Raw genomic sequence first — 57,671 nt, 5'->3', positions numbered from 1 at the left:
TTAAAAGAAGCGGTATTGACCTTATAATTGCTGTTGATTGTTCTTCCAGTATGGATGCTGCGGACATTCAACCGAGCAGAATGATAAAAGCAAAGGATAGTTTATCTTCAATAATAAACAAAATGCAGGGGGATCGTGTCGGTATTGTAGCTTTTGCCGGGGTTGCTTTTGTCCAGTGCCCGCTTACTTTGGACTATAGCGCGGCAAAAATGCTCCTGGATCTTCTTGACACCAGATTGATTTCAAAACCGGGAACGGCTATCGGAGAGGCAATAAAAGTAGGAATAAAGAGTTTTCCTGAGAAGGAAAGAAAGCATAAGGCGATGATTCTTCTGACTGACGGTGAAGATCATAACAGTGACCCTCTGGAAGCTGCAAAGGAAGCCAGAAAAGAAGGAGTAAGGATATATACCGTGGGAATAGGAAAGCCCGAAGGAGACCCTATACCGCTTCTGGATGCGAACGGGAAATTAAGCGGCTATAGAAAAGATAAAAGCGGGCAGACGGTAATGTCAAAACTTGACGAAATGCTTCTTCAAAAAATTGCGCTTGAAACTGACGGAAAATATTTCAGAGCGACGGGTTCGGATATTGAACTGGACCGTATATATAATGACATTTCCGGCATGGAGAAGAAAGAGCTCAAAAGTACTACCTATGTAAAATATGAGAACAGATATCAGTATTTTGCTTTTTTTGCATTTTTACTTTTAATAGCTGAAATACTAATCTCTGAGAGGAAAAAGGTATGGGTGCCGTGGAAAAAATAATTACAATATTTTTAATTGCTTCTATTGTCTTTTCTTTTTCAACCGTAAATGCTGCCGGTATTAAAGGCAGGGTGGATAGCGGCAATAGTATGTATAAGAAAGATAATTTTGAAGGAGCGCTTTCAAAATACCAGGATGCTCAGACAGATGAGCCTGAAAATCCGATCCTTCATTTTAACACCGGAGATGCTTTGTATAAAATGGAGAAATATGAAGAGGCCATTAAGGAGTATGAGAAAACCAGTTACTCGAAGGATATTGAATTGCAGGCCAAAAGCTATTATAATATCGGAAATAGTCTTTACAAGTCAGGGAAAATGCCGGATGCAATACAATATTACCAGAAATGCCTTGGATTAAATCCAAAGGATCAGGATGCAAAGTATAACATAGAATTTGTCAGGAAAAAGATAAAAGAGCAGATCGATAAAAACAGTAAGGATAGTAAAGACGGCAAAGACAGTAAGGAAGGTAAGGAAAGCAAAGAAGGGAAGGACAAAAAAGACAAAGATAAGAAAGAGCAGGAAAAACAGGCGAAAGAAGGGAAAGAGAATAAGGACAAGAAAGAAGAAAAGGATAAAAACGGGAAAGAAGAGAAGAAGGAGAAAATGTCCAAGGAAGATGCTGAGCGGCTTTTAAAAGCCATTAATGAAGATGAAAAAAAAGCTCTGGATAAGAAGAAAGAACAGCAGATGAGAAATTATGAGTGGGGAAATGTACAGGAAGACTGGTAAAAAATGAAGAAAATAATTATAGGTGTTTTGTTAGTAACAGGGCTTTTTGCAGCCGAAGATATTACTATTACGGCCGGAGTTGATAGAAATGTTGTAGAAACTAATGACCAGGTAACCCTGGAAGTCAGGGTTTCCGGTTCGGGTACTCCGCCTCTTCGGATTCCTCAGATAAATGATTTTGATGTGGCAAACGGGGGACAGAGTAAACAGTCCAGTTTCAATATTGTCAACGGACAAATGTCCTCTTCCACAACAGTCCTTTATAACTTTATTCTCACTCCAAAAGGCGCCGGTAGATTTACCATACCCTCGTTTACTGCCGAATATAAGGGAAAGATCTACAAATCAGAACCTGTGCAGATAGAGGTTGTCAAAGGAAATGCTCCGGTTAGAAATTCCGGCGGCGGGAATGTTACGGCGGCGACCGGGAATGGTAATATTTTTGTGCAGGTGAGTGTTAATAAAAATAAAGTTTATGTAAATGAACCGATAGTAATGACCTTTGGTTTCTATAGAAAAATCAATCTAATGGGTCAGCCTCAATACACTCCGCCGGATTCCACCGGTTTTTGGAAGGAAGACCTTCCGCCGCAGGTAAATTACAATAGTAATGGTTATGCTGTAACCGAGCTTAAAACTGCTCTTTTTCCGGCTTCTCCGGGGGAATATACCATAGGTAAAGCTGCGCTTATTTGTGCCGTGCCGGTGCGGGGGCAAAATGACGATTTCTTTGGAAATATGTTTGGCGGGGGAAGGAACGAAAAGTATGAAAGTAAACCGGTTGGTATTACTGTTATGCCTCTTCCCTCAGAGGGAAAACCGGAGGATTTTTCGGGAACTGTGGGCAGATTTAATCTCTCTGTAAATGCGGATAAGCGTGAGGTAAAAACTAATGAAGCGGTGACTTTGACTGTAACCCTTTCCGGAACGGGAAATATCAAAACAATAACAGAGCCGAAACTTTTTCTGTCGGATGAATTTAAAAAATATGATTCCGTTTCGGATATGAATATAAGCAAAGAAAATTATGAAGTGAGAGGAGCTAAAATATTTAAAACTGTAGTGGTTCCGAGAAAAGCGGGAAAGCTTACTATTCCTGCCGTAAGATATTCGTATTTTGATTATGTTGATAAAAAGTATAGGACCTTGATCTCGAATCCCGTAACACTTTCGGTTTCCCAGGGGGCAAAGGAAGATGCCGTCTATGCGAATATGCCTTCTCTGCCGTCTGCGGAAGGCGTGAAGGTGTTCGGAACAGATATAAGGCATATAAAAGAGACAAATAAAATTTCCGGTGCAAAAAGAGTATTTTACAGATCGCCATTATTTGTTGTTTTAAATCTACTTCCGGTATTAGCCTGGCTGTTTATTGTTGTTTATCAGCGATTTCAGTATTCAAGAGAGCAAAATGTGGCTTTCTTTAAAGCCTCAAGGGCGTATGGAAGGGCACTTAAATGTCTAAAGGCAGTAAATAAGGATATCAAACAGGGAAAAAAGGAATGTTTGGGACAGATTGAGATTATCTTTGCCGAATATATAGGAAGTAAGATTAATCGCCAGGGGGCGGGTCTTTCTGTTTCTGATATAAAATTTATTCTTTCTGAAAAAGTGAAAGAGCAGGAACTTGTTGATACAGCCGCAAAGCTCTTTGAAGAACTTCATTTCCTTAGATTTGCCCCGTCGGGAAAAAAAGCAGCTGATCTTGTAAAACTTACAGAGGCAATAAGAGAAATGATTATCAAACTTGAAAAGGCGGGTTTATGAGGATATTTTTATTAATATTTTCACTTATGGCTTCAGGCGTGTTTGCCGATGCGGATTTTAATGCCGCAAATAAGCTTTATGAGTCCGGTAAGTATACTGAATCTGCAGCCGCTTATAATACAATAATTGGTGACGGAAATCAGAGTGCGGAAGTATATTATAATCTTGGAAACTCATATTTCAAGGAAAAGAAACTGGGTTTGGCGATATTAAGTTATGAGAAAGCTTTGAAAATATCCCCCCGGGATGCCGATATAAAGTACAATCTTGATTTTGCCAGAAGTTTTATTAAAGAAACGGCTGTGGCGGACGCAGCCTCGAAGATTATTAATTCCATATATTATTATCTTACGATAAACGAACTTAGTGTACTTCTTTCTCTGGTGTTTATTATGCTTATGGGACTGATTATTTACAGGATTTTCAGAAAGAACGAACTCTCCTACTGGCTTACCTTCAGTTTTTCAATACTTTTTGGTATACTGTTTGTCTTTAGTTCCCTCCGGATACTGGAAAATGAAAATACCAAGACGGCTATTGTAATCTCTGCTTCAGTTGAAGCTAAAGCCGCTCCCATAGAAACAAACCCCGCCTCTTTTACCATTCCTGAAGGAAAAAAACTCTACATTATTAACACCCGTCAGGACTGGGTCGAAGTACTTCTAAAAGCAGAGAATATTAAAGGTTGGATAAAAAAGGATACGATTTCGGAGATTTAGAGTTCTTTCTAGCTGCATAAGAAAGTATAGAAATAAAAAATGGAGAGATTCTTGGATTATAGTTTATTGGAATCATATCTTGTGTCAGTGTCCACCTACAGTGAGATCTCGTCCGATACAATGCTGTGTGAGACCTCGCCAATAGGCGGGCCAAGGGCGGAGAATCCCGTAGCTTTGTAATCTAATCAAAAGATTCGCCAATTATGTTAGGCGGATCATCGAGAGATTCGCCCTATATTACTGGTGGAAGTGGAATCGTTTTTTACGTATTTTACTATGGATTCAGGGTAATAAAAGAACCTCTTTTTTATTTGCAGCTTTAGTGCTATAATAAAAATAGTTAATAAGGTTGAAAACTGGAAATGCGGAGGGTGTATGAAAAAGTTTCTTATTTCTGCTGTCCTATTGTCTTTTGCTTCTTTTGTTTATGCGCAGGAAAAGCCTGAGGAATACTTTAAAAAGGGCCTTCAATTTGCCAATGAAAGCAAATATGATGAAGCTATAACAAACCTTAAAAAGGCTGTTGAGCTGAAACCAAAATATGCCGAATCTCACCTACACCTTGGCGTGGTACTGGCAAATAAAAAACAGTATGATGAAGCTATCAAGGAGATTGAAGCTGCTGTTTCTCAAAAACCGGAAAGTATTACGGCTCACTGGCTTCTGGCAATGTTGTACGAAAAAAAGTTTCTAAAAGATAAAGCTATTTTAGAGTGGCAGAAAGTGCTGGACCTTCATCCAAAAGAAGAAATGAAAGCTTTGGCCGAAAAACATCTGAACAGACTAAAAGGAAAATGATATGAAAATAAATATAATGGCGGTAATAGCCGTTGCGATTTTACTTAATGCCTGTTCTTTTCAGCGTGTTGCGGTCAAAAAAGGTTATGATTTTTCCGGTATAAAACGGATAGCTGTTTTGGGTTTTACGAATAATCTGGAGTTTAAGAATTCCGGTGACGTTGTAGCGGATGAGTTTGTAATGCAACTCCTGAATAAAAGTTACAGTGTTATAGAAAGAGGCAGGATCAATGCCATATTAAATGAACAGGAACTTGGAGCTATGAATAAGCTGGATCCTTCAACTATAAAAAAAGTAGGAAAGATACTGGGTGTCGACGCCATCCTTACCGGTTCTGTTGTAAAATACCTTGAAGACAGCAATAGGATAATATATTTTAATGATAAGGACGGTAATCCGATTTCGCAATCCAGGCTTCAGCAGGCAGAAGTCAGCATCACCGCCAGGTTGTTTGATGTGGAAACGGGAGAAGTGGTGTGGTCAGGAAGCAATCATGATTCCGGTTTTGAAATCTCGGATGCTGTCTATTCTGTTGTAAGCGGTCTGGTTTATTCAATAAAGTAATAATCCGGTATAGCAAATATCCCATTGTGTTGATCTCGTGAAAATGTTAATTTTATTGCGAAGATTATTCCGGCAAGTTTCTGCCATGTCCGTCTTTTGTTGATAAATAATTGTTCGTATAGGTATTGTGATTATTTTTATATCTAATCTGCATTGTTTCTCCTGAATTGTACTTCATTCCAATAAAACTATTGATATATTGGATATAACTCCAAAAACGTCCGCCAATTCCATTGAAAAACCTCTTTATAACTGATATTATACTATAATGCAGACAGCGAAGATTTATTCGGTTAGTGAGATTACCAGGCAGGTAAAGAGCCTTATCCAGCAGTTTGAAAGTATTTGGATTGAAGGGGAAATCTCGAATTTTGTGCCTCATTCTTCGGGGCATATGTATTTTTCGTTAAAAGATGAGAAAAGCGTTATCAGGGGGGCTTTTTTTAAGAATGCCAATCAGCATCTTAAGTTTAAACCGGCTGACGGGATGATGGTAATTGTACATGGTAACCTTGATCTGTATGAAAAGAGCGGGCAGTATCAGATTATTGTTGATAAAATGGAGCCCAAGGGAGTCGGGGCTTTACAGCTCCGGTTTGAACAGCTTAAGGTACAATTAAGTAAAGAAGGGCTTTTTGAAACAGGTCGAAAAAGGAAATTACCGCTGCTGCCGCGTAAAATAGGAATAGTTACTTCTCCTACCGGTGCAGCTATCAGGGATATGATAAATGTCTTAACAAGAAGGTTTCCGAATATTCATATAGTATTAAACCCTGTCCGAGTGCAAGGTGATGGGGCGGCAGAAGAGATTGCTGCGGCTATAAAGGAAATGAACGAGGACGGAAGTTATGACGTACTTATTATAGGAAGAGGCGGTGGTTCTCTCGAAGACCTCTGGGCTTTTAACGAAGAAGTTGTTGCCAGGGCTATTTTTGTTTCAAAGATCCCTGTGGTTTCCGCAGTCGGGCATGAAATTGATTTTACGATATCGGATTTTGTAGCGGATCTGCGCGCTCCGACACCTTCAGCGGCGGCGGAGTTGGTTGTTGCCAACAAAACAGATCTTGTACAAAAACTTGGCGCTTACGAGATGCGGCTTACACAGGATCTTAAGAAAAAATATCTGGCTTTCAAAGAAAAACTGGACTGGATAAGAAAATCAGGTCTGGCAATGGGCTTAAAAAGGACTCTGGATATCTTTAAAGAAAGAGTGGGAAACGCGGCAAAGAGCCCTGCTTTTACAAGACCGAAAGAGAGAGTAACCCAGCTTAAGCAGGAAGTGGATGAGTACGAAGCCAAACTGGCAAAATCAATAAAGCACTTTCTTGAGAACAGAAGGAATGAAATTAAAATAATAAGCGGGAAGATAGAGAGTTTGAACCCTCTGAATATTCTAGAACGTGGTTATAGTGTTACTACGAAAAATGGAAAAATTATTAAAGACTCTGCCGAACTTGATATCGGTGACGAGATCGGTGTAAGGCTGCATAAGGGAAGTATCAAGGGAAAGGTGCTGGGTTCTGGGGACTAGGGACTGGGAGAACAAGTACAAATGACAAAGTATGAAGTATAATATTAGGAGAGATATATAACACCTTATATTGTAATTTGTCATTCGTAATTTGTAATTAGCTTGAACGGAGGTCTTATGGCAGATAAAGAAGTGAAGTTTGAGTCGGCTTTAGAGAAGCTCGAAGAGATTGTTGATAAATTAGAGAGCGGTGATATAGGGTTGGATGAATCTATTAAGCAGTATGAAGAAGGGATGAAACTCCTGAAATTTTGCACGGCAAAACTTGATGAAGTGGAGAAAAAGATAGAAGTGCTTGTGAAGGATAAAGGCGGGAAAGTTACTGGATCGAAGCCTTTTAAGAATGAAGAAGCACAGGATAAGCTTTTGTAGATTGCAACTGTTAAGTTTCGTTGTTTCGAGAGCTGTAGTTGCCTGATTTATCATGCCTGAGGCAGATCCGCCTCAGGCGGAAATCGAGCAACTACAATATAAGGAAGGATATGGATTTTAAAAAATACTTAAATAAAAAATGTGTTTTGGTCGATAAAGCGCTGGATAAGCTTATGCCCGTTAAAGAGGAGTATCCTTCAATAATTAATCAGGCGATGAGGTATTCTGTGTTTGCGGGCGGCAAAAGGGTGAGGCCGGTACTGGTTATAATGGCGGCGGAAGCTCTGGGATTTAAAGCGGAAAGGGTAATGCCTACTGCTTGCGCAATGGAGCTAATTCATACATATTCGTTGATACATGATGACCTGCCTTGCATGGATGATGATGATTACCGGAGGGGAAAGCTCACAAATCATAAAGTTTTTGGCGAGAATATGGCGGTGCTTGGCGGGGACGGGCTTTTGACCTTTGCTTTTGAACTTATTGCGAAAAATATGGAGATAAAAGGCGTAAATCCTTCGACTGTTGTTAAAGCCTTGAAAATAATCGCAGATGGTGCGGGAACTCATGGTATGGTCGGAGGGCAGGTTGTTGATATAATATCCGAAAATAAAAAATTAAGCGAGCCGGTGTTACAATACATCCATACACACAAGACCGGAGCCTTGATCAGAGCTTCAATACTTTCCGGAGCTGTGCTTTGTAATGCTGATGATAAGAAATATAAAGCTCTTAGAATATACGGAGAGCACATCGGTCTGATATTTCAGATAGTTGACGATATACTGAATGTAACCGGGGATGCGAAAAAGCTCGGGAAAGCAGTAGGTTCGGATGCGAAAAGAAAGAAGATGACGTATCCTTCTTTGTTCGGGCTAAAACAGTCGAGGGAAGAGGTGGAACTTTTAAGCGAGAAGGCGAAAGCGGCGGTAAAGCCGTTTGGAAAAAAAGCAGAAACAATGCTGGCGTTGGTGGATTTTTTGAAGAATAGAGAGAGATAGATGCTTGGAGGCGCGGTAGGAACAGAGGACGGAGGGCAAGAACGTTCTCCGGAGGACGCCAATGCTTTGTGGCGGAAAGTACGATATACAAAGTACAAAGTTTATTAGGAGTTTTTAAATATAATAATACAATAGTGTAAGACGTTATGGACTTTTACAGACCTTTATAGACTTTTATGGACGTTATTAAAACTTGTATCAGTAGAATAGATTCACTAAAGGAGAAATATTCATAAATGAATATTCTTGACCGGGTTAATTACCCTAAAGATATTAAAAATATGACAAAAGCAGAGCTGCAAATGCTTTCAAATGAGCTCCGGGATTTTGTCGTTAATGTAGTTTCGAAAACCGGTGGACACCTGGCTTCGAATCTTGGAGTGGCTGAATTAACGGTGGCTTTGCATTATGTCTTTGACGCGCCAAAAGACAAGATAATCTGGGATGTCGGACACCAGTCGTACATTCATAAAATACTTACGGGACGGAAGAAGAAATTCCATACGCTTCGCCAGTTTGGAGGTATCTCCGGGTTCCCTAAACTCACTGAGAGCGTTTATGATGCGTTTGAAACCGGACATTCTGGAACTTCTATTTCAGCGGCTCTGGGTATGGCGGCGGCAAGGGATATCAAAGGGGAAAGTAATAAAGTTATTGCGGTTACGGGGGATGCAAGCCTGTCAAACGGTATATCCCTGGAAGCTATTAATAATGCCGGGCATTTAAAAAAAGATCTCATAGTGATTCTGAATGATAATGAAATGTCCATTGCTCCGAATGTGGGTGCTATTTCAGCTCACCTTAACAGGATTATTACAGGTGAGTTCTATAATAATGCAAAAGAGAAGGCAAAAAACTTTATTTCAAAAAAAGAGATTTTCGGGCTTCCGGTTATGAGGATTGCAAAAGTTATCGAAGAGGGATTGAAAGGTATTATCTCCCACGGAATAATGTTTGAAGAACTTGGGTTCCGGTATATTGGACCTGTTGACGGTCATGACATAACTCAATTGATCGCAACTTTTGAAAGTATTAAGAGATTTAAAGAGCCGGTGATGATTCATGTCGTGACAAAAAAAGGAAAGGGATATGAGCATGCTGAAAATGATCCGACTTCTTTTCACGGAACTCCTGCATTCGAAATAGAAAGCGGGGAAGTTAGTTCTAAAAAGGGAAAGTCCTTTACTAAAACCTTTTCGGAAAATTTGATAAAGCTTGCGGCTAAAAATAAAAAAATAGTCGCTATTACGGCTGCCATGCCTTCCGGAACGGGGCTTGATAAATTTCAGGAAAAATATCCTGACAGGTTCTTTGATGTGGGTATTGCTGAAGAGCACGCGGTAACTTTCGCGGCAGGGCTCGCGGTCTCGGGGCTAAGACCCGTTGTAGCTATTTATTCCACCTTTATGCAGCGCTCTTATGACTGCATTGTCCATGATGTGGCGATGCCGAATCTTCCCGTTGTGCTTGCACTGGACCGCTCGGGGATAGTAGGTGATGACGGAGAAACACATCAAGGTGTATTTGATATCTCATTTTTGAGCCATATCCCGAATCTTTCAATAATGTCGCCTGCCGATGAAAAGGAATTTGGAGAGATGCTTGCGATTGCTTTTAAGCTTAGGGGGCCTTCAGCTATAAGGTATCCGAGAGGGGAAGTAACCCCGGGAAGCCTGAGCGGTAAGAAAACTGTATATGGCAGATCAGCGGAGGTGAGAGCGGGTAAAGGTATTTGTATTATTGCCGTAGGCACCATGCTGAGCGAAGTTTTAAAAGCAGCAGATGAACTTAAAAAAGAAAAGATATTTCCTGCGGTAATCGACGCAAGGTTTATCAAACCTATAGATACTAAAATGCTTGATCTGGTGCAGAAGAATTATAAAAAAATAGTAATCGTAGAAGAAAATGTTCTTTCCGGCGGATATGGAAGCCTGGTGCTGGAATACTATAATAAAAAAGGCAAGACAGCCCGTGTTGTGAGGCTGGGGCTGCCTGATAAATTTATTGAGCATGGAAGCAGAAAACTTTTAATAGAAAAGTACGGTATCTCCAAAGAGCATATAAAAAAAGCAATAATGTCAAACAAGATATAAATAAAAAAGAAAATGGGAAAAAAGGTATTATCAGTGGAATCCATAAGTTTTGTAATCAGCGGAATCTTTTTCGTAAGGGGATAGTATATGCAGACAGTGTTTTTAAAGATCAACGCAGGCAGACCGGGGATTAAAAAAGTGACTTTGGCATTAGTAAGGTGGCTGGAGAGCAAGGGATTGAAAGTGGTTCTCGACAGCTCTGCCGCGAAAATTATAGGAAGAAAAACAATTAATATCGACCTTTCCTTGATTGACCTGTTTATTGCTTTGGGCGGAGACGGTACTCTGTTAGCATTAGTCAGGGAAGCCCGTCCTACTAATGCGCCTTTTATCGGTATTAACGCAGGCATGCTCGGGTTTTTAACGGAGATAAAGCTTAAAGATATGAAGCCGGCGCTTAACAAAGTACTGAAGGGGGATTACGAAATAGATGAAAGGATTTCCCTGGAAACGGAAGTAGAAGGCTTAAACGGAAAGATAAAATCTATGTATTCTCTAAATGATACCGTTATTTCTGCTTTAAAGGGCCGTCTTATTACTATGGATGTCCATGTGAATGAAGAGTATCTTAATTCTTACCGCGCTGACGGGATAATTATTTCCACTCCTACAGGTTCTACAGCCTATTCTTTATCGGCAGGCGGGCCTATTGTCAGTCCAAAATTGAACGGTATTATTATTACGCCTATCTGTCCTCACATGCTCAGTAACAGACCGATAATTGTACCGGATGACAGTGTCCTTAAAATATTTGTAAAAGCAAAAGGCGGCAATGCGGTAAAAGTTACGGCCGACGGACAGATGGAATGTTTAATTGCAGAAGAGACTCCCATTATTATACGAAAAACAGGGGTTCCTGTAAAACTTGTAGTGCCTTCGAAAAACAGTTTTTATGAGATACTTCGGCAAAAATTAAATTGGAGATAGAAAGTGGCTTTAAAAGAATTAAGGATTAAAAACTTTGCCATAATTGAAACAGCTTCCGTGGAGTTTGACTCCGGTTTTAATGTTATAACCGGAGAGACCGGCGCAGGGAAGTCTATTATTATTGACTCTCTAAACGCCGCGCTTGGGGAAAGAGCTTCGCTGGAACTTATAAAGAGCGGAAAAGATACAGCTGAAGTACAAGCCTTGTTCCAGGAGATTAATAAAGAGGTAAAGCAAAAACTTGTTGAAGCCGGTCTTGATCATGATGAGGAACTCTTAATAAAAAGAGAGCTAAGCAGGACAGGAAAAGGACGCTGTTATATTAATGACAACCTTGTAACGGTTAATACCCTAAAACAGATAGCGGAATACCTTGCCGATATTCACGGGCAGCATGAGCATCAGGCGCTTTTAAACCCTAAAAATCAACTTGAGCTGGTGGATTCTTTCGGCAAACTCGAAACTGAGAGGTCTAAATATGCGGAAAATTACACCTGTCTTGAAGAACTCTTGAAAAAAAGAGCTTCTCTTGTTATGAATGAGCAGGAAAAACAAAGAAGAATAGATATGTTGCAGTATGCGATAAAAGAGATAGATGAGGCGAAACTCAAAGAAGGGGAAGATGCGGATATTGAGAAACTCCGTAATATCCTTGTTAACTCGGAAAAGATTTCCGCGAGTGTTGCCGAAGTTAACACGCTTCTAAACGGGGATGAAAATACAAATTCTTCGCTTGCCGGGATAGAAAAAGCAGAGGTAAAATTAGAAGCACTTGCAAATATTGACCCATCATTAAAGACTGCGGCGGAAGCTCTTAAAAATACCGTGATAGAACTTAAAGAAGCTGCTGAAACTGTATCCTCATATAAAGAGAAGATGGATTTTGATCCGGACAGGCTGGAAAAGATCGATGATCGGAGAGATCTGATACTGAAACTGAAGAAAAAATACGGAAGCAGTGTATCTGAAATAATAGAGTATTGTGAAAAACAAAAAGCAGAGTTAAATGCTATTACAAAGAGTGAAGAAGAGCTGGGGAAAATTGATGCTGAAATAGCAAGATTGAGAATTGAAGCGGGAAAAAATGCAGTAATTCTCTCCGAGAAAAGGAAAAAAACAGCGCTTGATCTGGAAAAACGGGTAGTTTCTGAGCTGGCCGATCTTGGAATGGCTAAAACAAAATTTAAAGTGGAATTTTCAAAAGAGGAAGATGCTTTTGGAGTTCTTGAGCTTAACGGAAAAATATATTCGGCAAATAAAACGGGGTTTGATAAGACACAATTCCTTATATCTTCCAATATAGGAGAAGAACCGAAACCTTTTAATAAGATCGCTTCCGGCGGGGAAATGTCCCGTGTTATGCTCTCTTTAAAAGTAATTACCGGAAGTTCCGACAAAGTGGGGACTCTGGTTTTTGACGAAATAGATACAGGAATAGGCGGGAATATGGGCCTGACTGCCGGAAAAAAAATGAAAGAAGCCGCAAAGTCCAGGCAGGTTATCTGTATTACGCATCTGCCTCAGATCGCTTCCCTGGCAAAAGAACATATTTATATAGAAAAAGGCGTTAAGAACAATAAGACAGTTATAAGCATTGAGAAATTAAATAAAGAAGGTCGTATAAAAGAAGTAGCCAGAATGCTGGGCGGCTCGGACAACAAAGCAGCTCTAACGCACGCGAAAGAACTTCTTAAGTAAAATTGACGATTTACGATTGACAATTTAATGTATGCGGGGAAATGCTCCCGCAATATTTGCGAATAGAATAAATGAACAGTTATTTTTGTTTTGATAAATCATACTACAATCGATTGTCAATCGTAAATAGATGGTAGTTACGGATTGTATTAACGAAATTTATGTGAAAATAGGAGAAACATGAAACGTATATATCTTGACTACGCAGCCACGACCCCTGTCCATCCGGACGTTCTTTCTGCTATGACGCCTTACTTTATGGAGTTATTCGGTAACGCATCTACTATTTATCATTACGGGAGAGAATCAAAAAAGGCGATAGAAGAGGCGCGGGAGTCATTTGCAAAAATCATAGGTGCTGATCAGTCGGAAGTAATATTTACAAGCGGGGGGACTGAATCTGATAATCATGCTATCAAGGGGGCTGCTTATGCCAATAGAACAAAGGGTAATCATATAATTACGTGCAAAATCGAACATCATGCAGTATTGGAGACATGTCATTATCTTGAGAAAGAAGGCTTTAAAGTGACTTATTTACCGGTTGATACTGACGGGCTTGTTAACCTTGAGGAGTTGAAAAAGGCGATTACGGATAAAACAATACTTATTTCCATCATGGCTGCGAATAACGAGATAGGTGTACTTCAACCGATAGCGGAGATCGGAAAAATTGCAAGGGAGAAAAAGATAGTATTTCATACGGATGCCGTGCAGATGGCAGGTTCTCTCCCTATTGATGTGGAAAAGATGAACATTGACCTCCTTTCAGTTTCTGCGCATAAATTATACGGACCAAAAGGGATCGGCGGTTTATACATCAGAAAAGGTGTTAAAATATCTCCTTTTATTCACGGTGGAGAACAGGAAAAAAGAAGAAGAGCCGGCACTGAGAATGTTCCGGGAATAGTCGGATTTGGCAAGGCATGTGAAATTGCCATGCAAAATATGGAGAAAGAAGCAAAGAGAATATCAGGACTTAGAGATAAATTTATAGAAGGTCTGATGAAAATAATTCCCGAGGTTAAATTAAACGGTCACGCAATAAAGCGGCTCCCAAATAATGTAAATGTATCTGTAAAATATATTGAAGGTGAGTCCATGATACTTAATCTGGACATGGAAGGGATTTGCGCTTCTTCAGGTTCCGCCTGTACTTCCGGTTCACTGGAACCTTCTCATGTTTTAATGTCATTAGGATTATCCCATGAACTTTCACACGGCTCCGTAAGATTTACTCTCGGAAAGAATACGACAGAAGATGAGCTTTCAATTGTGCTGGAAAAATTTTCAGAAACAGTAGATAGGCTAAGGAAATTGTCACCGCTGTATAAACCAACAAAAAAGTAATTTACGATTTACAAATGACGATTGACAATTTAATGTGCGCGGGAAAGAGACCCGCAATATTTAATTGATACCACATTAATTTAGAACGTGAGTAACTTGAGCAACGTGTAACGTGCAACGGTTTACTGGAGTTAACTATTATGAAAATAAGCGACCAAACAGTTGATAAACGTAACAAACTCGTAGACGAATCAGAAATATCTTTAGTTCTTGATACCTATGATGATATATTTTCCGACTTTGACCCGCGGCCTTATGATCATAGAGTGCTCTCTTTTGACTTTTTGATTGAAGCCAAGAGGGCTGCAAGGGAAAAGGTATCGGGGTTGGAATTAAAGTTCATGCTTCCGGAAAATCTTTGTGATAAAGAAAAAGAGCTTTTAATAAGAAAGCGCTTGCATGATCATTTTCATAAGCATATGCAGATCCTGAAAAAAGAAAGAAGCACAAAGGTTGGTAACGGAATACTTTTTGCATTACTTGGATTCTTTCTTACCGCTTGCGCTGCTGTAATGAGTTATTACAATCAAAATTCCTTAAATGCGGCTGTTATGCTCGTATTATTGGAACCTGCCGGTTGGTTCTCCATCTGGAACGGCCTGGATATGGTTTTTCAGGGCAGTAAAGCAACCAACGAAGATTATGCTTTTTATCGAAAGATGGCTACGGCGGAAATAACGTTTAATTATTATAAGTGAAAATAGACAAGGTGTCAGGTTTTGGGTGCTAGGGACTGGGTTTGTAACGTTTTAACGTTATAAACAGTCTTTATTTTCGTTTATTCCGGGAATAAATAAGCAGGAATAAATAAGCATTTGACAAGCCGGCATTTTTTATGCTAAAATCTTACTCATTAAAGTCATTTTTCTCTGAAATAGTCAATTCTTACAGCAAAAACCTGTTATTTTAGGGTTAATTTTCAAGGGAGGCAGTAAAGATGGAAAAGAAAGGGAAAGTTAAGTGGTTTAATGAAGCAAAAGGTTATGGATTCATAGAGCAGGAAGGCGGCGGGGATGTGTTTGCTCATTATTCCGCTATTCAAGGGGAAGGTTTCAAGACCCTGGCTGCAGGGCAGGAAGTAAAATTTGAAGTTACTGATGGTGCAAAAGGTCCGCAAGCCATAAATATTACAAAAATCTAGTAATACAGGTTAAAACATATCAGTTAAATCTCTGCCGCCCCGAATTTAGATTGCCGGGGTGGTTTTTTCTGAAAAGCATCTTAATTCTATTTCCTTAAGGAGGAAAAATGGAAGTAATAGTAAAAAATACAGTTGAAGAAATGTCAGTTTGCGGCGCGGAAGTTGTAGCAGAAGTATTGAAATCAAAAAAGAATCCGATACTCGGTCTTGCTACAGGTTCTACTCCTGTTAAGATGTACGGGGAACTAATAAAGATGAACAAAGCGGGAAAACTTGACTTTGCGAGTGTAAGAACTTTTAATCTTGACGAATATGTCGGCCTTGCGGAAACCCACGATCAAAGCTACAGATATTTTATGAATACGAACCTTTTTGATCAAGTAAACATTGATAAGAAAAATACCAACGTACCGAACGGCCTGGCAAAGGATATTGCCGCCGGTTGCGCGGAATATGAGAAAAAAATAGTGGCCTGGGGCGGTATTGATATCCAGGTGCTTGGAATAGGTTCAAATGGTCACATTGCATTTAACGAACCTCTTTCCGGGATGAACACCAGAACAAGAAAAGTTTCTTTAACCGAAGGGACAATACAGGACAATGCGAGATTTTTCGCGAAAAAATCTGACGTACCTACCTTTGCTGTTTCCATGGGCAACGGAACCATACTTGAAGCGAGAAAAATAGTGCTTCTTGCGAACGGCAAGAACAAAGCTGCGGTGGTCGCTCACATGATAGAAGGAGCGATATCACATATGGTGCCGGCTTCCTTCCTTCAGACGCATGCTGATGTCGTAGTTGTTCTGGACAAAGACGCAGCTTCAATGCTTAAAGGAAAGTATCCGAGTTCGTTGGCAAAATAATAAGAAAACAAAAAAGCCGCCGGATAAAACCGGCGGCTTGCTTTACTCTAATCCCATAATCATTCCTCAAGGAGAAGATCCATGGATCTTATAGAGAAATTTAAAGAGCAGGCAAAAAAAGAACTAAAAAAAATTGTCCTTCCTGAAGGCGAAGACGACAGAATACTCTCTTCCGCCGCTGAAATAGCAAAAGAAAAAATCGCAATTCCCGCGGTTATAGGCGAGCCAAACAGCATTAAAGAAAGGGCTGCAAAACTTTCTCTTAATCTAAGCGGTGTAACCATAATTGATCCGGTAAGCTCTCCAAAACTTGACTCATATGCGAAAGCGTATATGTCAAAAAGACCGGATGTCTCTGAAGGGATGGCTAAAAGACTGGTAAAGAAGAATCTATTTTTTGGAGCTATGATGGTTTCAACCGGGGATGCGGACGGAATGGTTGCCGGAGCTGCTAATGCTACCGCGACTATCATCCAGGTTTCGGTGCTTGCTATCGGTTTCCAAAAAGGTATTTCTACCCCGTCTAGTTTCTTCATTATGGTTGTGCCGGAAGCTCTCGGAGAAAAGGATAAAACCCTGCTATATTCCGATTGTGCGGTTAACATAGATCCAAACGCAGAAGCGCTTGCCGATATTGCGATGGCTTCCGCTATGAGCACGAAAGAAGTCCTTGGTATGGAACCCAGAGTGGCGATGCTTTCTTTCTCTACCAAAGGTTCTGCGTCACATCCGAATGTAGATAAGGTACTTGCGGCGCTTAAAATAGTAAAAGAAAAAATGCCTAACTTGATGGTTGACGGTGAGTTTCAGGCTGATACCGCTCTTGTAGCTGCTGTGGCTGCAAAAAAAGTAAAAGAAAAAAGCGACGTGGCAGGAAAAGCAAATACTCTGATATTCCCTGATTTGCAGTCCGGAAATATTTCTTACAAATTAACTCAATATCTTGCAAATGCCAAAGCTTATGGCCCGATATTGCAGGGATTTTCCAAGCCGGTGAGCGACCTTTCCAGAGGAGCTTCAGTTAAAGATATTGTCGGCGTAGCAGCTATCATGGCTGTGAAAGCCCAGAAGAAAGGATAACCCGATGAAAATACTGGTGCTTAACTCAGGAAGTTCTTCCGTAAAATATAAACTGTTTGAAATGCCTGCCGGAGATTTACTTGCTTCAGGCATGATTGATAAAATCGGAGCGAAAGACAGTAAAATAATTCATGAATTGAAAGGCAAACCAAAACATGAAGTTATGACTCCTATTCCCAGTCACGAAGCGGGTTTAAAGCTGGTAATTGCACTCCTGGCGGATAAAGAACAGGGGGTAGTAAAGGATACTAAAGAAATCACGGCCGTAGGTCATCGCGTAGTGCATGGTGGAGAGGCTTTTACAGGTTCTGTGCTTATTAATGATGAGGTTATTAAAACCATTGAAGAGTATTATGACCTGGCTCCGCTTCATAACCCGCCTAACATGGCAGGGATTAAAGCTGCAAAAGACCTTATGCCTCACGCAAAACAGCTGGCAGCTTTTGATACGGCTTTTCATACTACCATACCAAAACATGCATTTCTTTACGCTTTACCTTACGAGGTTTACGATAAATATAAAGTAAGGAAATACGGGTTTCATGGTACTTCCCATAGGTATGTGGCGCGCAGGGCCGCAGAGCTTCTAAAGAAGGACAAATATGCGGTAAGTGTGATAACCTGTCATCTCGGTAACGGTTCTTCCATTACTGCGGTAAAAAACGGCAAGTCAGTAGATACAAGCATGGGTCTTACTCCGCTGGAAGGTGTAGCGATGGGAACAAGAAGCGGTGATATTGATCCTGCTATTATTTTCTATCTTGCAGGTAAGGAAGGCATGGATCTGGATAAGATAAACACCATGATGAATAAGAAATCAGGTGTGCTCGGGATTTCAGGAATATCCAATGATATGCGAAATATTCATGAAGCAATCGCCAAGGGAAATGAAAGGGCGAAACTTGCTTTTGAGATATTCAGTTATAAAATAAAAAAGTACATCGGTTCGTACATGGCTGTTCTTAACGGGACTGATGCGATTGTCTTTACCGGCGGAATCGGAGAAAAAGATGAATTTGTCAGGGAGTATATTTGTTCAAACATGGAAACTCTCGGGATAAAATTTGACGCAAAAAGAAATCTCGATAAGGCAAAAAAAGAAAGGGAAATATCCGCGGCCGATTCAAAAGTCAAAGTGTTTATTATTCCTACTGATGAAGAAGTCAGGATTGCGGCAGATACATATGAGAATGTAAAATAGAATCAAATTCGAAGCACTAAATTCGACAACTCGAAAAAGGATATAAAAATAACGCGAAACTAAGGGGGATAAAGATATGCAGGTAGTTGTATTTGAAGATGCGAAGTTTGATAATCTGTACCCGTTGACTTACATGAGGCCTACTTTCATGTTAAAGTGCGGGCATACGATGCTGTATGAGAAAATTGTCAGGAAATTTAAGGGAACAAAAGTATCCTATATAGTCAGGGATATGATAGCGGCTTTCATGAAAGAGAAGATGGGCGCTGATGTGATAAATAATGCTAACCAGATAAAAAGCGAAGATACACTTTTTATTAACGGAGCCGTGCTTTTGACTGCAGGGACAAAAATTGAATTAAACGGCGGCGAAGAAATAGCAACTGCGGCAAACGGCGATGTTATTTATGCGAGGGCTTTAAAAGGGACTCTTGCAAAAGCTTATGATGCTGATATTACGAAGATGATGAGTAATTTGAAAGCTGCTCTCAAAAAAGTTCCCTCAGAGGCGTATATCGTAGAATGGCCGTGGAACCTGGTACAGAAGAACCCGTCAGCGATAGAAGACGATTTTAAAATAATAGGAAAGGGCGGAGTAATTGAAGGAAAATTACATCCTATGGCTGCTATTCTTGGCGATAAAAAGAATGTATATATTGCCAAGGGCGCTGATATTCACCCGTTTGTCTGTCTTGATGTTACGGCCGGTCCCATAATTATTGACGAAGATGTTACCGTATTTCCGTTTACAAGAATAGAGGGTCCGAATGCAGTAGGTAAAAAGACCCAGCTCTTTGGTACCAATTTAAGGACCGGATCGGCAATAGGCCCTGTCTGCAGAGTCGGCGGTGAAGTGGAAGACGCGATCATACACGGTCATTCCAATAAATATCATGACGGTTTCCTGGGTCACGCATATCTTTGTGAATGGGTTAACCTTGGTGCTATGACCACCAACTCCGATCTTAAAAATGACTATGGCCCTGTTTCGCTTTATGTAAAGGGCGAGTTAATGGATACCGGCGACGGCAAAGTGGGTTCCTTTATCGGAGATCACACCAAGACTTCCATCGGAACTTTACTTAACACCGGTACAATGGTCGGAATGATGAGCAATGTGGTCGGAAACGGCGGTGTAGCTCCGAAGTATATTCCTTCCTTCAGCTGGATGATGAACGATAAGTTCTTTAAAGCTCAGAAAAGCATGGAAACGGCGAAATATGCCATGGGAAGAAGGAAATGCACAATGGGAGCGGAAGAAGAGAAATATATTCTTGCGCTTAAAGATATGATGAAAGAGGATGTGAAATACTGGGTCAGAAAGACGACCGTTATTTAGTAAAATATTATAGAAACGGAGGAGATTAAAATGGATATAACGGCAGTAGAGGCAAAAGTAAAAGAAGTAGTGGTAAAACAGCTTAAGGTGAGCGCGGATAAAGTAGTCCCTACAGCTGAATTTGTAAAAGATCTGGGCGCTGATTCTTTTGCCAGTATCGAATTGGTAGCTGCTTTTGAAGTTGCCTTTGACATTGAGATGGAAGAAGATTCTGCTCTTTCGGTGAAAACCGTAGGCGATGCTACAAAGTTCATAAAACAAGCCTGCGACAAGCAGGGTAAATAGGAATTAAAAGGGGCCGGAGTTTCTTCGGTCCCTTTTTCTTTTTGAATGCATAAGAAAGTATAGAAATAAAAAATGGAGAGATTCTCAGATTGTATTTTATTGGGGCGGCATTTAGTATCAGTAGTGTCCACCTTTGGTGAGATCTCGCCAAGGGCGGAGAATCCAGTAGCATTGTAATCTCCTCAAAAGATCCGCCAATGGATATAGGGCGGATCGTTGAGAGATCCGCCTAATATAACTGGCGGAAGGGGAATCGTTTTTCAAAGATGAAACTAAAAGGTCTGGGAATTGACATATTTGAGAAAAAAAGGATGAAGGCGGCGTTATCTAAACCTTCAGCCGGAGTTTTCTTGAAAAAAGTGTTCAGTACTGCGGAGATCAAAGAATATTTCGGAGTAAACGGCAATTATGTGAAGTATTCCGTCATTTTTGCTTTAAAGGAAGCAGTTCTTAAGGCTCTGGGTATGGGTTGGAATGCCTATACCAATTTCTGCGATATAAAAGTGAAGTTTAAAGGAAATATCGTGAAAATACGTTTGTCTGGAAAGACCGCAAAACTCGCAAAGAAAAAGGGAGTCGGAAAGATTGTATCCGATTATACTATCTCGTCTAAACATGTTGTAGCGGTGGTTGCATTGCTTGCATAGAAGCTACATCAATCACTAAGAACTAAATTCTAAACAAAATCATTGAATATATATTAACCAGTGCTTTGTTTATTGATTAATGCTTAAACATTTTCTCTTTGTTTAGAATTTAGTGCTTTGATCTTAGTGATTGGAATTACTTTGTTTATCCTATCTTCTTCAGTATCCCCGCGATAATCTTCTTGATATCCAATGCGATCCTTAATGATTTGCTGTGAGAATTTGATTCTACAAAGATCCTGAAAATCGGTTCTGTGTTGGATGGCCTTATGCTGATCCTTGTACCATTTTTAGTGATTGTTACTCCGTCAATAGTTTCAACTTTGTCTTTTTGATATAGTATTTTTACTTGTTCCATAACTTTATGGGCATCTTTTGGGGCGCATGTGATTTTTTCTTTTACTATGTAATATTTGGGGAGTTCATCCGCCAGTTGTCGTATAGTTTTTCCGCTTTCAGCCATATTCTGAAGGGCCAGGGCAATACCTACGAGTGAATCCCTGACAGGATGAATTTTAGGCCACATTACCCCGCCGTTACCTTCTCCGCCTATTACTGCTTTCTCTGCCATCATCCGTTCTGCCACGTGTACTTCCCCAACTTTAGTCCGGATCAGGGTTGCATTGTATTTTTTTGCTATATCGTCCATCATCTTTGATGTGGACATGTTGACGACTACCGTGCTGCCTCGGTTTTTCTTTAAAAGATAAGAAGAGGCCAGGGCGACGGAATATTCTTCTCCGAGATAATGCCCGTTTCCGTCGACTATGGCAACTCTGTCTGCGTCTGCATCCTGTGCAAAACCTATATCTGATTTGGTGGTCTTTACTTTTTTGCAAAGATCCTGCAGATTGATGAAAATGGGTTCCGGATTGTGAGGAAAGAGCCCGTTTGGCTCGCAATGAATAGGTACGACCTCACAGCCCAGCTCTTTAAGGAAAAGCGGGGTAATTATTGCTCCTGCGCCGTTACAGCTGTCCAGGGCTACTTTATACTTCTTTTTACGGATCTGCTTTACATTTACGTTCGCAAGTATTTTCTTAATATGTTTTTCGGCTGCAGTATTATCTTCCGTTACACGGTGCAGGCCGTCCCAGCGCACTTTTTTGAAAGCGCCTTGATAATAAATATTAAGCAGCTGCTTGCCTTCCTCATCGTTTAAAAATACACCGTTGCCTTTTAAAAATTTTAAAGCGTTCCACTCTATAGGATTATGGGAACCCGTGATAATTATTGCGCCGTCGGCTTTTAATTCTTTTACCATAAGTGAGCAGGAAGGGGTGGTGACTATTCCCAGATCGATGACTTCACAACCGGTTGATATAAGGCCGGCAAGGATTGAGTGTTTTATCATAACACCGGAAACTCTGGTATCTCTTCCCACTACGACGCGTCCGGAGTTCATATAAGTTCCAAAAGCAACTCCAAGACGTGTGATCAGCTCCGGAGTAAGAGTTTCTCCGACTATTCCCCGTACACCTGAAACTCCGATCATTAATGTTACTTTCTCAGTACTCATAATTCTCCTTGTTAAATAGATTTCCCGCCCTGAGGGCGAGGTCTCGCCAAAGTCGAACTTTGGCGGACACTTCCGCCAATTATATTAGGCGGATCTTTTGATGAGATTGCAGAACTATTGGATTCCACTGATACAAACAAATATTGTTTTTATTTTCCTTCTTTTTTAATTATTAGTTTGCGCCAACTATAAAGTAAGGCGCAGTATTATCTTTGCCAGCTTTTCCGGATCGTGTCTGACCAGACCGTCTGCTATCTGAACCAGGTCATCACTGATAATTTTTACGGAATAGGTCTTCATATTATTGCTGTCTATTTCAACAGGATAAGAATTCTTTTTAGCGTATTTCACCAAGACTTTTTCAGGAATATTGTAGTGATTGTTTACTATGACATAGTTAATAAGGTCCCTGTAACCAACGTGGTTATTTATTGCATTTACATGGTCGCTCAAGCGGTAGCCTTTAGTCTCTCCCGGCTGGGTCATTATATTGCAAATATAGACTACTTTAGCTTTGGAATGATATATTGCATCACTGACTTCTTTAATTAAGAGGTTAGGAATAATACTGGTATAGAGAGACCCGGGTCCAAGAATAATTAATTTTGCTTTTTTTATATCACTTAGAGCCGTGTTGGAAGGCAGCGGGTCTGAAGGAACCAAAAACACTTTATCAATAGCATATGCACAATGAGATATGTTTGATTGACCCTTTATTATTTTTTTGTTTTTTAATTTGGCTTCCAGTACTACCTTCTCCAGTGTTACCGGAAGAACTTTTCCGCGAATAGCCAGAATTTTACTGGCTTCCTGGACACCTTTCTCAAAGCTTCCGCTGATATTTGTAAGGGCGGCTATGAACAGATTGCCAAAACTATGCCCGTCAAGGTTTTTATTATTTGAATTAAATCTGTATTGAAAGACTTTCCCGAGGAGACCTGAGGAGTCAGCTAGCGCGACCATACAGCTTCTGATATCTCCGGGAGGAAGCATCTTTAGTTGTTTTCTGAGTTTACCCGAAGAGCCGCCGTCATCTGCAACGGTTACGACTGCCGTCAAATTACTTGAATAAACCTTAAGACCTTTAAGAAGCGTTGATAGTCCGGTTCCGCCGCCTACCGTTACTATTCTGGGCCCTTTTAAAAGCTGCAACTCGTCATAAGAAGCCTTTACAACATCTATCTTCGAAGGATAGAGGGCGCTTATTGCTTTAAAGAAAAACCGTATTCCTAAAATAAAAACAATGCCCCCGAGCAAGATAGCTATAATATCGATTGTTACAAGTTTTGTTGAGTTAGTTATCATATCTCTTATCGGGTTAATGTATTTTTCAACATTTATAAGGTTAATTCTGATTCCTTTGAAAGCCTTACCCATTACCCCTGATAAACCCGATAAAAAAACGAGGGAAGAGAGGATAAATAGAAAAATCCACCTTTTCAATCTGATTCCGGGATATAGAAACTTAACCAAGTGTTTCATATGACTAAATTGTAGCATTTAAACGACTGCGAATTCAAGCAGAATGCCGTCGCGTGTCAATGCGAAAAAGTTCATAAGGTTTGTAAAGTTTGTAAGGTTAAAAATCTTGATAATCATATATTTAAAATATTGTTTGTATGCTTGGAAAATTTAATATATTAATAACTCGTAAAAATAACCTTACAAACCTTACGAACTTTAAAAACTTTACAAACTACAATATATCTAGTATTATATTGTATGCTTTTACTTCTTATATCCACTGTGTTGTTTTTATCTCCGCTTTTATATTTGCGCTATTGTAAGGAGGCTTTTTCGGCTCCCAAAAATATAGTTGTGTTTAGCTTGTTGAGCATTGTATTTCTGATCATGGCCTTTAAATATTTATCTCAAAAAATACAAATAAATGCCAAAGTTTCTGCGATGCTTTTGATATTTGCTCTTTATGCTTTTGGTTCGGCCTTCTACTCTGTTAATCCTGTGATCTCCTTCAGATGGGCTCTTGAATTTACTTTTTATGCCGGGTTGTTTGCCGCGGTGGTACATATTTCCAACGGAAATAAAAATGTATATTTTGGACTTTTGAATATTGCGTTACTCTCAGGGCTTTTCGTTTCTGTAATAGGAATATTTCAGTATTTTCATCTGGACTTTGTTTTCAGGGTCTCAAATTTTACCGGACGAATATCTTCTACTCTGGGAAATGCAAATTTCCTGGGCGGTTATCTTATCCTTTTAATTCCTGTATCAATGGCGTTGTTTTTTGTTGTTGAGAACCTGATATATAAGATTATTTATGCTATAAATACTATTCTCCTTGTAGTCGCTCTCTTCTTTTCTCAGACTTTGAATGCCTGGATAGGCCTGGCTTTAGGAGCTCTGGTATTTGGTATCCTTTTTGTTATCTACATACCAAAGTATAGAAAACTGATTATAATTTCGGCAATAGTTCTGATATCAATAGCTTCAGCTCTTGTTTTTTCCTTTAAACCGGATGAAGCTATCGGGAAGCTGGCAAAACTCGGGCAGTTTGAAACATTTTCCGAGCGCGGCCGCTGGATTATGTGGAAAAGCGCTGTTTCTATGATTAAAGATAGACCGGTCAATGGTTTTGGAGCCGGTACTTATAGAGTTCGCTTTACGGAGTATGAAGCAAAACTTTTGAAGACAAAAGAATTTACAGGATATCCGCATATTATTACAAAGGATGCCCATAATGATTACTTGCAGATAGGTTCGGAGCTGGGAGTTTTGGGTCTCTTGCTGCTTTTACTTTTTATAGGAAGTGTTATTTTTGGGGCAATCAGGAATCTCTCAAAAGAGGAGAATGATAAAAAAGTCATATATATAGGGTTGCTTTGCTCTCTTATTGCGTTCTTAGTTCATATGTTCTTTAATTTTCCGTTAAAGATAGCGCCGTCTGCTGTATTATTTTTTACTTTTTTGGGTCTTCTTGCTTCAGGTTATGGAGTATCTGAAACAGGTTTCGGTACTAACAAAATAAGGGCTGTAATCTTTTCCCTCTGTTTGACCCTTTTTCTTGTTTCGGCACCCTTACAAATGTTCCTTTTTATATCCAATTTAAAACTTGGAATGGCTATTGATTCTGCGGGAAAGAAAAGAGTCAATTATGCTTTACAATTGGCCAGATCTTCGGTTGTTTACAGTGATCTTGCCGGAAATACCATTGATCTCCGGTCGCATTTTTATCTGGGAGAGTTAAATTACAGATTGTTACAGTATAAAGAAGCGGAAGAAGAGTTTAAAAAAGAAGTTGCTTTAAATCCTTATTATCCCGATGCCAGATATAATCTTGGTTTGATCCAGGAGATTAATGAGAACTACGAAGAAGCCTATAAAAACTTCTCCCTGACTTTGGATATTGACCCTAGTTTTGAAGGAGTCAGTGAAAAAATAGAAAGAGTAGGAAAGAAAATAATAAAGCACTGACATTACATCCCATAGGACAGCCCTGTTGTCCTTCCTGATAGGAAGTAAATATTTCTTGTTTTTAGTATTTATAAATCCTATAATCATTATGGTGTTATGAAAAAAGGAAGGCCGGATATATGTTCATAATCGAACCTCATATACATATGTATTCAAGGACAACGGATGATTACCAGGCAATGTACAAAGCGGGGATCCGGGTTGTTGTTGAGCCTTCTTTTTGGCTTGGAAGCGACCGCAGGTATGCCGGTACATTCTTTGATTACTTTCGTTTAATATTGGAATTTGAAACAATAAGAGCTGCCCGCTTCGGCATAGATCACTACGCCTGCATTGCCTACAATCCGAAAGAAGCGGAAAATAAAAAACTTGTAGATGAAGTGCTTCTTGGTATTGAGGAGTACCTTGACCATCCGAGGTGTATCGCGGTCGGAGAGATAGGACTGAATAATATAACCGAGAATGAGATTTATGCGTTTAAAAAGCAGCTTCTTCTTGCGGAAAAAAAGAAAATGCAGGTAATAGTTCATTTGCCGCATATGAATAAAGCAAAAGGCGCAAAGGTTATTGTTGATATAATTAAAGCGGAAGGTGTAACACAAAAACATATAGAAATAGATCATAACACGGAAGAAACGATGCCGATTACGCAGATGACAGATTGTTTTCTGGGACTTACAGTCTATCCGTATTCCAAGCTTAATCCTGAACGGGTTTCGGAAATAGTTAAAACTTATGGAGCGAAGAGGCTTGTAGTAAACGGAAGCGCAGACTGGGGTGTTTCTGATCCCTTAGCCCTTGCAAAAACAACTGAGTACCTGAAAGAACACGGTCACGATGAAAAAGTAATAAAAATGCTTCTTCATGATAATGCTGATGAATTTTACGATCAATCCTCGAAGTGGAAACCTGACTATAATATTAAGCCTGTTCCTGTTTCCGAATATCAAAGGCAGCCGTAAATGAAATTTAAAATAAATCCTGCTTTTCGTGCATGGATGGAAATTGTCAGACCTCCAAACTTGTTTACTGTTCCCGGGGATGTTATAGCGGGAGCTTTGCTTGCCGGGATGAGTAATGCGAAAATACTGTATTTAATCCCCGCAGCTGTTTGTTCGGTAATTTTCTATGTGTCCGGCCTTATTTTAAATGATTATTTTGACAGAGAAAAAGATAAAAAAGAGCGCCCTTTTCGCCCGATTCCTTCAGGGAGAATAAACCCGGTCACTGCGTTATTAGCGGCAATATGTTTGATAGTTATTGCTCTTATTATAAGCATCCTGATTGGTCCCGATTTCTTTATGGCCGCAATCATACTTGTGCTTCTTATTGTTGTTTATAATACCTTTGCAAGAAAAATTCCGGTTGCCGGTTTTGCAGTTATGGGACTTTGCCGCGGCGCTAATATAATTCTCGGAGCCAGTCTGGTGTCTCTTTCGATTAATACTAATGTTTCTATTGCGGCATTGATTGAAACTATTTATGTTGCCGGGCTGACAGCATTTGCTTTCAATGAAGTTAAAGGAAATCGCGCTTCACTGATTGGTAACCTTGTGAGGGGTCTTATAATCTTACAGCTGGCATTTATCATTTTTTCAGGCTTTGAAAATCCCGCAGTTATTATTGTTTTTATGTGCTTGTTCCTATATCTTTCAGGAAGAGCGGCAAAAGTATTCTATGGAAGTTAGAGAAAAAATGAATGAAAAAATAATATTAATACAAATAGCGGCGCTGGGCTATAATTTTCTTGTGAAGAATCTAAAACAGGAAAAATTGGGTTTAATGGAGATAAAACCTTTAAAGGGACTTTTCCCTGCGTTAACCTGTACGGTTCAGGCAACTTTACGGACAGCGGTTCTTCCCTCTGTGCACGGAATAGTGGGAAACGGATATTTTGAAAACAAATTATTGAAGCCGATGTTTTGGGAACAAAGCAGCAGGCTTATTGATGGCAGCAGAATATGGGACAATTTCCGTTCGCGCGGCGGTAAAGTCGCTCAAATGTTTATTCAGCAATCACTCGGTATGGACAGTGATATCTTCTTCTCTCCTGCGCCGGTGCATAAGCATCATGGCGGAATGATACTTGATTGTATGTCAAATCCGGTGTCTCTTAATGAGCGGTTAAAAAAAGAGATTGGATCTGATTTCCCGCTTCACAGCTACTGGGGCCCTTTTGCTTCAAGAAAATCCGGTGACTGGATCATAAAAGCCGTAAAAAATGTAATGTTAAATGAAAAGCCGGGGTTTTTATTTACATATATTCCCCATCTTGATTATGATTTGCAGAGATTTGGTCCTGATTCAAAAGAAGCATTGGTCGCACTTAACATAGTTATGGAATACCTTGAAGTTTTATTTACTGTTGCGAAAGAGCAGGGTTATAAGGTATTAGTATTTGGTGATTATTCAATTACTCCTGCTTCACATGTTATATTTCCCAATAAGCTATTAAGAGCAGAGGGGCTTTTGAAAACGAGAAATGTCAGGGGAATGATGTATCCAAATTATTATATAAGCCCGGCTTTTGCCGCTGCGGATCATCAGATTGCTCATGTTTACGTTTTTGATCCTGACAAGTTGAGTCAAGTCAGAGCTTTATTTGAAAAGATGGAAGGTGTTGATCAGGTAATTGACGGTAAGTCCGGAAATAGCGGCATAGAGAATAAACGGAGCGGGGAGATTGTTCTAATAGCTAAAAGGGGCTGCTGGTTTGACTATCGCTGGTGGGATGACAAAAAAGAGGCGCCAGAGTATGCATCACATGTAGATATCCATAATAAACCCGGATATGATCCGTGTGAACTGCTTAAGGGCCGGAACCCGTTTAAAATCAGGCAGGACCCCGGTCTTATTAAGGGGACACATGGCCGGGTGGATGAAGATGAACCGGTGTTTTATGCGTCAGATATTTATTTGGGTAATCCGGAGAGCATTTTAGAGCTCTCTAGGAGTATAAAAAATATTCTTGAAAGTCGGGGCGGAAATTGAAGATAAGACAGAAAATAAAAGTGGAATTTGATTACAATATATATTTTACCGGTGATATGTTTTCTTCCGGAGGCAGGATATTAAAAGAAATATTTAAAGATAAAAATTCCAGGATTATGGTATTTATAGATTCGGCTGTTTCCTTGGAATATCCTGAAGTTGAGAAAAAATTAAGGCTGTGGTTTAAGAATAACCCCGAAAGAGGTGAATATGTAATCCCCCGGGTAAAAATAAAAGGGGGGGAGTGGTGTAAAAATGACAAAAAATTACAGGGACGTGTCGCGCGTTTGCTGAGGGATAATTCTTTGGACAGGCATTCGTTTGTAGTTATAATAGGAGGCGGGGCCGTACTTGATACGGTGGGTTATTTTGCTTCTATAACCCATAGAGGGTTAAGGCAGATCCGTATTCCTACAACAGTTCTTTCTCAATGTGATTCCGGAGTCGGAGTCAAAAATGGAATTAATTATTACGGAACAAAAAATTATTTTGGCACTTTTACTCCGCCGTTTGCCGTTATAAATGATTTTAATTTTCTTCAAACTCTCGGAACACGTGATATATTAAGCGGAGCAGCCGAAGCTTTTAAGGTAGCCATAATAAAAGATAGAAAATTTTTAAATTTTCTTGTAAATAATAGTGAAAGGTTCTTAAAGGGCGACCGCAAAGCAATAAAAAAGATGATATTTACCTCAGCAAGGCTTCATGCAGAACATATTTCAACAGGACAGGACCCTTTTGAGACCGGGTCGTCGCGTCCTCTTGATTTTGGCCACTGGAGCGGGCATTTTATTGAAGTACTGACAAAATATGAATTGAGGCATGGTGAGGCAGTTGCGCTCGGTGTTGTGCTGGATATGATAATTGCGAAGAACTTAAAGCTTATATCTGCAAAGGAATTTACAAGAGTATATAATGGATTGAAAAATTGCGGGTTTAATTTGTGGCATCCGGTGATGGAGAGGAGAGATCGAAATGGTATTTTGAGTATTTACCGGGGATTAGAGGAATTTAGACAGCATATCGGAGGGGAACTTCATCTGGTTATGCCGGATCGTCTCGGAAAAAAATGCGTTATAAAAAGTTTGCCGCATGACGAAATAGAAAAAGCAGTCAGGGAAATGAAAAATGAGAATAAAAAATAACAACCATCTTATGTACTGCCTTAATATCCATAAAGGCGAACATTGGACGGATAACTTTAAAACAATAAAAGAGAATGTTCTTGCAATAAAAAAGGAGTTCTGCCCGAATGATGAATTTGCAGTCGGATTGAGAATATCGGCAGCAGCTGCAAAAGAACTGATAAAAGAAATTGATGTTTTTACGGATTTCCTGAAGAAAAACTCTCTTTATGTCGTAACTATAAACGGATTCCCGTTTGGTTCCTTTCACGGAGGAGTAATAAAGGAAAAAGTCTACCTGCCTGATTGGTCTTCGCAGGAAAGAGTGGATTATACAAAAGATCTTATCGATATACTTGTGAAGGTAATGCCTGCCGGGGAAATCGGAACAATATCAACTGTCCCTCTGCATTACGGAAAGAAAGTAAAGAAAAAGGGCAGTAAAAATATAATAAAAACAGCGGAATATCTTTCTGCTGTTGAAAAGAACACGGGAAAGAGAATTATCCTTTCACTTGAGCCGGAACCGGACTGCTTTCTTGATTCGCTCGCTTCTACAGTGAAATATTTTAAAAAAATGATAAAAAAAAGCGGTAAATTTAAAAAGTATATAGGCGTTTGCCTTGACTGCTGCCATGCAGGAGTTGAGTTTGAAGATCCTCTAAAATGGTATGATACGCTTACGGGCGCCGGTATTGAAGTTGTTAAAATTCAAATATCCGCCGGTTTAAGAGCCAGACTGCAAACAATTGAAAAAGCACGTGCACTTTTAACTCCTTTCACAGATAAGGAATATCTGCATCAGGTAAGAATAAAAAGTAACGGGAAAATATCGAGATATGCCGATCTTTCCAATGCACTTCTTGATTTTAAACCGGGAGAATTGACAGTTCATTTTCATGTCCCTGTTACCTGGGATGGGAAAAGTATAGGTTCAACTGTTACAAATCTCGGGAAAGAATTCTTCAAAAAGATTATTTTAGACGGTTACAAACATCTTGAACTCGAGACGTACACTTACTGGGTTCTTCCCGGTAAAAAGCTTGATATTAATGCTTCTATCATTTCGGAATTAAACTGGTTAAAAGAGAAGACATTTTAAAGCGGAATATAATATAATAGTTATTTGAATAAATCAATAAATTGAGGTATCTAAATGGAGGATGTATATGAATAAAGCTAAGATTCTGCTCTTAACTCTGCTCTTTGCGGGTTTACTTTCGGGAAAAGAGAATATTCCTTCGATTCCTTTAAATTCCAGGATTGAAGCTGAGAAAGCAATTGAAAAAGTTTTTCCGGCTCTTGTCAGGTTTCATGTCGTTTATACCGATTATAGAGACGGCAGGGAGAAGAGGAGTGAGGCCTACGGCAGCGGGGTTCTTATCTCCGCCGACGGTTATGCTGTGACAAATTATCATGTGATAGACAGGACGGTAAAAAAAATATTTTGTACGATCTCAACAAATGAAGAAATTGAAGCGGATGTAATAGGACAGGATGCTCTTACCGATATTGCCGTAGTTAAACTCCGTCTTGGTGAAAGAAAAGATAAAAATATCCCGGTGAGATTTGCCTCCTTCGGGAGTTCAGCCAACGTTAACGTGGGAGATCCAATACTTGCAATGGGCAGCCCGCTTGCCCTTTCTCGAACTATAACTGCCGGTATTATCAGCAATACGAAATTATCCCTGCCTTACGGTATGAATATCGGATGGGAAAATGTCGGCGCCATGGTTTTGTGGCTTGGGCATGATGCGCAGATTCTTCCGGGTAACAGCGGAGGGCCTCTGGTAAATATGAAGGGTGAGATAATCGGTATTAATGAACTTGGGCTCGGGGGTTCTCTGGATGCCGCGATACCGAGTGATGTCGTAGAACCAGTAGTGCGGGAAATCATAAAAAAAGGTAAAGTGGACCGCAGCTGGACAGGTCTGACCTGCGAGCCTCTCTTGAAAAATTCCGGTGAAAATAAAGGTACTCTTGTTATTGATGTTTTTAAGGCCTCTCCTGCTGAGGCGGCAGGTATTGAACCGGGTGATATCCTTCTAAGTTATGACGGCATTGATATTACCGCCAACTTTGAGGAAGATCTTCCTTTTTTCTTCAGACTTGTAGCGGGTACTCCTATAGGAAAAGAGGTTACCTTAAAGTTAAAACGCAGCGGGAAGGAACTGATTAAAACACTTAAAACAAAAGAAAGAGAAATTGCCGATCCGGGAGAAGAAGAGTTTAAGGAGTGGGGCTTTACCGGTTCCAATCTGACGGAAAGAATGATGCGGCAAAGAAAAAGAACCACACGTGACGGAGTTGTGATTTTTACGGTAAAAATCGGCGGCCAGTGCGAGGAAGCAAAACCGGAAATTAAACCCAATGATATTATTGTGAACATAAACGGAAAGGAAGTTAAAGACGTAAAAACTCTTAAGGCAATAACAGAAGAGATAATTAAAGGAAGCACAGAACCCGTGCCTGTAATAGTTGTTTTTAACAGGGAAGCAGAAAGATGGATGAGCATAGTCAAGGTAGGTTTTAAGGATATAAACAAAACCTCGGAAGAGGCAAAAAAGAGTTATCTGGGCGCAAGTTTTCAGGTGCTGACTACAGGTCTGTCGGAGCATTTGAAACTAAAAGATAAAACGGGTGTTATCATTACCAATGTGTACAGGAATACTGCTGCAGAAAAAGCAGGTCTTTTGCCGGGGGATATCATTACTTCTTTGGACGGGGATAATATTGCTGTTAACAGACCGGAAGAAACAGAAGTATTTACGAATATGATAAAGAAGAAGAAAGTTGGGCAAACATATGAAATGGCCGGTCTGAGAGCTTCCGGGGAATTTAAAGATTATAAAGAAATGAAGTTAGCGGTGAAATTTGAAAGAAGTCCGACGCCAAAAGACGAGATGAAAAAATACGAAGACAGAAATTTCGAATTTACGGTAAGGGATATTTCTTTCTTTGATTATACGGAAAATAAAGTGGATTACGGTGATAAAGGTGTATTTGTGGAGACAGTATTACCGGGAGGCTGGGCGGCTTTAGCCCGTCTTAATAATGGAAGTATAATTCAATCCGTAGACGGACAAAAAGTGGAAGATGTTGACGGCTTTATTAAAATAATGGAAGAAATAGCAAAGAATAAAAAGAAAAGAGCGGTATTCTTTGTTAAGAAAGGGATCTATACGGATTTTATTCAGATGGAGTGTGTTTGGGTAAAGTAAAAATAAATTACAAAGGGGGAGAGAAAAATGAAGAAGAAGCTGCTCAGGTTCTTGACGGGAGTTTTTACGCTGGTGTTTATGGCTCAATATATATTTTCAGACGAAATAACTGAATCCGGAAGACAAGTTATTGAAAAGGGCAAGTCAAGGATAGTAAGTTTGAAGGTTGTGGCGAGTACGTTAATAAGGAATCAAAAGGAAGAGATAAAGTTAGAATCTCAGGGAATTGTCATAAATGAAAACGGCATGGTGCTTGCCGCCTATTCCAGTATAGATCCGGTCAAGTATTTGATAAAAATGTTTTCTTCTCTGGGTATGGGTTCTCAAGCTTCTAACCTGAAAAAAATGACAAGCAGCATTGACGACATTAAATATGTTTTAATCAACGGAAAAGAAGTTCAGGCAAAACTTGTAATTACCGATAAAGACCTGGATCTGGCGATAATAAAACCTGAAAAGCCCGGTGAAAAATTAGACTTTTTTGAGGTCAAAGAACTGGCAAAGCCCGCGCTCTTCGACAAAATGCTGGCTTTCTTTAGGCTTTCAAAAGATTACAACAGGGAACTTAGTTTTGTATCCACCTCTGTGAATTGCAATATTACAAAACCGGAAGAACTCTTTTTGGTGGAAGGCGGACTGCCTATGGGCTGTATACTCTTTAACCAGCAAGGGAAATTCGCAGGTCTTAGCGTTTCAAGAAGCACCAGTGAAGAGGATACAAAGAGCCTCGGAATGTCAAATTCCATGGTGACTTCAATAATTCCCGTGAAAGAGATCCTTGATATAATAAAACAAGCTGAAGAGAAAAAATAGGGATTAATACTGGAATAAAATTAGTTAATAACCAAATATTGTTTAAGACATTGATGTGTATATGATTTTTGATGGAAAAGCTTATGTGATGTGCTATAATTAATTAGGAGTGAAATTTTAGAAGCATACATTTATCAGGGAGAAAATGATCAAAAAAATATACATATATGTCATGACCTTGTTGTTTTGTTGCTGTTTGTTCGCGGAAGAAAAATGTTATATTAAATTACCTGCACCGATAGATGTAACTACTTACTTCAGCCTATCGGATCCTGACTGGCATATTACCTTTTCAAATCCAAAAGGGATCGTATTCGTACTTACAAATGAATGCCTTAATGGAACGACAAATAACAGTTTATGGGGAAATCCAGATGAGATGATAAGTGCTTCTGTAAATTTTACTATTAGTGGATTTGACATCCAGATTCCTGCAGAGAGAGATATGAATTACATTAAATATATGTTTCTATTAATTTTTGCGTCTCCAGATCTATATACTACTCCTTTTTCAAGTTATTATCAAAATTGGAATTATTCTTCCATTTACACCATTGACAGAGTAAATAAAAAATTTATTTTTACTTATCCAATGGAATGGAATGGATTTAAGTTTAATTATCCTCCCGGGTTCTGGGGAGCTCCATCACCCAACAGTTGGAGAGGCCGAAGATTTGATAAGTGGAAAATTGGCAATAGTAATGGAACTCCTAATCAGCAATTTAGTCTTGGAAAATTTCCAATAGTTAATGACTATGTTTTTCATCCTGTTAGCGTTTGGGTTGGAAATTCAGATGATGAATGGCAAATAGCTCCGAATAATGATATTACAACTGTAACAATTCCCGGAAATTATTTTCAAGTTGATTATAATTCTGGAAAGATTATATTTGGAGATGGAACGAAAGGACTAATACCTGCGGACGGGTCAGTGATAAAATCCATTTGGAGTTATGATTTTGATGTGTCTATGGGTGTTCGTGCCTACATTCAAAAGAAAGTTAGAGCAGTAAAACTTGACTTAAATCAGATTGACAGCAATAACTGTCCCCGCGATCCGAGGGATCCTCATAATCCAAATAAATACGGAATAATATATTCTGAAGTACCGTTAGTTATAATGGGAGTACCTAAAGTGCCGGTCACCATTGTTTGCCGCAGTGATGTTTACGTAGGCCCTATTAATTCTAATTCTTTAGATACTAATGTCGATGAGTGGTGGAAAATAAAAACGGTAAACGGAACGGATGACGATATTCAATTTAAACCCGTTGGAATTATAAGTGAAGGTCTAATATGGTTTGACTTCACTTTTGCACCAAGCTATCCAAATCCTGTAATTAATAATTCATTCCGTAATTCAGGCTCAGGTAAGACTCTTAAATTAAATAAAGTTGCTTTATATTCAGCGTTTAATAATAACAATCCTGCAGGGCTGCCGCTCTTAAGTCTTGCGGCAGATAAAAAAGACGAAAGAGAACTTGGCATGATGGTAACCGGAGGGGTCGGAGGTTATTCCGGGGATGGTATATATTATTTTGGCTTAAATACGGTTAATCTTGTTGGGTCTGTTTTTTATTATGATGGCACTACTGCTCCTATTTTAAATATGCATCCTGGCACTATGTATCAGCTCTATTATGATTACAACGCGAAAAGAAAATATGCGAATAGTTTTGACAGCTGTCCGCCTCAATTTATGCCGTTTCCAACTAAAACAACAACAGTTTCAAATGATATTGGCGGTGAGGTATGTTTCAATATGGATCCTGCCACTAAAATAGTTATTCCACCCGGAGCATTTATAAATAATGAACAGGTCAGTATTGAACCAATAAGCATTCCTGAAAAACAGGGGTTCGGTTTTGAGTTTAAACCAAGTTGCAAACTCAATATTCCAGTGACTATTGTTTTGCATTACAATGTAATAAATAGTTATATTGCCAACACTGAGATAGTTCCGGCTGAAGTGAAGGATAAATTAGCTGTATATTATCATAACGGAGTAAAATGGGTCAAAATAGGAGGGACAGTTAATACTTTAAATCAAACTATTACGGTTAAAGTTGAACAGCTTTGTAAATATGCTATTATGCCTTCAAGTAATGCTTCGACTTTCAGTTTTATTGAAACTTCCCCGAATCCTTTTACTCCGAATAATGACAATAAAAATGACAGGGTTTACTTTTATTTTGAACCGAATGACATTGATGCGACTATCAAAATATACAGTCAGCTGAATAGTTTGGTAAAGGAAATAACAGTGACAAAAGGGCTTACGCCTTACTGGGATGGGACAAATAATAATGGTGCTTTAGTTGAAGGTGGATTGTACATTTACCAGGTTAAATCAGGGGATAAAATTAAAAATGGAACCGTTGTTCTTGCGAAATAAATATATTTTTGGGATAATCTTGCTCCTGCTTCTTGCATCTCAGTTGGAGGCTGCTTTTGAAGGTTTATATATGGGTGCCAGGCCGATCGGGATGGGAAGCGCTTTTGTTTCGGTGAGCGATGATTCTAATGCAATTCTTTGGAATCCTGCCGGTTTGAGCCAATTAAAGAAAATCGAAATAGTAACTTTATATTCCAAACTTTACTGGAACATTCAGGATGATAATCTAAATAAAAATTTTGCGGGTTTTGTACTTCCATTTGATAAAAATATCGGCACACTGGGTGTCGGATGGGCGAATTCCAGCTCATCTTTATATTGTGAAAATGTTTTTCTGTTTTCCTTCGGCAGAATTATTTTTGAAGGATTTTCGTTTGGGTTTAATGCAAAAGCAATGCTAAAAACCTATGCGGTAAATGATTATACTCTGATAGATCCTGTGTTCGTTAACGGAAATTTAGCTTTTGGAATAAGTTTTGATTTCGGAATGCTTTATAAGATAACAAGGGACCTTTCTATCGGGATAACAGTTGATAATATTAATAGACCTGATATTCATCTTCAAGATACAGATAAGGTGTGTGCGGTAATTAAGGGCGGTTGTTCGTTATCCTTAGGTTCTCTGTTGTTTTTCAAAAATATTCTTGCATCAGCAGAATTGGATTATTACAAAAATCTTAGTCAGGATTATAAATTTATAGGAGGATTGGAAAGCTGGTTTTTTGATAAAACCTTTGCAGTTAGAACCGGCGGGGGAATTGGGAATAATAGTTTTATGGAAATTGATGCGGGAATGAGCTGGATTGTATTTAAGACCGCATGTCTATTGCAGATTGATTATGCCTTCAGATATTCCTTGAACGGCTCTATGGAAGGAACTATTGGAAGCCATTTTATATCTACAACTGTAAAGTTCTAACATCTAAATTCGTTCAAACTATCAAAATAGTTTATAAAAAATGAATTCTATCAGGGGAAAGCGGTATTTTCTGTTGACAATAGGTAAAAAGCGTGGTATATCTTATATAGATACAGTGTTGTATCTGGACAAAGGTGTTTATGTGAAAGACTAGCATAAACACCTTTTTTTTTGAAAAAGATGTTTGAGTCGATTATCGGTGGAATCTTTTCAGTAAGGGAGTTATCGAATGGTAATACATATAGATGAGAGAAAACATAGGGTTCCTTCTGCCTGCGGAGTTACCGGGATTATGAATACTAAAGGTGTCAGGATGACCGGTGATGATATTGTTACCAGTATATGCAATATGATGTTCCGCGGTAACGGACTGGGGAGCGGTTTTGCAGCTTATGGGATCTATCCTGATCATAAAGACCATTATTGTTTTCATGTTATGTACGGCAAAGAAAGTTCGCTTGAAGCGGCGGAAGCATATATAGAAAAGAACTTCGAAGTTGCTCTCAAGGAACCTATCCCGACAAAATTTGTAAAGACGCTTCATAATATGCCGATTCTCAGAAGATATTTTTTACAGCCAAAAGAAGAGTTATTGATGCCTTTACTGGAAAAGACCGGAAAACGCGAAGTTGCCGAGGAAGATTATGTTCTTGAGAAGGTAATGTTCATTAACCGTGAGATTGGAGATGCTTTTGTTTTTTCATCAGGAAAAGATATGGGTGCTTTTAAAGGTGTAGGGAATCCGGATGAGATTGCGGAGTTTTACAGGATACCGGAGTACAAAGGTTATCTCTGGACGGCTCATAACAGGTTCCCTACCAACTCTGTAGCCTGGTGGGGCGGTGCGCATCCTTTCGGGATTCTCTCCTGGACCGTCGTGCATAACGGAGAGATCTCCTCTTACGGAATTAACAGAAGATATCTTGAAAATTTCGGTTATTACTGCACGCTCTCCACAGATACTGAAGTTATTTCATATCTCTTTGACCTTCTTGTCAGAAAGCACGGGCTTTCCTATGATGATGCGGCAAATGTACTTGCTGCGCCTTTCTGGTCGCAGGTGGAAAGGGAAGATCCTGAAAAGAAAGAGTATTATACAAGGCTGAGAATGATCTATGGCCCGGCGCTTTTGAACGGGCCGTTTGCGATTATAGTTGCTACCAATAAAACAATGATAGGTCTAAATGACAGGACAAAGCTAAGACCTCTGGTTGCCGGCAGAAAAGGAGATAATGTTTACATTGCCTCTGAAGAAGCTGCTATAAGATGTGTGAATTGGGAGCTGGATGAGATCTGGATGCCGAACTCAGGCGAGCCGGTAATTGTGGAACTAAAGGACGATAAATAATATGGCAAAATCAAAGTTCAGGACAGAGTTTAAGATTAAAAGAGCCATGGACAAATGTATAAATTGCCAGGCCTGCGTAAGGATGTGTAGTAATGATACACATGAGTACGATCCTGAAACCGAGATCATTACTTCCTACGATGAGAAGTGTGTCGGCTGTCATTTTTGCGAAGATATGTGCCCTACCGGGGCGCTCATAATTGAAAAAGAACTTCCTCAGATAAAAGAAAATGCTCACTGGGCTTCCAGAGATGTTTACGGTGTTATTAAACAGGCCGAAACTGGCGGTATACTTCTTACCGGCATGGGCAGTGACAAAAAGTATAAAGAATATTTTGATCACATTACGTTGAATGCTTCCCAGGTGACGAATCCGTCCATTGATCCTCTTCGCGAACCGATGGAGTTAAAGACTTTCCTCGGCAAAAAACCGGATATTTACAGGAAAGATGATAAACCGTTTCCCCAACTGGTCTTAGAAACACCTATTATGTTCTCGGCGATGAGCTATGGCTCAATATCTTTAAACGCGCAAAAGTCTCTGGCTATGGCTGCGGTAAAATACGGTACTTACTGGAACACCGGTGAAGGCGGACTTCATGAAGATTTGAGACCTTATGCCGGCAGGGTTATTGTCCAGGTTGCTTCCGGAAGGTTCGGCGTGGATATGCGGTATCTTGAATCAGCTGCCGCGATTGAGATTAAAATAGGGCAGGGAGCAAAACCCGGGATTGGCGGGCATTTACCCGGAGAGAAGGTTGACGAAGAAGTATCAAAGACCAGAAGAATTCCTGTGGGTTCGGATGCTATTTCTCCGGCTCCTCATCATGATATTTATTCTATTGAAGATCTAAAACAGCTGGTTTATGCGTTAAAAGAGGCAACCAGATATAAAAAACCTGTAGGCGTTAAGATCGCGGCGGTTCATAACGTTGCTCCTATTGCTTCAGGTATTGTAAGAGCCGGCGCGGATTTTGTAGTCATTGACGGAATAAGAGGCGGCACAGGAGCGGCTCCTTCGGTGATAAGAGATAATGTGGGAATACCTATAGAACTTGCGATCGGAGTTGTTGACCAGCGCCTTCGGGAAGAAGGGATTCGAAATCAAGCTTCTTTGATAGCGGCCGGTGGTTTCAGATCTTCGGGCGATGTTATAAAAGCAATCGCTCTCGGAGCGGATGCGGTGTATATTGGAAGCTCTGCGCTTATTTCCATCGGTTGTCATCTTTGTCAGAAATGTTATACGGGAAAGTGTAACTGGGGTATTGCCACGCAGGACCCTTACCTGAAAAAGAGGTTAAATCCTGAGATCGGGGCAAGAAGAGCCCATAACCTTCTTCGCGCCTGGTCGTTAGAAATAAAAGAAATGCTAGGCGGAATGGGAATCAATGCCGTGGAGTCGCTCAGAGGCAACCGCGGACAACTGCGCGGGGTCGATCTGTCGCCTATGGAACTTGAGTTATTAGGCATCAAGCATGCAGGAGAAGCTTGGTAATTTTGTTAGCAAAATTACCAGAAAATAGAAAATCGACAATCGAGAATAGATAATGTGCGCGGGAGAAAAATCCGCGATATTGAATGAGAACGGTTCTAGGTTCTTGGGACTAGGTTCATATTTAGGAGTTGTTTAATAAAATAAATACTACATTAATGTAAGACTGTTATAGACCTTTATGGACGAGCTTTTACTTGAGTAACGTGATAACGTGTAACGTGTAACGTGCAACGGCTGACTTAAAAAGAATAGATTGAAGATAAGGAAAACGACATGAAAAAAATAGTAATCCGAGAAGAATACTGTTTAGGCTGCCGCCTCTGCGAGATACATTGTGCTACGGCGCACTCGCCTTCGAAGAATATTATTAAGACTTTTAAGTCTGCCGGAGGTGCCCCGCTTTCTTCGCTTGTGATTGAAGAGCAGGGATATACGACTTTTGCTTTGCAGTGCAGGCATTGTAAGGATGCGCCTTGTGTGGAAGCATGTCTGACTTCTGCCATGTATAAAGACAAGAACGGTATAGTATTGCATGATGAGGATAAATGCGTCGGCTGCTGGATGTGTATTATGGTATGCCCCTTTGGCGCGGTTAAACCGGATCTAAAGAATAAGAAAGTAGGAAGTAAATGTGATTTCTGCGCCGGAAGAGAAATACCGTCGTGTGTAGAACATTGTCCGAATGAAGCGATTGTTTTAAAGGAAGTCTGAAAAGAATTTACGATTTACGAATGACAATTGACAATTTAATGAAGATTGCTTCGGGCAAAAAACGCCCTCGCAATGACAATATAATAATACTACCTTAATGTGAGACGTTATGAACCTTATAGACTTTATGGACTTTTAGACGGTCGTTAAAAAGGAGCTGTTATGCGTTACGTTATTATTGGATACTCGGTTGCGGCTGTGAATGCTATTAAAAGCATTCGTGAGGTTGACAAGACCGGTGAGATCATGGTGCTAACAGATGAGGCTTCCATTTATTCACGACCTCTTATTTCTTACTTTCTTGCAGGGAAGGTGAAGAAGGATAAACTGGGCTTTGTAGATGCTTCGTTTGCCAAAGAGATGAATGTTAATATCCGCTGGTCTACTCCTGTTGTAAAGATCGACGAAAAAGGGAAAAATGTTATCACGGCAAAAAATGAAAAGATAAAATATGACAGACTTCTTATCTCGACAGGCGGAGTACCGATAAACCCGCCTATAGACGGGTATTCAGATGATATAGCGGGTGTTTTTACTTTTATCAAATTGGATGAAGTTGAGAAACTTGTAAAATATATTGAAAAGAATAAGATCAAGGAGTGTGTTGTCCTGGGTGCGGGTCTTATCGGAATGAAAGCGGCAGAAGGGCTCCTTGCCCGGAAAATTAAGATTAAAATAGTGGAGATGGCTGACCGCCTTCTGGCAAATACTTTTGACAAGACGGCTTCGGCGCTTTTGGAAGAAAAACTAAAGGAGTCCGGTTCGGAATTCCTCAAAGAAACGACAATAAAAAAAGTGCTGTCAAAAGGCAAGAAGCTTGAAGGGGTGGTGCTTTCAACCGGAAAGACCGTAAAGACGAAGCTTCTGATCGTTGCTGTAGGCGTAAAACCAAATTTAGAACTAATAAAAGGCACCTTCATTAAAGCTAACCGCGGGATAGTTGTGAATGAAAGAATGGAAAGTTCTGTGTCTAATATATTTGCGGCCGGTGATGTGGCGGAAGGAGCTGATTTTCTTTCCGGTGCCAATTCGGTAATAGCCATCTGGCCGGTTGCTGCCAGGCAGGGAATGACAGCCGGGTTTAATATGGCCGGAAAGATCACTGAATATGACGGAATGTTCCCGATGAACTCTGTAACTATCATGGGTGTGCCTTCTATATCTTTCGGACTGACAAATCCGAAGACTAATGATTATGAGGTGCTCTCCTGCAATGAGAAAGGTAAATATAAAAAAATAGTAATAAAAGATAATGTGATTGTCGGGGTTGTTCTTGTAAATATTATTGAAAGAGCCGGTATCTTTGGACTTATCATAAAACAAAAACTTGATGTCTCATTGTTTAAAAAACAGTTATTAAAAGAGGATTTTGGTTTTCTTGTGCTTCCAAAAGATTTTAGAAAACATTATGTTACAGGGGACGGTACAGAGGTATGAGCAAATATACTATTGACGCTAAAGGAATGGATTTTAAAGAGTTAAATGAACTTATCCATGAAAAACTCGGAAAGACTGATGAATTTATCATTAATAACGCCTGTGGTCAGCGTTACATCGGTACGGGCATACAGGAAAAAGTAAAGATTACTGTCAATGGTTATCCCGGCAGTGATATGGCTGCGTTTATGGACGGCCCCGATATTGTGGTGTACGGTAATGCCCAGGATGCGATAGGGAATACAATGAACTCCGGATCTATCACGGTTCACGGAAATGCAGGAGATATAGTCGGCTACGGTATGAGAGGCGGAAAGGTCTTTATAAAAGGAAATGTCGGTTACCGTGTTGGTATCCATATGAAAGAGTATAAAGGAATGTTCCCGGTTATTGTAGCCGGTGGAGAAGCAAAGGATTTTCTCGGCGAATATATGGCTGGAGGTCTTCTTATAGTGCTTGGCCTTAATTCGAAGGGGCTTCCGGTTAGGGACTTTGTAGGCACCGGAATGCATGCCGGAAGGATATTCCTCCGAACTGATAAAATAGATCCAAGGCTTCTCGGTAAAGAAGTAAAAGCTGAAAAATTAGATGACGAAGACAGAAAGATGCTTGAAAAATATGTCGGCGAGTTTTGCGCCACTTTTGATATGGAAAAAGAAAAATATAAAATATTGAGCAGCTCTTTTATAAAGTTGTCACCGTTCTCGCTAAGACCGTATGGAAGACTTTACGCATACTGACCGTAAGTGAAGCAGGGGAAGCAAGGGAAGCAAGGGAAGCAAGGGAAGCAAGGGAAGCAAGGGAAGCAAGGGAAGCAAGAGAAGCAAGGGAAGCAAGGGAAGCAAATGAAGTAAAAGAAGTTAGGAAAGTGGTTGAAGTGTATAAAGGATATGTGCATCCCGTGCTGGGATACTTTTTTGCCCGCCAAAACTTGTAGTTGCTGATTTAGGACGTTACAGCGAAGGCAAGCGTTCAAAGCCTTATCCCTCCAGAGGCGGGCACGTAATGAGGCAACTACACATGAGGTTACTTCAATTCTTGCTTATTTTTGTCATCCCGTGCTCAGATACGGGATCCAGCGTCGATTTCTTTAATTTACAAAGTACTTAAATGTATCTCTAATTGTTTTTGTTTTCGGATAAAGACTTGGATAATACATGGGCCCTTTAGTATTTCTGTTTTTAATTATGTATTATGTGCCTCGCTTAAAAAAGAAATATCAGGATGAAGCTGAAAGCAAAAGCTAAAAAGGAAGAGACAAAGGAGAGACAGTCAGAAATTATTGTTTTTATGTTATAATATTACATGAATCTGACGGAGGGGAATATAAATGAATAATGTAATGGCTCGGAAGAAAGAATTAATGACGGGAAATGAGGCAATTGCCAGGGGTGCAATGGAAGCGGGTATTTCCTATGCGGGAAGTTACCCGGGTACTCCGGCTACGGAGATCCTCGAATATCTGGCTAAGAACTTTAAAGGCCGCGCGGAATGGTCGGTTAATGAAAAAGTCGCCTATGAAACGGCGCTGGGTGCTTCCTATACGGGCAGAAGAGCGATAGTTTCCATGAAGCATGTGGGACTGAACGTTGCTGCGGATCCTTTAATGACTTCAGCTTACCTGGGAAATAAAGGAGGTTTTGTTGTTGTGGTTGCCGATGATCCGGGCGCTTATTCCTCACAGAATGAACAGGATACCAGGATCTTTGCCCGTTTTGCAAAAATAGCGCTTTTTGAACCTTCAGACTCCCAGGAAGCAAAGGACTTTATATTAGCGGCTTTTGATCTTTCGGAAAAATATAAGATGCCTGTGATGCTTCGAAGTCTGACAAAACTTTCGCATTCTTCATCTCCTGTGATGAAAGGGGAGATCAGGGAGGAAAATAAACTTGCGCTTAAAAAAGATCCCGCTCAACTCATTGCGGTACCGTCTAATGTCGTGCGTTTGCATAAAGCTTTAGTGGAAAAACAGAAAGGCTTAGGGGTTGACGGCGCGGTTTATAACAGTGTTTTTAAGGATAAACAGAAAAAGGGAATTATAGCCTGTGGCATTGCGTACAACTATGCCATGGAATATGCCGGAGATTTTGCAGTATTAAAAGTTTCTTTTTACCCGTTAGAGGAAAAGCTGGTGAAAGATTTTGTCTCAGGTCTTGACGAAGTGATAGTTCTTGAAGAGGGTGAGCCGGTGGTGGAAGAGACCGCCAGGAAATTCCATAAGAATGTTAAAGGGAAAATTTCAGGTGAAATAAACCGGGTGGGAGAAGTGGGACCCGATGCTCTGGGCTTTTATTTAAAAAAACGGACGGCTCCTGCAGTGACCGGAACTCCCAGGCGTCCTCCTGTACTTTGTCCTGGCTGCGGGCATAGAGAGCTCTATAAAGCTTTAAAAGCGGCTGACCCTGTTTTCACTGCCGGAGATATCGGTTGTTATACCCTGGGCTGTAATCCGCCTTTAGAAGCTTTGGATTCCTGTCTTTGTATGGGCGCAAGCATATCGAAAGCTGCAGGTATTGCAAGTCAGGGAATAAAAAGAGTTGCCTGTGTTATCGGTGATTCAACGTTTATGCATATGGGAATTCCTGCTTTGATCAGTGCGGTTTATAACCGGGCAAATATAACGGTTTTAATACTGGATAATTCTTCGACGGCAATGACAGGTCATCAACCCACACCGCTCATAGGTGTTACGGCTAAAGGGCATGAATCACCTAAAGTTATACTTGAAGATCTCTGTAAAGCAAGCGGCGTAACTTCTGTTACCGTTATTGACCCCATTAATATCAAAGCAACCACGGAGTTAATAAAAGGAAAGTTGAATCAAGAGGATGGGGTGAATGTGATAATCGCAAGAAGACCGTGTGTGCTAACAAAAAAAAGAAGTTCATAAAGTTTGTAAGGTTTTTAAGGTTTATAAAGTCTTTTTTTAGATGTGGTTTTATGTTTGAAAATAAAAACAAATCTTTTTTGGATGATATCCGGCAAAGATTTTAGACATTACTAACCTTAAAAACCTTATAAACTTTAAAAACTGTTATTATAAGGAATACACCTTCTTCGCTTCCAGTATCTTAACTTTGGCGTTGGTTAGTGTTTTAATGCCCAGTTCGATGTTTTCTGTCCGGAGCACTACTATCGCGTCATTTTCATGCTTTTCCGCAAAGGCATAGACGTATTCCACATTTAAACCGGCGTTATTTAAAACTTCAAGTATCTTTGCCAAACCACCCGGTTGGTCATTTACAGCTATTGCTATTACTTCTGTTTCTTTGACCGTAAAACCGGTTGCTTCCAGCGCTGCTTTCGCCCTGACTACGTCTGAAACGATCATTCGAAGAATACCATAGTCTTTAGTATCCGCAATTGAAAGAGCCCTAATGTTTATCTTGGCCCTTGCAATAGCCTTCAAAGCATCAAGAAGCCGTCCCTTTTTGTTCTCTAAAAATATGGATACCTGTTTAACCTGCATGTTTTACCTCCAGTAAAACTGATGTCACAGATGGGTGGTGAGATGACACAGATGCAAAATAGATATCACAGATAGCAACTATTTGTATTATACCACAATTCGTTTTATTTGGCATCTATTTGTACCAAAGTTCACTAAGAGGCCAAGCGGTAAATTCGCAGACCTGAGATACGAAACCGTTTGCCGGTAAAAGACTTCCGGGATACCACGCTCCAGTGATTTTATTTCAATTATCAGCTTATTCTCAATGACAAAATCAGCTCGAAAACTGCCGATTTCCTTCTCTAAGTAAAGTAATTTGTACTGTTTCTCTGACTCAAAAACAATATTTTCTTTTTCAAATATAGCTATCAATCCGTTATGATAAGTCTTTTCAATATGCCCCGGTCCGATTTCAGTATGTAATTTAAAACAGCATCCAATGATCTTTTCCGTAAGCTTGTTATCCCTTTCGATAACACCCATATCTGTAGCACCCTATCAAATGACAAAGACAATACCCCATCATCTAAGCCATCTTATTTGTTCATCTGTATTCTTGTGTCATCGTTGTTCATCTGTGCCATCTCACTTCTAATCTCTTCAAAAGATCCGCCCTATATCACTGGCGGATGTGTCATCAGGCGCGATCTATTTGATATTGCGCATATCAAATACGCGCCGTGCTTTGCCTTCGCTTCTTTGTATTGATTTTGGCTCAACAAGAGTTACCTTGATCCTGATCCCTATAGCCCGTTCTATATGATTTTCGATGTTGTTCTTTATTTCTTCGACGTGCCTTACCTCATCGGAGAACATCTTTTTCGATGTTTCCACCTGCACTTCGAGTTCATCCAGCTGATGTGGTCTTGTTATAATGATCTTATAGTGCGGCTCTATCCCGGGTATTTCCAATAAAGCTTTTTCTATTTGAGAAGGGAAGACAATAACACCGCGGATCTTCATCATATCATCTGACCTGCCGGTAATTCTGTCCATTTTTAACGTCGTTCTTCCGCATTTGCAGGTACCATGTTTAAGTGCGGTTATATCTTTAGTCCTGAAACGTATCATTGGGGTTCCTTCCCGGGTTAAGGTGGTAAGGACCATTTCTCCTTTTTGTTCCTCAGCTAAGGGCTGAAGAGTATCTGTTGCAATGATTTCAGGGAAAAAATGATCTTCCTGTAAATGAAGACCTGATTTTTCCTGGCACTCTTGCCCGACCCCGGGTCCGATTATTTCAGTTAAACCATAAATATTAAGCGCGTTTATATTTAAACGTTTTTCAATTTCTTCCCGCATTTTTTCTGTCCACATTTCAGCGCCGAATACTCCGGATCTTAATTTACTTTTTTTCAGGTCAATACCTTCTTCAGCTGCTGCCTCAGCGAGATAGAGTGTGTAGGAGGGAGTGCATGTAAGTATGGTTGTTCCAAAATCCCTGATGATTTCAAGCTGTCTTTTCGTATTGCCGGCGGATATAGGAACAATATTTGCCCCGATTTTTCTGGCGCCATAATGCACCCCCAGGCCTCCGGTGAATAATCCGTATCCGTAAGCATTTTGAACCCAGTCTGCTTTAGTTGTGCCTGCCATAGAAAGGGCTCTGGCCATAACCTCGCTCCAGAGCTCAATATCTGAAGCCGTGTAACCTACAACAACCGGCCTGCCGGTCGTGCCTGAGGAGGTATGTATCTCAAGTATTTCTTCATGAGGGACCGCGAACATACCAAAAGGATAGGCACCACGAAGGTCATCCTTTGAGGTAAAGGGGAGCTTTGTAATATCTTTTAAAGTTTTAATATCCGACGGCTTTACTTTTGCGGCATCGAAAGATCTTTTATAATAGGGTATTCTTTCATAAGCATACTTGACAATATGCTGTAACCGCTCCAGCTGTAAAAGTTCTCTTTCCTTGGGAAGCATGCACTCCGCTTTAGGGTTCCAGATCAGTTTATCGGTCATAAAGGCTCCTTTAAAAAAATGTTACGCGTGACGGGTTGCGAGTAGCGGGTTTTACAATATTGAGTTTCTATTATAATAACTCCTTAATGCAGAACCCGTTACTCGTAACCCGCTACGCGTCACTTTAGTTATTTTATTTTTATTTTTGCTGCTTTTATGTCTCGGACGTCTATAATAAGCATGGCGTTTTTTCTTGATTTTGGAACGTAGACGTAGGCGTTTTCTACATTAAGTCTGTTCTTTGCTGTCAGTTTTGCTACGTCGTTCAGGCCTCCCGGCTTATCCTTCATTACTATTCCAAGTACCTCTGAAAGGTAGGCGGTGAGCCCTGCTTCTTTATACTTTTTATAGGCGAGCTCCGGTTTATCCACTATTATTTTTATTACCCCGTACTCGCCGCTGCTCGCTATATTAAATGCAAGTATGTTTATTTTGTTATCAGCCAGGACACTGGTGAGTCGCTCTATTTTTCCCGGCTGGTTCTGAACAAAAACTGAAAGCTGTTTAAGTATGGGCATTAATAATCCTCCGGATTAAGTTTGTAAAGTTAATAAAGTTTTTAAGGTTTGTAAAGTTATTTTTAAAGGTAGCGCTATTATATTTTTCAGATAATATCCTTCAACGCTTGAAGACTTTAAAAACCTTAAAAACTTTACAAACCTTATAAACCGGAAAAATCTAGTAGATTTTTCGATTATCAAACACTCTTTTTGCTTTTCCTTCTGATACGGGAAGGGTTCCGGGTTCAACAAGATCAATATTTGGCCTTACCAGTATTTCTGTCCTGAGTTTTTCTGTCAGATCAGATTGGAGCTTCTTTAAGTGTTCCAGGTTACCGTCAAAAAGCTTTTTAGTTATTTCCACCTTTACGGTCATCTTATCGTTATCTTCAAGGTATATTTGATAGTTTTTCTCAACATGCGTCACGCTCATGAGGACGCGTTCAATTTGCTGCGGGTAAATATTAACTCCGCGGATTATGAACATATCGTCGGCTCTGCCTTTAATACGCATTATCCTTCGGTGAGTCCGTCCGCATTTGCATTTTTCGGGAATGATAGCCGTAATATCCCTGGTTCTGTATCTGATAATAGGCATGCCTTCTCTATTGAGAGTTGTAAGAATAAGCTCGCCTGTTTTACCTTCAGGGAGAGGCCTGTCCGTTTTGGGGTCTACTATTTCCATTAAATAACAGTCTTCCCAGAGATGCATACCTGATTGGTATTCGCATTCAAAGGCAACTCCGGGACCGTTCATCTCGGTAAGCCCATAGGAGTTGTAGACTTTTAACTTTAAGATCTTTTCAATTTTGTTCTTTGTTTCTTCCGTATAAGGTTCAGCGCCCATATACGCTCTTTTGAGCTTTAGTTTTTTTCTGAAAGCCGGTCCTTTTTTTTCAAAAATATCAGAAAGATATAAAGCATAAGAAGGGGTAAGGTGAATAGCTGTGGTTTTGAAATCCTGCATGAACATCAGCTGTCTTTCAGTATTGCCTATGGCGGAAGGGATAACAAGCGCGCCTACTTTTTCGGCGCCGTAATGCATCATAAGCCCGCCGGTAAACAAGCCGTAACTCATCATATTCTGTAATACATCGACCTTTGTGACTCCGGTCATGGTAAGGCACCGGGCAATATTATTCGCAGCTACATCGATATCTTTCTTCGTAAAGAAAACAGCTTTGGGCTTTCCGGTAGTTCCCGAGGAGGTGTGAAGCCGCATGGTATCATGATGTTTGATGGTTAAAAGTTTATCCGGATAATTTTTCTGAAGGTCGTCCCTGGTTGTAAATGGAAGTTTTGAAATATCATTAATGGTCCTTATATCCCCGGGCGTTACACCTTTGGATTTAAAGAGCTTTTTGTAGTAAGGAACCTTGTTATAAACTCGTGTTGCCGTCTCTTTCAGACGTTTTAACTGAAGCGCTTCCAGCTTGCCGCGTTTAATAGTTTCAAGTTCTTTTTCCCAAAACATATTACTTCTCCTTTTCAGGATCTCTTATTAATATAAAAACCTGTTTCTGTCTCATCAAGTATGCTGTCCGGTACCGGTTTTGTACATAGACTGACAACAATCAGAACTACCACGGAGACGGTAAAACTTAGTATTGAAAAATCCACCGGGAATTTAGTTACAAATTTAGCAATGTAACCGAATCCGAGAGCGGATATGAGGCCGGAGAGCATGCCCCAGAAAGCGCCTTCTTTAGTCGTGCGTCTCCAGTAAAGACCGAAAAGAATGGGAGCAACAAATGTGGAGAGCATTATTCCTATACCTGTCCAAATCAGCCAGGCTAGAAGCTCCGGCGGCTTTATAGCCGCTATCATAGTTCCGAGGGCCGCTACTACAATAACTATCCTGTTAACATTGTTTATCTGCTTGTCTGTTGCGTCAGGTTTTAAGAAATTCTTATAAATATCCCAGCTGAAAGAAGACCCGATCCTGAGCATCAGACTGTCGGTAGTGGTAAGCACGGCTGAAAGAACAATGATGGCGAAGACGGGCCAGATAAATTCCGGCATTGCCATCTGGATTGCGGCTATAAAAGAGTAGTCAGCGGCATTGGCAACATTCGGCAGGGTCAAAGTTTTATCATAAACCATTGATCTGGCAGCATAGCCTGAGATCTTTATGAGATAAAAAACAACTAGATATATACCAAAGGCGGCAAGAGGAGCCCACTTAAAATATTTGTATTTCTTTGCAGAAAGAGAGTTGCTGACGACATGAGGCGCGGAAGCCAGTCCAAGCCCGAGCAGGATTGCAAAAGAGACCAGGTATAAAGGAGTGGCAAAAGCGTAAGGCGCTACAGGCGGGTGAGCCTGCGGGAAAGCCAGCGCAAGCATATTTGGATCTATCTTTGCAAGATTTTCGTTTATGTGCGTAAGTCCGCCGGCATTTCCGATAATAAACGGGGCTACTACTAAAACTCCGACGATTATTATAATTCCCTGAAAAAGAGCGGTCCAGGCCACGGCGTAAAGGCCGCCCAGGATAACGTAAAGCATGACAATAACAGCGCCAAGAAGAAGTGCGTATTCGTGGGGCATTTTAAAAAGCCAACCCATAGTTATACTTATAGCCGTGTATTGACCTGAAAGGTATATTGTTGAGACTATTATGACGATTATGGAAGAAAGAGTTCTTATTGACTTCGTGCTGTTGTATCTTAAAGAGAGATAATCCTGGATTGTAACAAAATTCTTCTTCTGGCTTACACGGTAAATCTTTGTGCCGAAAAGGAAAATTGAGAGTGCGCAAGCCAGCGGTACCAGCATCTGTTCCCAGATGGTTGGCCAGCCGGTTTTATATCCAAGACCAGCTGAACCAAGTAGCGACATACCGGAGGCGCAGGAGGAGATGATGAGAAGCACGAAAACCCAGAAATTGAGTTCTCGTCCGCCGACTATAAAATCGGAGGTGGATTTTATTTTTCTTGAGGCAGCATATCCTATAAGTAAGAGAGCGAGGAAATACGCAATTATGACGGCTATGTTAATAATTGAATTGCCCATGGCTACTCCTTAAATCTCAAAGCCCAGATAGTTAACGCAAGCATTATTGTAATTGGAATCAATGTTACTCCGAGAAACGTGTTAAGCGGAAGACCAAACATTTTATGCCTCCATGAAATTTAAGATGTTTTCATATTATATAATATAGGATAGATGATGTAAATTAAATAAAAACGGTAACGGGTTACGAGTTGCGGGTTATGGAAAAAAAGAAAGGGCAGCATTAGCTGCCCTTTCTGATAGTAGTGCTTTCTTAAAAAGCTTTGAAAAGATACGTCACAGTCAGGTAGAAATTAAAGTTAGTGCCTGTAAGTGTTCCGGCTGCGTCATAGTTGGTCTCGTAGATAACCTGAGGGACAACGATAAACGTCGGGCTGAAAGCATAAGAGAAGCCGGCATAAAGACGGTTTGAGTTGATGCCGTTTCTGTAGAAGCCAAGTGCTGATGGGGCTGCTTCGGCGTCCTCAAGAATACCGATGAATAATTCATCAGACAGGATGAGGCTCAGGTTTTGATCTATTTCAGGAAGTTTATAGGTGATACTTAGCATTTCCCTTATCATTGAAGAGAATCCGCTTCTTAAATCATCAGTCGTATAGCAGGAGGAATAAATTGTATTATGGGAGATTATTCTGTTTGCGATAGTAAGTCTGTCGCTAGTCTTCCATTCTATTGTCGGTATTACTTCTATGTTGTGGGAAAAAGGAGCAGTTTCCGTGAATCTGTTCGGAAAATACATATAGTAGTACCATAAAGACAGCTTGAGCTTAAATGAATCATTAATCTTTAATGCGTAGTTAGGTCCTACAAACAGTTCCATAAAGTACGTGTCAACTGTGCTGCCCGAGTTCCTTCCAAATTCCCATCTATGTCCGGGCATTACCGTGAAAGAGAGATCGGGAGAAAGAAGAGTGGTGATGTTCAGGTTTTCCCACATTCTTTTAGTTCTTGTTTCCGCTGCCATTGTTCCTGTGAAAAGTACAATTACTGCCAGTATTCCTATTGCCAGCTTCTTCATATTATTTGCCTCCTTTTGCGGTCTTTGCCGCTAATTTCTCAATTCCTTCAAAGCACTTTTTTAAGTGCTTTTCTTCGGTTTTCTTTGTCATTAAACTTACAACCACTATCACGATGAAGGAGACCGGAAGTGCCACTACTATGGGATCAAGTGTCGCTATAACCGGGTTTGCAGCAAGAGTGTCTTTATTGAATATAAATTTGCAGATTTTCAGCGCAGCTGATTCCTTGGTATGAAAGAAGGTCATCCAGAACAAGCTTGTTAAGGAGCCTATAAGGAAGCTGGCTATAGCTGCTGTCTTCGTTACCGTTTTTGAGTAAAGTGCACCGATATACATCGGGATGAATGCTGTGGCACAAAGCCCGAAGAAAAGGGATGTTCCTATTGCTATTATGTTTGAACCGCCCTCAAGCGCTTTTGGAAGCAGCCAGGCAACAACGACTGCAAAAATAATGCCGATGCTGGTCCCTAATTTATTAAGAAGAAGGGTGTTCTTTGATTTTATCTCCAAACCTTTCTCGTAAAAGTCGCGGCTAAGCGCTGTTCCCATGGTATGAAATTGGGAAGAAAGTGTGGACATTGCCGCCGCTAGAAGGGTTACCATGAAAAGCGCGGTGAACCATTCAGGCATCGCTTTCGCGATATAGATCGGGATAATATTATCAGGCACTGCTTTACGCTCCGGAGGTTTTGCCGCCGCAGGTGCAGTTGCTTCCGCTGCCTTTACTGCCGTTACCGGAACTGTTTTTGCGGGAGCGGTCTGTTCCTCTTTTGGAGGAATATAAGTGCCCTCGTCCATTGCTTTAAGTACTGCAGGATCAGTTTTGGTCACATCTAAAGAGATCATCTTGTATTTTTCAACAAAATAGACGTTTGAAAGCGCCCCAACCGTAAAAGCGACTCCGGTCATCATCAAAATAAAAATACCGCCGATGATCACCGCACGGTTGAGTTCTTTATTGGATTTTACCGTCATAAATCTTACCGAAAGCTGCGGTTGTGCGAGCACTCCGAGACCGACACCCATTACAAGTGTGGTAACAAGGGACATCCACATCGGGGAAGCAAATTTAGGCATTGACGTCCAACCTTGATGTCCGGCTTTTGCCATACCTGCCGGAACCATTGGTGCAAGCGCTGTTAGTTTTTCATGCGCTGTTATGACCCCTCCGAGTTTTACATAAGTAAATACCAGAAGAATCGCCATACCTATGAACATTATTGCGCCCTGGAAAGCGTCGGTGTACATTACACCTTTCATTCCGCCGAAGACAACATAAACCGCAGTTATCGCCGCGAAGAATAAAAGAGCAACTTCATAATTGATGCCAAATACTTGCTGTAAAAAAACTGCGCCTCCTATCATGACTGCACCTGCATAAAGAGGCATGAAAATGAAAATGAGAAGCCCGGAAGCGCCCTGTATAAAGCGTGATTCATATCGCCTGCCCATAAGCTCCGGAAAAGTATGCGCATCCAGACTGTGCCCCATTTTTCTGGTACGTTTTCCGAAATAAACGAAGGCAATGAAGATTCCGACGAAAATATTAAGGAAGGTAAGCCAGAGCATACCCATACCCATTGAAGCTGCAGCTCCGCCAAAGCCGACTATGGCTGAGGTGGAGATGAAAGTGGCACCGTAAGAAAGGGCCATTATCATAGGGTGCTGCTTTCTCCCTGCGACCAGGAAATCGGAGGAGTTTGCCGTTTGTTTGTATCCGATATATCCGAATATTGCTGTTGCTAAAAGATATATAACAACAGTAATGATCATTAATAAACTGATTTCCATATTTGTCCCCCTGGAAAATATTGTATTGGATTTTTACTTGGTTAATTTAGAATCTTTCTTTTCCCATTTTATCTCTTCCTTTACCTCTTTTTTTTCGTGCTCATCGCCTTTGTTCCAATTAACCCAGCCGTAGACGATGCAAAGAAGAGTCGCCAAAATGGTAAAGATATACGCCAGTGCAACACCTGTTCCTTCGAGTCCTAGCATATGAGGAGGTCACCTCCATCAGGAAGAGTCGTTAAACCCCATGCCCGGGCGTTTTTCAGGAGCTCTTCACAGAATTGATATAAATTCTATCAAAACAGAGGAAATAAGTCAATCCGAAATGAAGGTTAAAAAAATCACTGAGACTAAAGCACTAATAACTAAACAATCACTAAGATTAAAGCATTAAGCACTAAACTTAAGGAAGTTTATTTATATAGGTACAATGATTTTATTTAGAATTTATAATTTTATTCTTAGTGCTTGGTTTTAAGTTTGTTTAGTGCTTAGAATTTAAGTCTTAGTGATTAGATTGCCTGTCCGCATTTGAATGCCGCCAAGTTCATATCTATTGTTTTTGGGGGAACAGCAGTCGTGATGACTGCATGCCATATATTTTCTTTAATAGGCAGTTGTTTTGAGAGAACACCTAAAAGGACAATGTTCTCTATTTTAATAGAGCCGCATTCCAGGGCTATTTTATGAGCGACAAGAGCTTTGATCTTAAAATCCAGATTTTCTATCTTCTTTTGAATATCTTTGGGGTAAGCATCAGTCTTCTTCTCAAGACTGGACGGCATTATATTCCGTTTGTTCATTACTATATAACCTGTTTTTTTCATATGAGAGAGGTAACGCAGAGCTTCAAGCTCTTCCATTGCCAGCATAAAGTCAGCCTCTCCTGTCGGTATCATCGGGGAGAATACTTTATCTCCGAAACGTACATGACATGTTACAGAACCGCCCCTTTGAGCCATCCCATGGAGTTCGTTTGATTTTACGTCAAAACCGGAATCGAGAGCGCATTTTGCCAGTATCTTTCCCGCAAGTATGGTTCCCTGCCCGCCGACACCGGTTATAAGTACATTGATAGTTTTCATAAAAATCATTTTATCAGAAGATATCAAGAAAAGTCAAGGATTGCAGCAAAACTCGGTTGTTTGACTTTCCTTCTTTTTTGTGCTAAAATCAGACGATTTAACGGATTACTTTTATCGGAGGAAATTGTATGAAAAAGCTTCAGCGGGATGCTATAGATAAATTATCTCCATATATACCGGGGAAACCGGTAGCGGAAGTACAGCGGGAGCTGGGGATCTCTGATGTTATAAAAATGGCTTCGAATGAAAATCCTCTCGGGGCATCGCCAAAAGCGGTTGCTGCGGTTAAAAAGGCCGCTGAGCAGGTGTATTTTTATCCGGAGGGGAGTTGTTTTGAACTTAGAAAAGCGGTGGCTGAGCATTTACAAATACCGGCCGATAATCTTATTTTCGGTAATGGTTCGGATGAATTATTATTGTTAATTTCCCAGGTCTTTTTAAATCCCGGAGATGAAGTATTGCAGGGGGATCCCAAACTGACCTTCGTGGAGTACAAGGCGGTTACTACGATTGCGGATGCTAAACCAGTAATTGTTGAAATGAAGGATTTCGGGTATGACCTGAAAACCATGGCGGAAAAATTTACCAATAAGACAAAAATAGTATTTATAACCAATCCTAATAATCCGACCGGAACTATGATCACCAAAGATGAGCTTGATGAGTTTTTCAAAAAAGTTCCTGAGGATGTAATAGTAGTGCTGGATGAAGCTTACTACGAATATGTGGGCCGGGCCGACTATCCGGAATCCGTTGAATATGTCAAAGAGGGAAAAAATGTAATTATTCTCCGTACTTTCTCCAAGATCTACGGGTTGGCCGGGCTGCGACTGGGTTACGGCATTGCCAGGAAAGAACTTATTGAACTGCTTGGAAAAGCCAGACAGCCTTTTAATGTTAACTTGCTTGCGCAAAGCGCGGGAATAGCAGCTCTCAAAGATATTAAGTTTGTCGAAGAGAGCAAACATGTGAATAATGAAGGTAAGATATGGATCGGAGATGCGCTTGAAGCTATGGGTATTACTTTTGTCAGGTCAGAAGCAAATTTTATTCTTTTTGATGTTAAGGTTGACGCCAAACCGGTGACAGAGGCTCTTATGAAAGAGGGAATAATTGTTAGATGTATTGGTACCGGAACAACTATACGCGTGACGATCGGAACGATGGAACAGAATCGTCGGTTTATCGGTGCATTGAAGAAAGTGTTAAAAAATAATTGACTAAGTACTAGTGACTAATGACTATTTTAGGAAGGCGGGAAATCCCGCCAAATATTTAATAAACCTCAATAAATAGTCAGTAGTCATTAGTCACTAGTAAATGTTTTTGGGGGTCATATGATCATAGTATTAAAGCCGGGAACACCTGATAACGAGCTGAATCACGTAATAGAAAAGGTGGAGAAGGCGGGGCTTACGCCTCATGTTTCAAAAGGGATTGAAAGAACTTTGATCATGGTTATAGGGGATGACCGTGTCCTTGCAGAGCTGCCTCTTGAAACAATGCCCGGTGTTGAAAAAGTTATGTCCGTCCTTCAACCTTTTAAACTTGTCAGTAAGGAGTTCCAGAAAGAACCGACGGTAATTAAGGTGAGGGATATTGAAATTGGCGGGAAAAAACTTGTGGTTATGGCGGGACCTTGCTCTGTAGAAAGCCGCGAAGCTTTGCTTGATGTGGCAAAAAAAGTTAAAGAGGCGGGTGCTACTATACTTAGAGGGGGCGCTTTCAAACCCCGGACTTCTCCTTATGCTTTTCAGGGCATGGGAGAGGAGGGATTAAAACTTCTTTCTGAAGCAAGGGACTTAACGGGGCTACCTATAGTTACTGAAGTTATGGATACACGTACCGTTGACCTTGTTTCCAGGTATACGGATATAATTCAGATAGGCGCGAGGAATATGCAGAACTTTGAACTTTTAAAGGAAGTCGGGGAATGTAAAGTTCCGGTTCTTTTAAAACGGGGGCTTTCTTCAACAATAAAAGAATGGCTTATGTCGGCTGAATATATAATGTCCCGAGGTAATTATAAAGTAATGCTTTGCGAGAGAGGTATCCGGACCTTTGAGGATGCGACAAGAAATACTCTCGATCTTTCTGCGGTGGCTGTATGCAAGCACCTGAGCCACCTTCCGGTAATAGTGGATCCTTCCCATGGCACAGGCAAATGGCGCTGGGCAGTGCCGATGTCAAAAGCTGCCATAGCCGCAGGTTGCGACGGACTTATGCTGGAAGTTCATCCGAATCCCGAAGATGCTATGTCAGACGGGGATCAGTCGCTTTTGCCGGATAAGTTCAAGAAGTTGATGGCTGAGCTTAAGCCTATTGCAAAGGTGATTGGGAGAGAACTCTAAAAACGATTTACGATTGACAAATGACGATTTACAATTTAAGGTAAGCGCGAGAAGCTACGCTAAGTTTAATTATACCACATAAATATTGAACATTGAGTAACGTTAGTAACGTGGAACTTGTAACTAGATGTCCTATAAGAAGTAAATAGGGAAATATGTCAAAGAACAATCGATCTTTGAGAAATTAGGAGCAAACAAAGACCCTCTTAGGGTC

Annotated in this window: 50 protein-coding genes (1 of these 50 running past the window's edge); 39 read left to right on the top strand and 11 right to left on the bottom strand. The window is 40.3% G+C overall.

The window, feature by feature from the left end:
* The 21 genes from A2536_10370 to A2536_10270 all read left to right on the top strand — a co-directional run.
* Nucleotides 1–770: the 3' portion of a hypothetical protein gene (locus tag A2536_10370; GenBank protein OGF44241.1), read on the top strand. 250 nt of this gene lie to the left of the window's left edge; only the last 770 of its 1,020 coding nucleotides appear in the window; its start codon lies beyond the left edge, outside the window; its stop codon occupies nucleotides 768–770.
* Nucleotides 749–1,504, top strand: a complete 756-nt coding sequence (locus A2536_10365; protein ID OGF44240.1) for a hypothetical protein — start codon at nucleotides 749–751, stop codon at nucleotides 1,502–1,504. Before A2536_10370 ends, A2536_10365 begins: the two co-directional genes overlap by 22 nt.
* Nucleotides 1,505–1,507: 3 nt before the next feature.
* Nucleotides 1,508–3,268, top strand: coding sequence for a hypothetical protein (locus A2536_10360; GenBank protein ID OGF44239.1), 1,761 nt, complete (start codon nucleotides 1,508–1,510; stop codon nucleotides 3,266–3,268).
* Nucleotides 3,265–3,987, top strand: a complete 723-nt coding sequence (locus A2536_10355) for a hypothetical protein (protein ID OGF44238.1) — start codon at nucleotides 3,265–3,267, stop codon at nucleotides 3,985–3,987. The genes A2536_10360 and A2536_10355 overlap by 4 nt, the downstream gene beginning before the upstream one ends.
* A gap of 375 nt (nucleotides 3,988–4,362) precedes the next feature.
* Complete coding sequence (locus tag A2536_10350; protein ID OGF44237.1) at nucleotides 4,363–4,785, top strand: hypothetical protein; 423 nt, start codon at nucleotides 4,363–4,365, stop codon at nucleotides 4,783–4,785.
* Between the two features lies 1 nt (nucleotide 4,786).
* On the top strand, nucleotides 4,787–5,350 hold the full coding sequence (locus A2536_10345; GenBank protein ID OGF44236.1) for a hypothetical protein: 564 nt from the start codon (nucleotides 4,787–4,789) through the stop codon (nucleotides 5,348–5,350).
* A gap of 268 nt (nucleotides 5,351–5,618) precedes the next feature.
* Nucleotides 5,619–6,881 (top strand): hypothetical protein, encoded by a 1,263-nt coding sequence (locus A2536_10340; protein OGF44235.1) that lies wholly within the window; start codon nucleotides 5,619–5,621, stop codon nucleotides 6,879–6,881.
* Nucleotides 6,882–6,998: 117 nt separating this feature from the next.
* Nucleotides 6,999–7,253, top strand: a complete 255-nt coding sequence (locus tag A2536_10335) for an exodeoxyribonuclease VII small subunit (protein OGF44234.1) — start codon at nucleotides 6,999–7,001, stop codon at nucleotides 7,251–7,253.
* A 110-nt stretch (nucleotides 7,254–7,363) separates the two neighbouring features.
* On the top strand, nucleotides 7,364–8,254 hold the full coding sequence (locus A2536_10330) for a hypothetical protein (protein ID OGF44233.1): 891 nt from the start codon (nucleotides 7,364–7,366) through the stop codon (nucleotides 8,252–8,254).
* 236 nt (nucleotides 8,255–8,490) lie between these two features.
* Nucleotides 8,491–10,347, top strand: coding sequence for a 1-deoxy-D-xylulose-5-phosphate synthase (locus A2536_10325; GenBank protein OGF44232.1), 1,857 nt, complete (start codon nucleotides 8,491–8,493; stop codon nucleotides 10,345–10,347).
* Between the two features lie 87 nt (nucleotides 10,348–10,434).
* Nucleotides 10,435–11,274, top strand: a complete 840-nt coding sequence (locus A2536_10320; GenBank protein OGF44231.1) for a hypothetical protein — start codon at nucleotides 10,435–10,437, stop codon at nucleotides 11,272–11,274.
* A 3-nt stretch (nucleotides 11,275–11,277) separates the two neighbouring features.
* Complete coding sequence (locus A2536_10315; GenBank protein OGF44230.1) at nucleotides 11,278–12,972, top strand: DNA repair protein RecN; 1,695 nt, start codon at nucleotides 11,278–11,280, stop codon at nucleotides 12,970–12,972.
* A gap of 180 nt (nucleotides 12,973–13,152) precedes the next feature.
* Nucleotides 13,153–14,322 (top strand): cysteine desulfurase NifS, encoded by a 1,170-nt coding sequence (locus tag A2536_10310; protein OGF44229.1) that lies wholly within the window; start codon nucleotides 13,153–13,155, stop codon nucleotides 14,320–14,322.
* 140 nt (nucleotides 14,323–14,462) lie between these two features.
* A complete protein-coding gene (locus A2536_10305; protein ID OGF44228.1) occupies nucleotides 14,463–15,020 on the top strand; it encodes a hypothetical protein in 558 nt (185 codons plus the stop codon).
* 239 nt (nucleotides 15,021–15,259) lie between these two features.
* Nucleotides 15,260–15,463, top strand: a complete 204-nt coding sequence (locus A2536_10300) for a cold-shock protein (protein ID OGF44227.1) — start codon at nucleotides 15,260–15,262, stop codon at nucleotides 15,461–15,463.
* A gap of 107 nt (nucleotides 15,464–15,570) precedes the next feature.
* On the top strand, nucleotides 15,571–16,326 hold the full coding sequence (locus A2536_10295; GenBank protein OGF44226.1) for a glucosamine-6-phosphate deaminase: 756 nt from the start codon (nucleotides 15,571–15,573) through the stop codon (nucleotides 16,324–16,326).
* Between the two features lie 81 nt (nucleotides 16,327–16,407).
* On the top strand, nucleotides 16,408–17,406 hold the full coding sequence (locus A2536_10290; protein ID OGF44225.1) for a phosphate acetyltransferase: 999 nt from the start codon (nucleotides 16,408–16,410) through the stop codon (nucleotides 17,404–17,406).
* A 4-nt stretch (nucleotides 17,407–17,410) separates the two neighbouring features.
* A complete protein-coding gene (locus A2536_10285) occupies nucleotides 17,411–18,607 on the top strand; it encodes an acetate kinase (protein OGF44224.1) in 1,197 nt (398 codons plus the stop codon).
* A 76-nt stretch (nucleotides 18,608–18,683) separates the two neighbouring features.
* The gene (locus A2536_10280; protein OGF44223.1) at nucleotides 18,684–19,946 is read left to right on the top strand and encodes a hypothetical protein; all 1,263 of its coding nucleotides are present in this window, start codon (nucleotides 18,684–18,686) and stop codon (nucleotides 19,944–19,946) included.
* Nucleotides 19,947–19,982: 36 nt separating this feature from the next.
* On the top strand, nucleotides 19,983–20,231 hold the full coding sequence (locus A2536_10275; protein ID OGF44263.1) for an acyl carrier protein: 249 nt from the start codon (nucleotides 19,983–19,985) through the stop codon (nucleotides 20,229–20,231).
* 266 nt (nucleotides 20,232–20,497) lie between these two features.
* Nucleotides 20,498–20,878 carry a hypothetical protein gene (locus A2536_10270; GenBank protein OGF44222.1) on the top strand — a complete coding sequence of 127 codons (381 nt, stop codon included), beginning with the start codon at nucleotides 20,498–20,500 and terminating at the stop codon, nucleotides 20,876–20,878.
* Between the two features lie 145 nt (nucleotides 20,879–21,023).
* On the opposite strand, the gene A2536_10265 is transcribed toward A2536_10270, so the two are convergent.
* Together A2536_10265 and A2536_10260 are read right to left on the bottom strand one after the other, a co-directional pair.
* The gene (locus A2536_10265) at nucleotides 21,024–22,397 is read right to left on the bottom strand and encodes a phosphoglucosamine mutase (GenBank protein ID OGF44221.1); all 1,374 of its coding nucleotides are present in this window, start codon (nucleotides 22,395–22,397) and stop codon (nucleotides 21,024–21,026) included.
* Nucleotides 22,398–22,583: 186 nt separating this feature from the next.
* A complete protein-coding gene (locus A2536_10260; protein ID OGF44220.1) occupies nucleotides 22,584–23,879 on the bottom strand; it encodes a hypothetical protein in 1,296 nt (431 codons plus the stop codon).
* A gap of 336 nt (nucleotides 23,880–24,215) precedes the next feature.
* Here A2536_10260 and A2536_10255 point away from each other — a divergent pair, with 336 nt between their 5' ends.
* From A2536_10255 to A2536_10180, 16 genes are all read left to right on the top strand, one after another.
* Nucleotides 24,216–25,829 (top strand): hypothetical protein, encoded by a 1,614-nt coding sequence (locus tag A2536_10255; GenBank protein OGF44219.1) that lies wholly within the window; start codon nucleotides 24,216–24,218, stop codon nucleotides 25,827–25,829.
* A gap of 119 nt (nucleotides 25,830–25,948) precedes the next feature.
* A complete protein-coding gene (locus tag A2536_10250) occupies nucleotides 25,949–26,791 on the top strand; it encodes a hypothetical protein (GenBank protein OGF44218.1) in 843 nt (280 codons plus the stop codon).
* A complete protein-coding gene (locus A2536_10245; protein OGF44217.1) occupies nucleotides 26,792–27,517 on the top strand; it encodes a hypothetical protein in 726 nt (241 codons plus the stop codon). It abuts the gene before it with no gap.
* The gene (locus A2536_10240; protein OGF44216.1) at nucleotides 27,507–28,820 is read left to right on the top strand and encodes a hypothetical protein; all 1,314 of its coding nucleotides are present in this window, start codon (nucleotides 27,507–27,509) and stop codon (nucleotides 28,818–28,820) included. The genes A2536_10245 and A2536_10240 overlap by 11 nt, the downstream gene beginning before the upstream one ends.
* Nucleotides 28,817–29,965, top strand: a complete 1,149-nt coding sequence (locus tag A2536_10235; protein OGF44215.1) for a hypothetical protein — start codon at nucleotides 28,817–28,819, stop codon at nucleotides 29,963–29,965. Before A2536_10240 ends, A2536_10235 begins: the two co-directional genes overlap by 4 nt.
* The gene (locus tag A2536_10230; GenBank protein OGF44214.1) at nucleotides 29,949–31,046 is read left to right on the top strand and encodes a hypothetical protein; all 1,098 of its coding nucleotides are present in this window, start codon (nucleotides 29,949–29,951) and stop codon (nucleotides 31,044–31,046) included. Before A2536_10235 ends, A2536_10230 begins: the two co-directional genes overlap by 17 nt.
* 67 nt (nucleotides 31,047–31,113) lie before the next feature.
* Entirely contained in the window at nucleotides 31,114–33,165 is a 2,052-nt protein-coding gene (locus A2536_10225) for a hypothetical protein (protein OGF44213.1), read from the top strand.
* A 27-nt stretch (nucleotides 33,166–33,192) separates the two neighbouring features.
* Nucleotides 33,193–33,978, top strand: coding sequence for a hypothetical protein (locus A2536_10220; protein ID OGF44212.1), 786 nt, complete (start codon nucleotides 33,193–33,195; stop codon nucleotides 33,976–33,978).
* Nucleotides 33,979–34,123: 145 nt separating this feature from the next.
* On the top strand, nucleotides 34,124–36,373 hold the full coding sequence (locus A2536_10215; protein ID OGF44211.1) for a hypothetical protein: 2,250 nt from the start codon (nucleotides 34,124–34,126) through the stop codon (nucleotides 36,371–36,373).
* On the top strand, nucleotides 36,348–37,292 hold the full coding sequence (locus tag A2536_10210; protein ID OGF44210.1) for a hypothetical protein: 945 nt from the start codon (nucleotides 36,348–36,350) through the stop codon (nucleotides 37,290–37,292). Before A2536_10215 ends, A2536_10210 begins: the two co-directional genes overlap by 26 nt.
* Before the next feature lie 229 nt (nucleotides 37,293–37,521).
* Nucleotides 37,522–38,640, top strand: coding sequence for a hypothetical protein (locus tag A2536_10205; GenBank protein OGF44209.1), 1,119 nt, complete (start codon nucleotides 37,522–37,524; stop codon nucleotides 38,638–38,640).
* A 1-nt stretch (nucleotide 38,641) separates the two neighbouring features.
* Nucleotides 38,642–40,135, top strand: coding sequence for a glutamate synthase (locus tag A2536_10200; protein OGF44208.1), 1,494 nt, complete (start codon nucleotides 38,642–38,644; stop codon nucleotides 40,133–40,135).
* Between the two features lie 273 nt (nucleotides 40,136–40,408).
* Nucleotides 40,409–40,846, top strand: a complete 438-nt coding sequence (locus tag A2536_10195; GenBank protein ID OGF44207.1) for a 4Fe-4S ferredoxin — start codon at nucleotides 40,409–40,411, stop codon at nucleotides 40,844–40,846.
* A gap of 162 nt (nucleotides 40,847–41,008) precedes the next feature.
* Entirely contained in the window at nucleotides 41,009–42,283 is a 1,275-nt protein-coding gene (locus tag A2536_10190; GenBank protein ID OGF44206.1) for a hypothetical protein, read from the top strand.
* Nucleotides 42,280–43,023, top strand: a complete 744-nt coding sequence (locus A2536_10185) for a hypothetical protein (protein OGF44205.1) — start codon at nucleotides 42,280–42,282, stop codon at nucleotides 43,021–43,023. Before A2536_10190 ends, A2536_10185 begins: the two co-directional genes overlap by 4 nt.
* Nucleotides 43,024–43,625: 602 nt before the next feature.
* Entirely contained in the window at nucleotides 43,626–45,173 is a 1,548-nt protein-coding gene (locus A2536_10180; protein OGF44262.1) for an indolepyruvate oxidoreductase, read from the top strand.
* A gap of 147 nt (nucleotides 45,174–45,320) precedes the next feature.
* On the opposite strand, the gene A2536_10175 is transcribed toward A2536_10180, so the two are convergent.
* From A2536_10175 to A2536_10135, 9 genes are all read right to left on the bottom strand, one after another.
* Nucleotides 45,321–45,752 carry an acetolactate synthase gene (locus A2536_10175; GenBank protein ID OGF44204.1) on the bottom strand — a complete coding sequence of 144 codons (432 nt, stop codon included), beginning with the start codon at nucleotides 45,750–45,752 and terminating at the stop codon, nucleotides 45,321–45,323.
* Nucleotides 45,753–45,839: 87 nt separating this feature from the next.
* On the bottom strand, nucleotides 45,840–46,217 hold the full coding sequence (locus A2536_10170) for a hypothetical protein (GenBank protein ID OGF44203.1): 378 nt from the start codon (nucleotides 46,215–46,217) through the stop codon (nucleotides 45,840–45,842).
* 165 nt (nucleotides 46,218–46,382) lie between these two features.
* Nucleotides 46,383–47,684, bottom strand: a complete 1,302-nt coding sequence (locus A2536_10165) for a phenylacetate--CoA ligase (GenBank protein ID OGF44261.1) — start codon at nucleotides 47,682–47,684, stop codon at nucleotides 46,383–46,385.
* Nucleotides 47,685–47,824: 140 nt separating this feature from the next.
* Nucleotides 47,825–48,214 carry a hypothetical protein gene (locus tag A2536_10160; GenBank protein OGF44202.1) on the bottom strand — a complete coding sequence of 130 codons (390 nt, stop codon included), beginning with the start codon at nucleotides 48,212–48,214 and terminating at the stop codon, nucleotides 47,825–47,827.
* A 160-nt stretch (nucleotides 48,215–48,374) separates the two neighbouring features.
* Complete coding sequence (locus tag A2536_10155) at nucleotides 48,375–49,670, bottom strand: phenylacetate--CoA ligase (GenBank protein ID OGF44201.1); 1,296 nt, start codon at nucleotides 49,668–49,670, stop codon at nucleotides 48,375–48,377.
* Nucleotides 49,671–49,684: 14 nt separating this feature from the next.
* Nucleotides 49,685–51,211 carry a sodium:solute symporter gene (locus A2536_10150; protein OGF44200.1) on the bottom strand — a complete coding sequence of 509 codons (1,527 nt, stop codon included), beginning with the start codon at nucleotides 51,209–51,211 and terminating at the stop codon, nucleotides 49,685–49,687.
* A gap of 253 nt (nucleotides 51,212–51,464) precedes the next feature.
* Complete coding sequence (locus tag A2536_10145; GenBank protein OGF44199.1) at nucleotides 51,465–52,229, bottom strand: hypothetical protein; 765 nt, start codon at nucleotides 52,227–52,229, stop codon at nucleotides 51,465–51,467.
* Nucleotide 52,230: 1 nt separating this feature from the next.
* Nucleotides 52,231–54,021 carry a sodium:solute symporter gene (locus A2536_10140; protein OGF44198.1) on the bottom strand — a complete coding sequence of 597 codons (1,791 nt, stop codon included), beginning with the start codon at nucleotides 54,019–54,021 and terminating at the stop codon, nucleotides 52,231–52,233.
* Between the two features lie 512 nt (nucleotides 54,022–54,533).
* Complete coding sequence (locus A2536_10135; protein OGF44197.1) at nucleotides 54,534–55,106, bottom strand: hypothetical protein; 573 nt, start codon at nucleotides 55,104–55,106, stop codon at nucleotides 54,534–54,536.
* Nucleotides 55,107–55,234: 128 nt separating this feature from the next.
* Here A2536_10135 and A2536_10130 point away from each other — a divergent pair, with 128 nt between their 5' ends.
* On the top strand, nucleotides 55,235–56,326 hold the full coding sequence (locus A2536_10130; protein ID OGF44196.1) for a histidinol-phosphate transaminase: 1,092 nt from the start codon (nucleotides 55,235–55,237) through the stop codon (nucleotides 56,324–56,326).
* 117 nt (nucleotides 56,327–56,443) lie between these two features.
* Nucleotides 56,444–57,457, top strand: coding sequence for a 3-deoxy-7-phosphoheptulonate synthase (locus A2536_10125; GenBank protein ID OGF44195.1), 1,014 nt, complete (start codon nucleotides 56,444–56,446; stop codon nucleotides 57,455–57,457).
* Nucleotides 57,458–57,671 lie beyond the last annotated feature (214 nt).

Source organism: Candidatus Firestonebacteria bacterium RIFOXYD2_FULL_39_29, assembly GCA_001778375.1.
In the GTDB taxonomy this organism is placed as follows: domain Bacteria; phylum Oederibacteriota; class D2-FULL-39-29; order D2-FULL-39-29; family D2-FULL-39-29; genus D2-FULL-39-29.
The sequence above is the reverse complement of the archived record's forward strand: the minus strand, read 5'-3'. Positions and strand labels throughout refer to the sequence as shown.

Bases quoted from the DNA above. Each gene is read 5' to 3' on its own strand.
- A2536_10365 (OGF44240.1), top strand. From the start codon at position 749: ATGGGTGCCGTGGAAAAAATAATTACAATATTTTTAATTGCTTCTATT.
- A2536_10360 (OGF44239.1), top strand. From the start codon at position 1,508: ATGAAGAAAATAATTATAGGTGTTTTGTTAGTAACAGGGCTTTTTGCA.
- A2536_10355 (OGF44238.1), top strand. From the start codon at position 3,265: ATGAGGATATTTTTATTAATATTTTCACTTATGGCTTCAGGCGTGTTT.
- A2536_10350 (OGF44237.1), top strand. From the start codon at position 4,363: ATGAAAAAGTTTCTTATTTCTGCTGTCCTATTGTCTTTTGCTTCTTTT.
- A2536_10345 (OGF44236.1), top strand. From the start codon at position 4,787: ATGAAAATAAATATAATGGCGGTAATAGCCGTTGCGATTTTACTTAAT.
- A2536_10340 (OGF44235.1), top strand. From the start codon at position 5,619: ATGCAGACAGCGAAGATTTATTCGGTTAGTGAGATTACCAGGCAGGTA.
- A2536_10335 (OGF44234.1), top strand. From the start codon at position 6,999: ATGGCAGATAAAGAAGTGAAGTTTGAGTCGGCTTTAGAGAAGCTCGAA.
- A2536_10330 (OGF44233.1), top strand. From the start codon at position 7,364: ATGGATTTTAAAAAATACTTAAATAAAAAATGTGTTTTGGTCGATAAA.
- A2536_10325 (OGF44232.1), top strand. From the start codon at position 8,491: ATGAATATTCTTGACCGGGTTAATTACCCTAAAGATATTAAAAATATG.
- A2536_10320 (OGF44231.1), top strand. From the start codon at position 10,435: ATGCAGACAGTGTTTTTAAAGATCAACGCAGGCAGACCGGGGATTAAA.
- A2536_10310 (OGF44229.1), top strand. From the start codon at position 13,153: ATGAAACGTATATATCTTGACTACGCAGCCACGACCCCTGTCCATCCG.
- A2536_10305 (OGF44228.1), top strand. From the start codon at position 14,463: ATGAAAATAAGCGACCAAACAGTTGATAAACGTAACAAACTCGTAGAC.
- A2536_10300 (OGF44227.1), top strand. From the start codon at position 15,260: ATGGAAAAGAAAGGGAAAGTTAAGTGGTTTAATGAAGCAAAAGGTTAT.
- A2536_10295 (OGF44226.1), top strand. From the start codon at position 15,571: ATGGAAGTAATAGTAAAAAATACAGTTGAAGAAATGTCAGTTTGCGGC.
- A2536_10290 (OGF44225.1), top strand. From the start codon at position 16,408: ATGGATCTTATAGAGAAATTTAAAGAGCAGGCAAAAAAAGAACTAAAA.
- A2536_10285 (OGF44224.1), top strand. From the start codon at position 17,411: ATGAAAATACTGGTGCTTAACTCAGGAAGTTCTTCCGTAAAATATAAA.
- A2536_10280 (OGF44223.1), top strand. From the start codon at position 18,684: ATGCAGGTAGTTGTATTTGAAGATGCGAAGTTTGATAATCTGTACCCG.
- A2536_10270 (OGF44222.1), top strand. From the start codon at position 20,498: ATGAAACTAAAAGGTCTGGGAATTGACATATTTGAGAAAAAAAGGATG.
- A2536_10265 (OGF44221.1), bottom strand. From the start codon at position 22,397: ATGAGTACTGAGAAAGTAACATTAATGATCGGAGTTTCAGGTGTACGG.
- A2536_10260 (OGF44220.1), bottom strand. From the start codon at position 23,879: ATGAAACACTTGGTTAAGTTTCTATATCCCGGAATCAGATTGAAAAGG.
- A2536_10250 (OGF44218.1), top strand. From the start codon at position 25,949: ATGTTCATAATCGAACCTCATATACATATGTATTCAAGGACAACGGAT.
- A2536_10245 (OGF44217.1), top strand. From the start codon at position 26,792: ATGAAATTTAAAATAAATCCTGCTTTTCGTGCATGGATGGAAATTGTC.
- A2536_10240 (OGF44216.1), top strand. From the start codon at position 27,507: ATGGAAGTTAGAGAAAAAATGAATGAAAAAATAATATTAATACAAATA.
- A2536_10230 (OGF44214.1), top strand. From the start codon at position 29,949: ATGAGAATAAAAAATAACAACCATCTTATGTACTGCCTTAATATCCAT.
- A2536_10225 (OGF44213.1), top strand. From the start codon at position 31,114: ATGAATAAAGCTAAGATTCTGCTCTTAACTCTGCTCTTTGCGGGTTTA.
- A2536_10220 (OGF44212.1), top strand. From the start codon at position 33,193: ATGAAGAAGAAGCTGCTCAGGTTCTTGACGGGAGTTTTTACGCTGGTG.
- A2536_10215 (OGF44211.1), top strand. From the start codon at position 34,124: ATGATCAAAAAAATATACATATATGTCATGACCTTGTTGTTTTGTTGC.
- A2536_10210 (OGF44210.1), top strand. From the start codon at position 36,348: ATGGAACCGTTGTTCTTGCGAAATAAATATATTTTTGGGATAATCTTG.
- A2536_10205 (OGF44209.1), top strand. From the start codon at position 37,522: ATGGTAATACATATAGATGAGAGAAAACATAGGGTTCCTTCTGCCTGC.
- A2536_10200 (OGF44208.1), top strand. From the start codon at position 38,642: ATGGCAAAATCAAAGTTCAGGACAGAGTTTAAGATTAAAAGAGCCATG.
- A2536_10195 (OGF44207.1), top strand. From the start codon at position 40,409: ATGAAAAAAATAGTAATCCGAGAAGAATACTGTTTAGGCTGCCGCCTC.
- A2536_10190 (OGF44206.1), top strand. From the start codon at position 41,009: ATGCGTTACGTTATTATTGGATACTCGGTTGCGGCTGTGAATGCTATT.
- A2536_10185 (OGF44205.1), top strand. From the start codon at position 42,280: ATGAGCAAATATACTATTGACGCTAAAGGAATGGATTTTAAAGAGTTA.
- A2536_10180 (OGF44262.1), top strand. From the start codon at position 43,626: ATGGCTCGGAAGAAAGAATTAATGACGGGAAATGAGGCAATTGCCAGG.
- A2536_10175 (OGF44204.1), bottom strand. From the start codon at position 45,752: ATGCAGGTTAAACAGGTATCCATATTTTTAGAGAACAAAAAGGGACGG.
- A2536_10170 (OGF44203.1), bottom strand. From the start codon at position 46,217: ATGGGTGTTATCGAAAGGGATAACAAGCTTACGGAAAAGATCATTGGA.
- A2536_10160 (OGF44202.1), bottom strand. From the start codon at position 48,214: ATGCCCATACTTAAACAGCTTTCAGTTTTTGTTCAGAACCAGCCGGGA.
- A2536_10155 (OGF44201.1), bottom strand. From the start codon at position 49,670: ATGTTTTGGGAAAAAGAACTTGAAACTATTAAACGCGGCAAGCTGGAA.
- A2536_10150 (OGF44200.1), bottom strand. From the start codon at position 51,211: ATGGGCAATTCAATTATTAACATAGCCGTCATAATTGCGTATTTCCTC.
- A2536_10145 (OGF44199.1), bottom strand. From the start codon at position 52,229: ATGAAGAAGCTGGCAATAGGAATACTGGCAGTAATTGTACTTTTCACA.
- A2536_10140 (OGF44198.1), bottom strand. From the start codon at position 54,021: ATGGAAATCAGTTTATTAATGATCATTACTGTTGTTATATATCTTTTA.
- A2536_10135 (OGF44197.1), bottom strand. From the start codon at position 55,106: ATGAAAACTATCAATGTACTTATAACCGGTGTCGGCGGGCAGGGAACC.
- A2536_10130 (OGF44196.1), top strand. From the start codon at position 55,235: ATGAAAAAGCTTCAGCGGGATGCTATAGATAAATTATCTCCATATATA.
- A2536_10125 (OGF44195.1), top strand. From the start codon at position 56,444: ATGATCATAGTATTAAAGCCGGGAACACCTGATAACGAGCTGAATCAC.